The following is a 57,671-nucleotide window of genomic DNA, read 5'->3' on the forward strand; positions in this document are numbered from 1 at the left end:
TTGCTGGATCTCAACTTCATATTCTTCTTCTAATCCTAGAATATGATTTTCTACATCTTCATAACTTATTACTTCGCCACTACTTTCAAAACATACGCCTTGCTTTATTAGCCTGTCATAATCAACGCCTTCCCTTTTGCTCTTTTGTTTCTTTTTATCACCAGGTATAAAGCCCCAAACTTTACCATAGATTTTTCCTTCGTCCTCTGTTACCATTGCGACCGCTGTGTTATCTTCCGTCAATGATAAGTCCATTCCTAGCCATACTTTTTTACCTTTCCAAAACTCTTTATCTTTTTTAATCTTACATTCCCTAACTTTGGTGATTTCAATATATCCTTCTACTCCAAGACCTTTGTATTTAATGTTATTATGCTTACAGAGATAATTTTCTCTCTTGTTTTCGTAGTCAACTGCATCTTCTCTTTTCTCCTTGATTGCTTCAAATATATGTTCATTGTCTACTGTAACAGGATTACTTTGATAGATAACTAAGTCCTCCGTCATCCATTTGTCGTCTAAAAGAAATTCATCATCTGGCTCATAAAGTAATGAAAAACGTCTTTTATTATCTCTTAGGCCATCTAAAACTTTTTTAGATATATCAATCTCGTCAATCATCCCATTGTTATCGTTAGGATATTGAGTACTTAAAATAATACCTAACTTATTAAATAAAGTAATCTGTGATGATCTCATGGCCTCTATTGGATAACTGTCCATTGCTCCTGCCTCATCAGCCAGGAAGGCATTTGCTAGTTTTCCATCCATTTTATCCTCACTGTATGCTAGTGGAGTATATTCGCTTTCTGTTAATAAACACCTTATTTCACTTCTAAGTACCTGGAAGGCATTGTGCTCTACCAATATTGGACTTGATTTTATAATTTTTCTTATTGCTATCTGTAACTCTTTAGATAACTTTAAGTCTGGAGCAACAGAAAAAAAACGACTGAATTGTAGGTCTGTTAGCATTAAGAGTATAAAAATAACCGCTGCATAAAAAGTCTTGAAATTCTTACGACTAATTAATAGCAATACGGTTGTGTAATATCTTATATCTCTATTTTTATCATTTTTTAATTTAGTACAAAGTGCTGCAATTATTAAGAGCCAAGCATAATCTTCCATGCCCTCGTCCATAGGACAAAGTAAGTCTGGGTGTACCATAAGCCCTAATAACATAGTCACCTGTTCAAGGGTATCTTCGTCAATGTATGCTTCGGAATCTTCTCCATCTGCAATGGCTATCCAAGCTTTTGCCTGTTTCTTTACGTACTTAGGTGCTTTCTTGTTTTCTGGAATTATACACCATTGGGCATATTTATAGGCCCTACTATCCTGTACCATTGCCTTTTTTACCTTTCAATGCTTCTAGCAATGGATTTTGTTTGTTGTCAACTTTTTTCGGAATACTTCTTAGAGCTGCCGCAATGGTCATTATATTTTCTTTTTCTATATCTAAAAGCATTTTTCTTTTAGCTTGCACCTGTTTATCCAGATTGATTATTGTGTTTTGCAGATTATGTTTTAATTTATAATAAGCACTTAAAGACATTTCTTCGATTTCAATTAGATTATTTTTATCTTCAGTTAGTTCTTGAATATCTCTGTAAAATGATTCCCTTTTTTCCTCAAAATCTTTACATTCTGCTTGTAATAAACAGTAACGATTTATTATAGGCTCATAAATAGCATCGTTTTTTTCTATGTTTTTTAACAGCTTATTTATTCTTAAAAATTCTTTATGGGCCACAGGATTTTCTTTTACTTCTGGGCGTTCTCTTAAAGCTACACCAGTAGCAAGAGCCTTTTCTGCTTCTTCCCTTTGTTTTAATTCTGCTTTGGTCCTGTGCGATTTTTTTTCATTTTTTAATACTGCAAATGGCTTTGGTGGTGTAGGCATTAATATCAACTCCTTTCATGAAATCAATTTAAAAGCTGATGTGGGAATATTTTATCTAAATGGGTGGGTACGTGGTATCCAGAGAGCCATGTTTTTGGAAGGTCACTCCCCCGGGGGGTAGTCATAGCCATATTGCTCTTTTAGAATACTTCTTAGATACTCTTTAGTAATCTCTCCACATTCTGCCTTCTCGTGATATTCTTCTGATAATGTAATTAAATTGCTATCCTCTAATCTTAGATCATAATCTTCAGCTATAGGTGCTATGTGATGTACTTCTATGTCTGAGTGAATATATCTAGGTGGCTCTTCTCTAATAGCTAACTGACATAGATATTTATCTCTCTCTGCTATCTGTTCTCTTTTCTCTCTCCATCTTCTGGACCATCTAAACTTATTAATGTCATTTACTTCTTTCTTCCTCTTAGGTTTCTTTCCACAATCAAACTTACTATCATGTATTCTCATACAATACTTACAGCTCTTTAACATACTATCAACTCCAAATGAAAAAGACACCCTCTAGGATGCCTATATATTATCTACCTGCTACCTGGTTTAAATTTATGTCCACATTTCAAACAAGTTATTATTATTTTACTACTCCCTAACAATCCAGTAGTAAGTTTCCAGCCTCTCTTATTTGCACTAATATCAGTTGAATAGCATTTAGGACAGTAAGCAATCCCTTCTTTATCCATCTTTGCTATTCTATCTTTAAATACTTGCTCCTCTTGCTTGATTAGATATTTCTCATTTTTCTTTTCTTCTCTTTTTTCTTTAGCTACCTCTATACCTTTTTCTGCTATTACTTTAGCCCCGTCTTTAATCTTGTTCCAACCCATACTAATTCCCTCCCAAAGTTTTACTATATTATAGCATTTTTGGAAAGGGTTTAATATTATTTATTAAAGCTTATATTCAATTAATTCAATCCTCTACACTAATCTATACTTTTCCATAAGTATATGTTATCTAATGGAAATCTTAATAGTTAGTTATAATTAATTCGTTATAGTTCTTTCTTGCCTTTCCTTCTCTGCTTACAGAATAATTTACTTTAACTTCTTTTATATTAAAATCCTTATACCATTCTCTAACAGCTTCATGGTCATTGATTGTCAATAAGAAATTACCTTTTAAATTGACTAACTTATCTCGTAAAAGTATATGTTCCTTTTTGCCAAATTCGTTATCGTATCCTGTAGTCTCATAATAAGGTGGATCAGCAAAGAAGAAGCTATATTCTCTGTCATACTTATCAATAATCTTTTCAAAACTTAGATTCTCTACATAGGTGTTTCTAAGTCTTTCTTTTATATCTGTTAATACATTTTTATAAAATATTTGTGGTGAAGGTTTAGTGTTTGTTCCATACCCATAGTGTCCTCCCTTACCAGCAAAACTTTGAGTTATTAAATATAAAAACCGTACCGCACGATGTATTTCAGTTAAATACTCAACGGTACAGTTCTTATATTCTTCAAACATATCTCTACCTGAGAACTCATATTCAAGCATACGTTCTACTTCAGGGCCATGGTACTTAATCATTTTGAATAGGTTTATTAACTCCTTGTCTATATCATTGATCACTTCTACCTTGCTTGGTTCTTTCCCGAAGTAAACCCATCCAGCACCAAAAAACAGCTCAACGTAGCATGTGTGGCCTGGTATCATTTCTATAATTGTTTTCCTTAATCTTGATTTCCCTCCCATTCTTGTTATAGGTGGTTTCATCATATATGTATCACTTCCTTTATTTTGATGTGGGTTAATTGTACACACCGCCCGTCACACCAAAACATATGGCTAGAAAATAATATTATTTTTTATTACCCCCATGTTTTTTGTCTTAATACTCCTCTTGCACGTTTGTAACTGTCCACTTTCATAAGGTTTTGAGGACTGTCACCTAATTCAATTCTCTTTTTAGGTTCTTTATTCCCCTTGCCGATCTGCATTAACCTCTTGTGTATACCAGGACTATTAATTTTAATAACTTCTCCTACAGTCATTAATTCCACCTCGTTTCAATTAATTTGATTTTAAAATTTATAATAATCAATAAATAAAACAATATTTTTCAACAGTAAAAAACTCGCTAGGTTTTGCCCTAACGAGTTTTTTAATAATCTAAACGGGGATATATTCGAATTTTTTCTTAATACCATATTAACACGTTAGCTTTCGGATTTGTCGGTCATTTTTAAAAATCTATTTATTTTTTTCCTAGGTACACTTTCGTCTGCATATCCTAGATGTTCTGCAACTTGTCGCCATGGTAGCCTGTTTATATACTTCAATGATAGTATTTGCCTTATTTCGCTATCTTCTTGTTTCGAAATATATTCATCAATTTCCTCTACAGCATCCATAAGTTCGTCTAATCTTAGTTTAAGTTTTCTTTCTAATCTTTTTGACTTTCTATTATACTCATCTTCATCTATTCCGGATATAGTTATGCTATGCATTATATAAGGAAATTCAGAAAGTGAACCAGTTACTTTGTCTGTTATGACTTCGGGAGCTAGGGAATTTATTTGTTTATGTAATAATTCTATTTCTTTTCGAATAAGATGAAGTTTTTGTAGCTCTTTTTCTGTCATGCACTATACCCCCTCTCGGTTTATGTGCTTTATGCATAGAATTTATCTCCTAGTAGTCTAAATACAATCTCTCTGTTGTTATAACCTTCTGTATATTGTTTCAAGTGCTTAAAGGTCTTTTTAGCTTCTACTTTCTGCATACCTAGTAGGTTAATTAGCTCCTCTAATCTGTAGTGATCTTTTGTTAGTAGCTCTTCTAATTCTTTTTGTAACTCTTCTTTATATTCAATATCTATTTGTTTATTCTTATGTGGACTTATATTCCCTCGATGGTGATCTGGACAGAGATATTTATAATTTAATAAAAAATTTTTTCCTCCTTGACTTTTAAAGATTATATGATGTTTTTCAGCGTTTCCTTTTCCGCATATTTGACAATACATAAGTTGTCCCCCTCTTTGGTGCTATTTTTTAATAAATCTAAAATATGGACAGTAGCCATCTAATTTAGTTTCTTTTTCATCGACATTGCAAACATGTATAGTTCCTATTAAGATTGGTTTTTCAGTTTTCCATTCACAAAATTCACAGCTTCGGTTCATTTTAGAGCCTCCTAGTCTTCTTCTATTTTAATCCACTTTTTAAATATCCAGCCTCTACGGTGTAATTTCTCTATGTGATCCTTTGAAACTTCTATTAACATTTTAGGATAGGATTTTATAAGCTTGTCCAGTATTCCGATACATACTTGAATTACGTCTAGGGTTTCCATAAACAAATCTCTTGCTGCTTCTTCTTTAGTTTTAAATGTTTCTTTGTCTTGTCGTATAACATGATTGTAAATTTGTATAGTTGCTACTAACTCACTTGTTTCTTCTTTTAATTTTTGTTCGTGTACGAACCAATTATCGTTTTTATCTAATACAGGTAACTTTATATCTAACACTTTAATTCCCCCTATTTTTTATAGTTTCTTGCCTAGCCTTTTTCTTTTCTCGTATAGCAATTGTCTATTATGATTACGCTTTAGATATTTTGAGTATTTCTCTATTTTGTTCCGTTCTTTTATACGATTTTGAGCAATTGGAGTTAAAACTTTAATTATTTTTTCGGTTATTCCTTTAAATGTTTCTACAAAGCCTAAAAATGTTACTTCCCAACCCTCTACAAGTCTAGATAACTCTTCATCTGGGATATTATCTATTTTGATTCCAGCTAATTCTAGCTCCTGTCTTAATTCTTTAATGTCCATTTAGCTTCTCTCTCCTTTGAAAGAACTTGTCATATAGCCTCTCGATCCATGTCTTTTTTCTAGGAGTGTTTCTCTCTATATTTCTTTTTATTTTTCTTACACTGCTCATGGGCTTGTCCTCCTTTTTAATGTGCTTATTCTTGTTTCTTCTTTCCATAGCTGCAAAAATCAGTTGCTTTATGTGGTCTACCATTACCTTCGCAATATCCAATTTGATGTTGACTCCATCCTTTTTTACCCCACAGTTCACACTCTCCACAGTATACAGGGATTGTGCCACCACATCTCTCAGCTAAAGCATTTCGCTCTCCCACTACTATTAAAATCTCTTTTGGTGTAAGTCCTGTATCTTCATAATCTGCAAGCTTTCGCATACACTCTCTAATTTCCCATGTTTCCATTTCTGCACACAATGTTTCTGGGCTATATTTTCCCTTTGTATAATAGACTTTATCTTCAATTCTTTTTGTTAATCTATCCACTTTCATTCCCCTTTCTTGATTACTGAACATAATACTTGTTATGTGTCTTAGCAATTCATAAACCATTTCATTACATCTTCACCAGTTTTCCAATTATCAGTTTTTAACCCTCTATGATCTCGTTCTTCTAACATTCTTTCAAATGCCTTTATATAATTAGTGTAATATATAGGCCATCTCTCAAAATCCTTTTCCATATTTCTTTTCCCAGCTAAAGGACAGCCTATACAACCTAATCTTTTAAAGCCTTCATCGTATAGCTCGCAATAATCAATATTTCTTAATTTAATAAATTTCCATACATCATCTTCTGTCCAATCTACTATAGGATTCAGTATATGTTTGCCTTTAACTTGGCAGTTTTCAATCATTTTGCGTTTTTCATCATTATCACTCATCAAGAAAATTTCCCGCTGTTGTTTTGCTTTTCTTGATTGACTCCCGTATTTGTCAAATTCTACAACGTTCCTAGTGTTTTTCCTTCTTGCACTCTCTGCCCATCTAACACCAGTTACTACAAATCTTCCTTCACCACCACCCTCTTTTAGTACATCACAGCAATATCTTGCACTTCTGTTAGGTGGCATTAATTTTTCCTCTATTAATTTCCACATGGATTTTTCGGGATAATGAATTGCTACATCTTTGTGATTGTTTCTAATGTGATAAACTAACTCTGGTGGATCTACTGTAGTATGGTTATAATGTGCATCAAACTTTACTCCTGCCATGATCGCTAATTCTTTAATACATTCGCTATCCTTTCCACCAGAAAATGCTAGGTAATAGCCTGCTGGTGGCTCAAACATTTTAAGTCTTTCTATAGCTACTTGGATTTTGTCTTTACCATCTATGTTTAATTGACCTAACCCTTCCTCTAAGGTGAACATTGCAAAGTTATTCTTTTTCTTTTTGGATGCCTCGTTTTTCATTGTCTCTAGGCTTTTAGCTATTGTTTTATCCTCGGCCAAGAATCTCTCTGCTGCACCTTGATTTTTATTTAGAAATTTTATTAAATATCCACCTACCACTTGGGTATAAGCATTGTCTTTTTCCTGGTCCATTTCTTTTCTTAATTTTTCTATTGCTTTTTCTAACATAAGATCACTCTCTTTCTTTTATTTTTTCTAGTTCTTTTTCTAACCTTGAAACTTGATCTTGATAATATTTAAAGGTTTCTTTTAAATCTGTTTTTAAATCGTTAATTTCCTGTTCGATCTCTTTAGCTCTACATAACTTGTTATATTGTTCTGTAGATAGTTTTGTTGTTTCTTTTATAGCTCTAGATAAACATTGCTCGTGAATAATAGAATCTTTGAATAGGTACCATTCATCTTCCCAAACTGCCTCTTCACATACCCAACAGGTAGCTAAAATAGCTCCACTTGCCATTAGTACCACCTCTTTAATCTTTTAACTTTCTTAACTTAATCTCTAGATGTATCCCAGCTGTATAGTCGTTAATTTTGATCTTACAAGTTGTTAATAAATACCCTGGATAATTTTTTTCGAATATAGCAGTATCGTCTGGATTTTTTGCTATTTCAATGACTCTGTTTTTTTTGTATTTATAGTCGCTTACGTTAGGTTCTGGATTTTTTAGATTCTTTGATGATATCCATCGTTTTTTCCCTTTTGGGTCCTTGGTAATATAGTTTACTAGGGCCTCATATCCGAACTCGTCCGATTTTAGTCTGTCTGCATTAGCTCTACCTTTTCCCCATATTTCTTCTAGGGTATCCCTATCTACTCCACCACTCATGATAATATGATGATGTAATTGTGTTTTACCTTCTTCGTACTCTATAACCGCTATATATTTCAATGGCGGAAGTCCTATTTTTTTTCTGTAATAATTTACTCTTCTTATAAAATTCCTTACATCTTTTCTTGCTTCTTCTTCTGTTGCTGGTAGGCATCCTGGCTTATATGTAAGGTGCATTGCTATATCATCATTTGTGAAATTTAGATGCACTTTTCTTCTAAGGTATTTCTTCGCATTTTTATCATTCAGATTTTTCTGCTTAGGTACGGTCTCTTTTTTCTTGTCTTTTCTACTCTGTTTCATCTGTTGTCTTGTTACTGGAAATATTTCTAACTCTAAATGATCCCCACAGAAATATTCTTTAACTCTATATGCCATTTTCTTTTCACCCTTTATCTTTAGTAAATTATTTTTCTGATCCATGTATAAAAAGAAAATATTAAGAGTATACTTTTTAATAATCTCTGAATTAGTACTTGTTATTTTTCCTATATCTTTTTATAGATTTAATTTCCTTATTATGGTTTTGGTTGACTTGTTAATACCTATTACAAGGCCATTAACACCTACAAATAAGTGTGTAATTTCAACCTTTTCTTGACCATATGGTAAATTTATGCTATAATATTAGAAATAGGTTTTATAACAATTCATTTGAGAAAACACATTACTTTGACGGTCGAATGTACAGGTAATGTGTTTTTTAATACTCTTTTTTTCTCTTCATAGTAAATATTTCTGTCTATATGTACAACGTACAACACTAGTACCATTATTTAAATGCTGGCAGTTATTAGAACAGTGTGTCATGCAGATAGGCAAATTTACCTCTGGACAATGCACTCAAGAATTAACTTCTTGAACCGTCTTGCCACATACTAGGCATATTTGAATATCTTTTTCTTTTAATTTTTTCATGGTCCACCTCTTAGTGGCTATTTTAAAATCTATAGTAATACCTCTGCTTTTGTGCTATAATAAGTTTAGTTATTTCTTATTTATCCCTCTGTTTGCGGCAGGGGGCTTTTTCTTTTTCTATGTAATCTTCAAAATCTTTAAATTTACCATTTCTAACTATAGTTACAAGTCCATTCTCTCTGTAGAGCTTGTCTGCAAGTTGAACACTAATCATTTATCCCACCCTTTCTTTACTGGTTTTTATAATTGCTTTAACTCTTTCTTCTGCTGCTTTCATGTTGTGATAGGCTATAGGCTCATATTCTTCGTTAGCTAGTCCCCAAATAATTTGTTTTTCTTTTAGATCCTCTATAGCCTCTTGGAGTTCATTAATCACGATTTCACCTCCACTCTGCTACTGCTTTTAATTTACCTGGACTAATTCCATCGTCTATGCTTTTACATACTGGTAATATTACTACCTTTGGTCTTGACACATTTTTAAGCTTTCTAGGCTTGTACACTCTTTGGGCATTTTTCTTTCGTCTAGGCATTGTACTAATCCTCAATTATATATCTTTTACATTCTTCACCTTCGAAGAATTCTTCTAATATGGCCAATTCTACTTTCTTATGCTGTAGGTTTTTGTATTCATATAGCATAATGCCTGTTTTTTCTTCTAAGGCTTTTATTTCTTCCTCTAGCTTTTCCATTTTTATTAGGACTCTGTAGAATATACTGTCTTTTGCTCCTTTGTCATGGATAATTTCCTTTTTGAATTTCATTTTTAGTTCTCCTCTATATACTGTTTGCACTCTTCGCCGCTAAAGAAAGATGTTAGCATTTCTAGATCCCGTTTCATCTGGCTTAATTTTTTTTCAAATTCTTTTCCTTTTAAAATTTTTTCCTCGTTATATAAGTATATATATTGATCCTTTTCTGCCTCTTTTATAGCTTCAGTTAAATGCATTAATTTTCCTAAAATCTTACAGAGCACATCAGAACTAGCTTTTTCATCACATATTAATGCTGTATTAATTTTCATTTTTATACCTCCTTGTCCATTTTTTCATATCGCAGGCTATTGCGTTTGTTTTTCTAAGGATGTTCAGTAAAGAGTGAATTTCTTACCTCCTCTATTTTTATTTTGCTTATGTCCCCTCTAGGAGGGGACACCATACAAGTTATATCTAAAGGCTTCATTTTTTTCATGGCCTCGTTTAATTCCTCTGCATTATGTATGTTATATTTAGCTAGTGCTTTCATTATTTTTTCGATGTTTGGTTGGCTCATAGGTTATCCTCCTCTATTTTAGTTTTTTCCTCTAATTTGACGGTCTGCTTCAACAGCTAATCTCATTCCTGTTAAGGTCGCTAATAGTATTTCTTTTCTACTTTTATCTAATTGGCTAAATCCTTCTAGTAAAGTTTGCATTTCTTTTATATCTAATCTTTGCTCTTCGGTGAAATTAATTTTATCCATACTTGTACCTCCTCTTTTTTTAATATTGGTTGTCCCCCTTCTCTTAACATGGTAAAATTTCCTTGAAGGGGGTGAATTTCAAATGACTGTAACTGGTTTTTGTCCAACGCTTGAAGGAGAACATTCAATTGAAGTTGAGTATATAAATGCTTCGACACTCGAAGAACGCATTCATATCAAAGGCCTTTTTACCTGTAGTGTAGTTTCTTTCGGTGGATGCTGTTCCGTTGCTAAAAATTGTCCATTATATAAGAGTGCACCAGAGAAAAAGTAATTTTATTTTAAAGTCGATTCGCCCGCCAACGGATCGGCTTTTATAATTTTCACAGGTGAATTTATATCTAGCTCTGTAGCAAGTATTATTAGGTTTAGACTTGGTAATTCACCTGCATTTTGCGTTAAAGTATAGCTTGATACTGCTTGTACTTTTTCTCCATTTACATATATTTCTGTTCCAAATGGAGCCTTGCCGATTATTTTTACTTCTGCCATTTTCCAACCTCCTCTTTTCTATGTTTTATTGCTTGTCCCCCCTAACCCCTATATGGTAAAATTTTCTTGAAGGGGGGTGAATTTTTTATGTCTCAACAAATTGTATGTCCACTATCTGCAGCTTCAGATAGCTACAAGCAATGTCATCCTAGATGTAAGTTGTTAAAAGATGGAGAATGTCTCTTAACATTGTTTTTAGAAACTGCTTCTACTGCAAAATCTATTTCTGAAAGCTAAGGCATTTTTAAAGTTTTAATGGCATCTGATAGGGCCGAAATAGTCAATGTATTAATCGGCTCTCTAGTTGCCTCTTCCTCTAATCTTGTAATTAGGATTATTAATGCTTTCTCAAATTTTGCGTTTAAGGCTGCTCCTTCTATAGGTAATAATCCAAATCTAGACCTAATTTCATTAATAGAACTTTGGCTAGATTCTATTTCTTCTTTTGCTATTTGGGTATTCATCTTTATGTCTAGCTGTTCTGGAGCTTGTACCTCTAGAGCAGCTTCTTTTAATGATACATCCATATTCCAACCTCCTCTTTTTATATTTTGTTCACCTTGTAAACTAATATTATCACTAGGAGAACAACAAGTCAACACTTTTTGAAACTTTTGTTTGCAGTGTGAACTTTTTTGTGTTATATTTGTTTTGTGGAGGTGATAAAGTGGAGGAAAGGTTGAAAGAGCTTAGAAAGTTTTTAGATCTTAACCAAAGAGAATTTAGTGCAAAACTTAACATTGGGCATTCTACACTAGCAATGTTTGAAACAGGACAGAGAGTTCCAAAAGACTTACACATTTCTCAAATTTGTGCTGTTTTTAATGTTAATGAAGAATGGCTTCGTACTGGAAAAGGAGAAATGTTTAAAACCGAAGATGACTTGTACGAAGCGTTAATTAATGCTATAGGGCAAATAGATGAGCTAGATAGAAAAATAATAATAGAATACTTAAAGCTACCTAAAGAACATAAAAAAGTTTTTAAAGATTTCTTTAGATCAATAATAAAAGAATGACCTTGTAGATCATTCTTTATTTTTTAAACTCCCTATTTTGTATTTCTAAAAGCTTTTTAGTAAACGAAAAAAGGTGAGTTAAATTTGGTATTGATAATTGATTAATTATTTCATATAATTCCGATTTAATATTTTTTCTCATTTTTTATGTATCCCCCTTTTTTATTGAACATAAAATATTACTCAACTACTTTTTATCTTTTCTTAATTGGAAAGATATTTTTTTAACTTAATGCTAATTTCATTATATGTAGGTTTTTAAAAGCTGTCAAACCCTTGAAAATGCTAAAGTTAGTTTTATTTAACTACGCATTAAAGAGTAGAGAAAAATATCATTATTTATATATTCTCACTTATATTAAAAGTTTTCTGTTTTAATTTGGCAAATTTTACTACGCATAAATGCGTATGTGCTTTGATATAATTTGCACAAAGGAGTGTAGAATTGTGTCGAAGTTAGTCGGAAAACGTCTGAAAATGTTGAGAAATATTTTAAATTTTAATCAAAAAGATTTTGCTAATTATCTAGGTGTTAATCCTCGTTCTTATGAGCGATGGGAACAAAATAGGATACTTCCAGATATTCATAATTTACTTTTAATTGCAGATAAGCTGGAGCTTAGTATAGATTGGTTACTTGGAAGAACCGAAACTTTTTATTTAGTTAACTGTGATATAGAGAAATATCTTAAAGATAAGTTATAAGGAGGTATTTGTTTTGAATAGAGCAGCTTTATATATAAGAGTATCTACTTCCCATCAGGTGGACAAAGACTCTCTACCTTTTCAAAGAAAAGAACTTAGTAACTATGCAAAATATGTGCTGGGAATAGATAACTTTGAAATATTTGAAGATGCAGGATATTCTGCTAAGAATACGGACAGGCCCAAGTATCAAGAAATGATGTCACGTATTAAGAATAGGGAATTTACTCATCTTTTAGTATGGAAAATAGATAGGATTTCGAGAAACCTTAGAGATTTTTCCGAAATGTATGACGATCTAAGGGATTATGGTGTAACTTTTGTTTCTAAGAACGAGCAGTTTGACACTAGTAGTGCTATGGGCGAGGCAATGTTAAAGATTATTCTAGTATTTGCAGAACTAGAACGTAAAATTACAGCAGAGCGTGTCTACTCTATTATGCTTTCTAGGGCACAGAAGGGACAATGGAACGGTGCAACAACACCTTTGGGGTATAAATGGTCGGACGAGGTAAAATTTCCTGTTATAGACGAAAAAGAATCAAAAACAGTTAAATATATTTACGACCTTTATGAAGACGTCGCCTCTACCTCTAAAGTTGCCTTTCAATTAAACTCCGAAAATGTAAAAACTAAACGTGATGGGACATGGTCTGCTAAAACTGTTGGTGATGTTCTTCGTAATCCTTTTTATATAGGTACTTACCGTTACAACATGAAAAATAATAAAAGAAGATGGAAAGACGAAAAGGACTGGATTGTTGTAGAAGATAATCACCCAGGTATTATACAGAAGGAACAATTTGAAAAGGTAAATAAAATTTTGGCTGATAATTATAGGGGAAATAGGAGCTACCAAAGAGCCAATGAACATACGCATATTTGCTCTAGACTATTGTTTTGTGGTAAGTGTGGCAATATATTAAATGCTGGACTGGATAGCACTAGAAAAGACGGATATAGACCCTCTAGATATACATGTTCTACTAATCAAAAGACAGATAACATTAATAGCTGTAGTAATTTTATAAGTGATATTACTATATTGCCTTTTGTACTTAACTACATTGCAAACTTTATTAATTTACAAGGGAAAATTACTCAAAGGCACTCACTAAGAGATATTGAACGTATACTTTTACGTGGAAATGCTTTTGTAGATGTAGATTGCGTGGATAGAAAAGGGCTAGAACAAACATATACCACATTTGTCCTGGGATTCGAAAATAATGAATTATTTGAATCTGATAATGGTAATAGTAATGTTGTTAGCATTAATTTTGAATTGGATTCTTTACAAAAAGAAAAGATTAAATTTGAAAAAGCTTTACAGCGATTAGAGGACCTGTTTTTATTTTCCGAGGAGGCAATGTCTCAAAAAGACTTTTTATTTAAGAAGAGAGATATTATAAATAACCTAGATAGAATTAATGCTGATCTTTCAGAGCTGCATAGAAAAAATATGAATATGAAATCTATGGTGGATGTTTCTTTTCTGAATAATGCTAAACATTTTTTAATTGCCCAGGAACTTAGTAATAAAAGATATATAGATTATAGAGAACTGGTAGACATAGTAGGCAATGATCTTATAAAAGATTTTATTCAAACTGTAGTTGATAAAATAGTTGTATTAGATAAAAAAGTTGTTTCTATTACTTTTAAAAATGGTATTACTCATAATTTTTTATATAAAGATTTATCTGAACAGAAAAATATACCTCGTGAAAAGTTTTTATATAAATCTTTTGAACCTATAGTTTTAGAATATTTACAGAAACATAAATCTGCAAGTAGAAAAGAGTTAGAACTTCTTGTAGGTATGAGTAGATCTGCAGTAACTTCTATTCTTGATGAATTTATAGACAAGGATTTAATAGAAAAGAGGGGCAACTCTGTAGCAACTAGATATTTTATTAAGCAAAAAGACCACTAAATATACAAAATAGTGGTCTTTTTGCCATGTACTCTAAGCCTTATGTATCAAGGGTTAAGAGGAATCATATTTAAGTTTACTTATGGACAACCTAATGTATGAAAAGCTACTTTTTTCACTTACGCTCCTCCTAAATCTCCTAACTCGTACATTACTAAGCTTAATATAGTAAATCCTGCGGTTTCTGTTCTAAGTATTCTGGGACCTAATGTAATAGGATAAATTTGATTTTCTATAGCCTGTGTCACTTCTCCTTCATCAAATCCACCTTCTGGTCCGATCCAGATTCCTACTTTTTTTATAGACAATTTTGCCTCCTCAGATAGAGAGGCAATAACACTCTTAAATCCCTTGTCATCTTGATTTTCATATGGCATTATATTTAATTCATTTTCTTTGCTATGTTCTATTGCTTCCTTAAAACTAAGTGGCAAATGGATACTAGGGACTATACCTCTTTTACTTTGTTTAGCTGCTTCTAATGCAATTTTTTGCCATCGATCTACCTTTTTTTCCTTGTCCTTATCATTATTAAATTGAACAATAGTTCTTTCCATCTCCACAGGTATAATTTCTGTTATACCTAATTCCGTAGTTTTTTGTATGATTAAGTCCATTTTAGTAGACTTAGGAATTCCCTGATACAAAACAACCTCAATCGGAGACTCTTTAGCAGATTTCCTATTATCTATAATTGAAAGCAATACATCATTTTTATTAATTGACTCTATTTTACAAACATATTCATTATTTACTCCGTCGCATATTTCTACTATATCTTCCTCTTTAAGTCTTAGTACCTTGGAAATGTGTTTAACATCTTCATCTTTAATAACAATTTGTTTTTGTATTAAGTCAATTTGATCAGAGGTAACAAAAAAACGATGCATATTATTCTCCTTTTACTTTAGAAACAATTACCGCCCATTCGCCTAATGTTTCTACTTGTATTACTTCTAACCCGTTAACCGCTAGATTTTTTTCAACCTCATCAATTTTATCTAAAATAATTCCCGAAGCAATAAAAAGTCCATCACTGTTTAAGAAACCCTTTATATCTTTACTCAGAAGTATAATAATATCTGCTATAATGTTTGCTACAACTATATCAGCCTTTTCTTTAACTACGTCCATTAAATTACCATGTCTTATTTCTACAGCACCATCAACTTTATTTTCTACAACATTTTTCTTAGCTACATTAACGGCAACCTCATCAAAGTCTACACCTATAACCTTTTCGGCACCTAACTTAGCAGCAACAATAGATAGTATTCCACTGCCACAACCAATATCGAAAACTGTAGATTCTTTAGAAATACGTTCTTCTAATTGTTGTACACACATCATCGTAGTTTCATGAGTACCTGTACCAAAGGCCATACCTGGATCCATTTCAATAATTATTTCACCTTCCTGAGCCTCATATTGCTCCCAAGTTGGTTTAATCACGATATCTTTTCCTATCTTAGTTGGCTTATAATATTTTTTCCAGGAAGTACTCCAATCTTCTTCATTGACTTCAAGCGTACTAACTTCTCCTGTACCAATATTTAGTCCAAACTCTGGTAAAGTACTAATAGATTGTTCAATTAAATCTATTTTTTCAACAAGATCCGAAGACTCAGGAATATATCCTTTTACTATTGCGCCTTGTTCTAAGTCAATTAATGACTCATCCACATAATCCCAAGCTTTTTCATCGCTGTTTACTAAAATAATATCGTAGGGATCTTCAATTACAACTCCAGATACTCCTGCGTCGTATAACACATTGGCAACAGCCTCTACTGCTTCTGTAGTTGTTTTTATTGATACTTCAATCCATTTCATTAAATCACATCTCCTAAATAATGCATAAGATTTTAACCCTATTATACCCTATAATCTTTTAAAATAGCAATTTATTAGTGCATATATTGAAGAATCACTCTAAATTATTAGAGTGATTTTAACTATACGCCAAAAACATCCTTAACTTTATTGAAGAATGACTTTCTTTGCTCATGTATTTCTTCTCCACTTTCTGACGCAAAAGTCTTTAACATATCCTTCTGTTTTTCAGAAAGCTTTGTAGGCACTTCAATTATAACCTTTACATATTGATCACCCTTACCATATCCTTTAGGATGAACAATCCCCTTTGATTTTAACCTGAATATAGTACCGCTTTGCGTACCTTCAGCTATTTTATATTTTACTCTTCCTTCTAATGTAGGTACCTCTAGCTCGTCACCTAGAGCTGCCTGAACAAATGTAATAGGCATTTCACAAATAATATCATATCCATCTCTTTTAAAAATTTTATGAGGTAGAACATTTATAACTACATAAAAATCTCCTGTAGGACCACCCTTAATACCTGGTTCTCCTTCACCACGTATAGATATTACGGAACCTGTATCCACACCAGCTGGGATTTTTACTTTTAGCTTTCTTAGTTTCCTAATTTTTCCCTTACCATTACATGTGCTACATGGTGTTTCTATAATTTTTCCATCTCCATTACACTCATCACATGGACGAACGTTGACTATTTGTCCTAATGGAGTTCTCTGTGCAAATTTAACCTCACCTGTTCCATTACACTTTTTACATGTATTAGTTGTTGTTCCAGGTTTTGCTCCTGTGCCATTACAAGTATTGCAACTATCATTTCTATAAAACTCAACTTCTTTTTCTACTCCAAAGGCTGCTTCTTCAAATGTAATTGTTGTTTCATATTGAAGATCTGCTCCTTTTTGGGGTCCACTTCTTCTTCTGGATGATGAAAAACCGCCACCAAACATATCAAATATATCCCCAAATATATCTTCAAAGCCTCCGCCACCACTAAAACCACCAAAGCCTTCAAAACCACCATTGCCATTCATACCTGCATGGCCAAATTGATCGTATCTTGTTCTTTTATCTGGTGAGCTTAGCACTTCGTAGGCTTCATTTGCTTCCTTAAATTTTTCTTCTGCTTCCTTATTATCAGGATTTTTATCTGGATGGTATTTCATAGCCATCTTACGATAAGCCTTTTTTATATCTTGTTCACTGGCATCTTTACTTACACCTAATACTTCATAATAATCACGTTTGCTCACTATTTCACCGCCTTGCTAAATATATAGGGTAAGAATACTGATATTGAGGACACCCTTGGGTGTCCTCAATGTCTTAACCTATTACTTGTCTTCGTCCTCTACAACCTCATAATCTGCATCAACTACATTTTCTTTATCAGTAGCTCCATCGCCTGACCCCTGAGCTTCTCCTTCACCCTGCTGTGCTTGTTGATACATTTGTTGAGAAATTGCATGGAAAGCATTTGTTAAATCTTCAATTGATTTTTTCATATCTTCTACATTATCACTTTCAAGTGCTTTTTTCAACTTTTCTACTTCTTCTTTTACTTTTGACTCGTCCTGAGCACTTACTTTCCCTTCAAGCTCTTTTAATGTTTTTTCAGTTTGATATATTAATGAGTCTGCTTGATTTCTTACTTCGACACTTTCTTTACGTTTTTTATCTTCTTCTGCAAACTGCTCTGCTTCCTTAATTTTTCTTTCAATTTCTTCATCGTTTAAGTTGCTTGAAGCAGTAATTGTAATCTTCTGTTCTTTACCTGTTCCTAAATCCTTAGCAGATACATTAACAATACCGTTGGCATCAATATCGAAGGTAACTTCAATTTGTGGAATCCCTCTTGGTGCTGGTGGTATTCCGCCTAACTCAAATCTTCCAAGGGTAATATTATCCCCTGCCATTTGTCTTTCTCCTTGTAATACGTGGATATCAACTGCAGGTTGATTATCAGCAGCAGTAGAGAACACCTGACTCTTTCTCGTAGGAATTGTTGTGTTTCTTTCTATTAATTTTGTAAAGATTGAACCTACTGTTTCAATTCCTAATGATAATGGAGTTACGTCTAATAATAATACGTCTTTTACTTCTCCTGTAAGTACTCCTGCTTGAATTGCAGCACCTAAAGCAACACACTCGTCTGGGTTAATTCCCTTATGTGGATCTTTACCTGTTACACTTTTTACAGCCTGTTGTACCGCTAGTATTCTAGTTGAACCACCAACTAAAATTACTTTATCCACTTCATTAGCGGATAATCCCGCATCGCTCATAGCTTTTTTAACTGGTCCTAAGGTTTTTTCTACTAAATGAGATGTAATTTCATCAAACTTAGCTCTTGTTAAGTCCATATTCAAATGTTTTGGTCCTGTGCTAGTTGCAGTAATAAATGGTAGATTAATATTTGTTGTCATAGTACTAGAAAGCTCTTTTTTAGCCTTTTCAGCAGCTTCATTTAATCTTTGTAGAGACATACTATCCTGTCTTAAATCTACACCTTCTTGCTTTTTAAATTCTTCCGCAATGTAGTCTATTACTACTTTATCAAAATTATCTCCACCTAAGTGGTTATCTCCACTTGTTGATAGCACTTCAAATACTCCATCACCAAGTTCTAGTATAGATACGTCAAATGTTCCTCCACCTAAGTCATATACTAATATTTTTTGATGTTCCTCTGTTTTATCTAGTCCATATGCTAACGATGCAGCTGTTGGCTCGTTTATAATTCTTTGTACATTAAGTCCTGCAATTCTACCTGCATCCTTGGTTGCTTGTCTTTGACTATCTGAAAAATAAGCTGGTACTGTAATTACTGCATCTGTTACAGTCTCTCCTAAATAAGCTTCCGCATCCGCCTTTAATTTTTGAAGAATCATCGCAGAAATATCTTGAGGTGTATATTGTTTTCCATCAATATTTACTTTGTGATCATATCCCATTTGTGTTTTAATAGACATAATCGTTTTATCAGGATTTACTACTGCCTGTCTTTTAGCAGGTTCCCCTACAATTCTCTCTCCATCTTTACCAAATGCTACAACTGAAGGTGTTGTTCTATTTCCCTCGCTATTTGCAATAACTACTGGCTCTCCACCTTCTAATACAGCAACACATGAGTTTGTAGTTCCTAAGTCAATTCCAATTACTTTACCCATCGTGATTTCCTCCTTATATATGAATATTTTAAAATATTATTTTATACTTTATCTTGATACTTTAACCATCGCTGGCCTTAATACTCTATCATTTACTTTATAACCTTTTTGGAGTATATCTATAACACAGTTAGCTTCTCCATTTGTTTCCTCCTGCATTACTGCATAATGAAGATTCATATCAAAAGGTTTTCCTAAAGCTTCAATTTCTTCTACTCCATGTTTAGCTAGAGTATCTATTAATTGCTTATACACTAAATTAATTCCTTCTAGTAAAGAATTATCTTCATCGATATCGGTTTGGGACTGTATAGCCCTTTCTAAATTATCTATTATATTTAGCAAATCCGATGCAATTTTTTCATTTGCATAAAGATAAATTTCACCTTTTTCCTTTTCTACACGCTTCTTGTAGTTTGAGAAATCTGCTTGAAGTCTCTGAAATTGGCTAAAAACATCTTCGTATTCTGCTGTCTTTTCTGCTAATTTCTCTTCTAAATCTTTAAGATTTCCATCTGTTTCCTCAATTTCATCCAAGGTAGCTTCTAGGTTGTTATTCGCAGTTTCTTTGTTTTCTTCTATGCCTTCAACCTCTTCTCGTTTAATATCTTTCAAAATATTCCACCTGCCTTATTATCATTATCATTTTATGTAAAAGAGCAAAATTAATATCAGTCAAAACATGGATAGAAGTGTAAAATGCTAAGCACTTTACACCATCATTCTATCTATTTATATCTATTCTTCAGCAATTCACTAATAACTTTGCTAACCTCTGCCATTACACTTACAACAGTAGAATAATCCATCCTTGTAGGTCCAATAACACTAAGCCAGCCTAGAGTTGTATTATCTACCTTATAGGTGGCCGTAACTAAGCTACAATCCTTTGCCTCTTTATATATATTTTCGCTTCCAATTGAAACACTAAGGCCTTCATTGCTAAAAGAAGTAATTAAACTGCTTAATAGTTCCTTTTCTTCTAACAATTCTAGAAAGGATTTTGCCTTAAAAATATCATTATACTCCGGGAAGTTAAATATGTTCATGGCTCCATTCAAAAACATATTTATATGACTAACTTCATCTAAAGATTGAAATATTTCAGGAATTATTTTATCTATTATGCTACTAGAATTTATAAACTCCTCACTTAATATTTCAATTAATGATGCCTCAATATTTTTAATAGCCAGACCATGAAGTTTATCATTTAAAAAGTTGGACATCGTTTGAAAACTACTTTTACTAACTTGATCACTTAATCTGATAATAGGTTTCTTTACCATACCACTATCTGTAACTATGACAGCCAACATATTCTCTGTATCAATCGGAACCAATTGAATATGTTTTAATTTACTTTCCTTTATTTGTGGTGCTAAAGCAACAGCTGTATAGTTAGTAAGCTGTGACAATAACTTTGAGCTATACTGTAATATTTGCTCAATTTCAGCAACCTTATTAAACAAGTCTAATTCCAAATAATCTCTTTCAATATCCACCATCTTTTTTAATGACATAAATTCATCTACATATAATCTGTATCCTTTGTCAGATGGAATACGTCCTGCTGAAGTATGAGGCTGTATAATAAATCCTAATTCTTCTAAGTCAGCCATTTCATTTCTAATTGTTGCCGGACTTACTCCCAGATCATATTTTTTTGATAATGTTCTTGAACCAACTGGCTCTGCTGTTTCAATATAATCCTGTATAATGGCCTGAAGTATTTTAAGTTTTCTTTCATTCAACATAGAACCACCTCGGATTGTTAGCACTCTATCTTGTTGAGTGCTAATGATTCTGTCTTTAAAATATCATTTCATTTTATTTTTGTCAATAGTTTTTTTCATATTAATCTAATAACATTTCTTGAAAAACAATATTAGAGAGATCAATACCCTTTTGAGTAAGTTTAATATGCTTTTCATCCCAATATAGTAGATTCTGCTCCTTAAACTTATCAATTTGGGACTTATATATTTCAAATGGCGAAATATTGAATCGCTTAGTAAATTCTTCTATAGAAACTCCTTCCATCATCCTTAAACCTAAAAACATAGTTTCGCTAATTTCATCCTTAATTGAAACATCTGTTTCATTTTCTATAGGTACTTTACTCTCTTTCAATAAGCTAATATATTCTTCTATTTGATTTACATTGCTAAATCTCTTTTTATTAAAATAAGAATGTGCCCCCGAGCCTAAACCTATGTAGGGTTTATTCTGCCAATATATCAAATTGTGCTTGCATTTAAATCCCGGTTTAGCAAAATTAGATATTTCATAATGATTATATCCATTTTTCTCTAAATATTCTATTGTATAATGATACATTTTTAATTCTACTTCTTCATCAGGAAGTAGAATTTTTCTGTTTTTTACCCAATCATAAAATGGAGTTTCTTCCTCCACTATTAAACTATATGCTGAAATATGAGGTATTTCTAATGATACAATTTTCTCCAAACTTTCTTGCCAGTCACTTTTCTTCTGTCCTGGCAGAGAAAACATTAGGTCTGTATTAATATTTGAAAATCCTGCATTTCTAGCTTCCTCTAAATTTTTTATATAATTCTCAAAGCTGTGGATTCTACCTAATGTTCTTAGTAAGTTATTCTGACATGCTTGCAGCCCTATACTTAATCGATTAATTCCGCTCTCATAATATGTTTTTAACTTATCATAAGTCAAAGTCCCCGGATTAGCCTCAATAGAAACCTCCGCATCGGCTTCTATTGAGAAATATTTGCCTACTGTCTCCATAATCTCAGCTATTTGGCTTCCACTTAAAATAGATGGAGTACCCCCACCAAAAAATATTGTGCTTATTTTGTAGTCTTCTAAAACAGATTTATATAGAGTTATTTCTTTTTTTAATGATTTTATATAATCCTCAATTAGATGTTTCTTTCCACCATAAGAGCTGAAATCACAATAGTAACATTTTTTTTCACAGAAAGGTATGTGTATATATAGTGATATTAAATTCATATTTTTATTCACCACCAATTTATTTAGGTTTTACTTGATAACATAAAACTAGTAGTACTCCCTAAGGCATACTACTAGTCTTGTAGGTATTATTAATCATCTAGCTTAAGTACAGACATAAAAGCTTTTTGTGGCACTTCTACGTTTCCTACTTGTCTCATACGTTTTTTACCTTCTTTTTGTTTTTCAAGAAGCTTTTTCTTTCTTGATATATCTCCACCATAACATTTAGCTAATACATCTTTTCTAAGTGCTTTAATAGTTTCACGAGATATTATTTTAGCTCCAACTGCTGCTTGCAGTGGTATTGGGAATTGATGTCTAGGAATTTCATCTTTTAGCTTTTCGCACATAGATTTTCCTCTTGAATATGCTTTGCTCTCATGCACTATAAAAGATAATGCATCTACCTGCTCACTATTTATCAGAATATCCAGTTTAACTAAATCGGACTGACGATATCCTATAAGCTCATAGTCTAAAGAACCATATCCCTTTGTCCTTGATTTAAGCGCATCAAAGAAGTCATAAATCACTTCATTTAGAGGCATTTCATAATGAAGATTTACTCTAGTATCATCAATATACTGCATGTCTTTCATTTCACCACGGCGATCTTGACATAGTTCCATAACTGCGCCAACATAAGTATTTGGAACCATAATTGTAGTCTTAACAATAGGTTCCTCCATAATACGTATTTCCTGTGGCACAGGCATATTTGCAGGATTCTGAATCATTAAAACTTCACCATTTGTTTTAGTAACCCTATATATAACACTAGGTGCTGTAGTTATAAGATCAAGATTAAACTCTCTTTCCAATCTTTCTTGAATAATCTCCATATGAAGAAGACCAAGAAAACCACATCTAAATCCAAATCCTAGTGCTGCTGATGTTTCAGCTTCAAAAACAAGTGCAGCATCGTTTACTTGAAGTTTTTCTAGTGCATCTCTTATATCTTCATATTTTTCACCTTCTGCTGGGTAAATACCACAATAAACCATTGGGTTAACTTTTCTGTATCCTGGTAATGGCTGTGATGTTGGTCTTGATGCATCAGTAATTGTATCACCTACACGACAATGTCTAACATCTTTAACACTGGCAGCTACATATCCTACATCTCCAGCAGATAAATACTCCATAGGTATAGCTCCTGGCGAAAAGGCACCTACTTCAACAACCTCAAATTCTTTATTAGTAGCCATCATTTTTATTTTCATACCTTTTCTCATTTGGCCTTCCATAACCCTAATATAAGCTATAACTCCTTTATAGCTATCATAATACGAGTCAAATATTAATGCCTTCAATGGAGCATCCTCATCACCAGTAGGAGATGGTACATTTTTCACAATAGATTCTAATACATCTTCAATATTTAATCCTTCTTTTGCAGAAATTAAAGGTGCTTCACTAGCATCTAGTCCAATAATATCTTCAATTTCGGCTTTAATTTCATCTGGCCTAGCGCTTGGCAGGTCTATTTTGTTAATGACTGGTACTATCTCTAAGTCTTGCTCTAGAGCTAAATATACATTTGCTAATGTTTGTGCTTCTATACCCTGTGCCGCATCTACAATTAAGACAGCTCCTTCACAAGCTGCTAAACTTCTGGATACCTCATATGTAAAATCCACATGTCCAGGAGTATCTATTAGGTTTAAATAATATTCTTCTCCATCCTTTGCTTTGTACACAAGGCGGATTGTTTGCAGCTTTATTGTAATTCCACGTTCTCTCTCTAAGTCCATATTGTCTAGCATTTGGTTTTGCATTTCTCTTTGAGAAATTAGCCCTGTATATTCGATAAGTCTATCCGCCAAGGTAGATTTGCCGTGATCTATATGGGCGATAATGGAAAAATTACGAATTTTCTTTTGTCTATCGCTTGGCATACCTCTTCCTCCTTAATTATCTTCGATCTATTGGTATGGCTCACGCTTTCTGTAAGCCTAAGGTCAAGCATTACCTACTCGCAATAAGTACAACTAAGATTCAGATGGAGTTAAAATTCCACCTGAATCTAGTTTTTTTATCGCATAATCCTTTCAATTATATCACAATAGCTTTGTATTTTGTAGCTATAAATAAACAATTTTTAAGATTTGATATTTATATAAATTTTATCAAAAAAATGTCGGGTTATCCGACATTTTTATTGTAATACTTTTTGCCATTTATTTTCAATAGATTTTTTTATATTATAAGTCACTTCGCCAAATTCTGCAAATCTTTTATTTATTTGACCTTGTATCTTTGACATATCAACTAAATGAGACTCACCCATTATATGCACGATATATTGCCCACTTTCTAATTGTTTATATCCTACTAAACTATACTCATCTATACCTAACATTCCTCTTATTTCAAAATCTACAGCTATCAATGCGAAGATTAGTAGGATAATCTGTACAAATAAACATATTTTAAAATATTTTTTTGATTTTTTTTCTACTCTTTTACGTTCGACTCTACTCATCCACATCACCATTAATATTGTGGACTTTTTTATATTTTTTAAACCTATTCTTCTAATAATTTTAATGCATCTCCCAAAACCTCCGCCAAATAATATCCAGCTTTTTTTGCTTCCTCTATAGTATTAGTATTGCTTCCTAATTCTATTAAAGCAGCATTATCCGTTAAAAATTGATTGTAGCTTCCATATTGATTTACTAAAGGCTCTTTACTAAAACCAGGGTACTTACTATCACTTACAGCTTTAACAAAATGAGCAAAACTCTCTACTTCTTTTCTGTTTTTAGTTTTACCACCAATAACAAACTGAAAACGCGCAACATACTCACCATTTATCTTAGTTCTGCTATTTTCAATTAAACTTAATCTATCTGATCTTGTAGTAATCTTATCGTATCCATCTCTATGTATGTCTAAAACAACTTTTATTGATGGATTTTTTTCTAATATACCTTTAGCTGTAACAACAGACCGTCCATATGAACCGTTATAAGATGGATAATCATGGTATGTACCATCATGTATTACATTATAACCTCTTTTCTCTAACTCTTTAGTAATAACGTCTGCAACGGCAATTACAGTATATTCCTTTCTTAAACTATGAAAATTCCCCTCTGTTGCTGGGTTATAGGATTCGGTACCATGGGTATGATAAATTAAAATACTAGGCTTATCCTTCTCAAAGGCTATAGGCTTAGGCCTAGGTATATTTGCTAAGTCTCCATTAGAGATAGGATTTAGACTATCCACAACACTTTCTTCACCTACTACATATATTCCTTCTTCTATTTCTCCAAGATCATCTTGATCAGTTAATTCATTTTTATCAATATAGTATTCTGAGTCAATATTTGTATCTACTGTTACTGTTTTTTCTTCACCATCATAATCAACAAAATGAATTTCTCTAGACCAGTCATCTTCTATTTGTTCATAATTATCATTTTGAGGTATATTTGCCATCAAGGTTTCATGATGTGCAATTACTACTGGAAACTGAGCTTGTACAAAAGTTAATGGATTCTTAAAATCAATTATAAATATACTGTTAAAAAATGAAGTGTATACCTCTTTAAATGAAAAGACTGGTTTATATTGCTTTTCAACCTTTCTATTTGGAAACATATGCTGAAGTGTCTTTATTAAAAAATTATTATCTACTTTTTCATCTCTATCTAATTTAAAGACTTCACTCTGATAACTTTCACTATTAGTTAAAACTAATGACTCTTTGCTTGATATTAATCTTACCATTGAAAATAAAACTAGCAAAATCAATAGTAAAATAATGATGTTATAATAACTTCTTGGTAAATTTTTCTTGTAATGACTCAAGTATAGCACCTACCTTTTCATAAGTATTATATAAATAACTATGAAAACAATAGGTGCTTTATTCCTCTAATAATAGTTAATGTATATAACGGTTAACATCTTTTAGATCGATTCCTGGATGGACGGCAATATTTATACCATTTGCAATGATTTGTGAAAGGTTAACAATTATTTCATCTACTTCTTTCGGAGTGACAATTATATTAGCACTATATGGCTCTAAAACCTCTCTAATTAAATCATATTTCTCTTCTTCTCTTAACTCTTTTAACATATTATAAAATTGTGATCCAACCTTCGCCTGTCTAGAAAAAGCATCAATTACCCTCTCTATCGTGTCACTAGTCAAAGTTGCAGCATCTACTACAGTTGGTACTCCTATAGCTATTACTGGTACTCCTAAGTTGCCCTCATCTAAAGCCTTTCTTTTATTTCCTAATCCAGATCCAGGTGTAATTCCAGTTGTTGAAATCTGTATTGTAGAGTTAACTCTCTCCATTTTTCTTGAAGCTAGTGCATCTACAACAATAACAATGTCTGGTCTTGAGTTTTCCACTATTCCCTTTACTACTTCACTTGTTTCCAACCCTGTAGTTCCCATTACTCCTGGAGAAATAGCACTTACCTCAGAAACATCTACATCATCTTCTTTATTATATAACTTAAATAGATGCCTTGTAACAAACACCTTTGATACGACTTTAGGACCTAAAGCATCTGGTGTTACATCCCAATTTCCAAGCCCTACTACAAGTACTTTAATATTATTCTTCTTTGGCAATATAGCTTTAAGCTCTTTGGCTAAAAGCTTGCTCATTTCGTCCTTAAAATCTGCATCGGCCTTTCTAAGGCTAGCACTTTCCAATGTAATATATTTCCCCCTTGGTTTTCCAATAATTTGTGCGCCCTCATCATCTAGTACTTCTACTCTTGTAACTATAACATCTCCTATTTCTTCATTATCAATAGCAACACCAGGGATTTCTTCATTTTTTTCTTCCTGATAAATCTCCCTAGCCTCTAAAGCTAAATCTGTACGTAGCTGAAACATATTTCCACCTTCTTTACATAAATTATAATCATATACTTAGCTTAATACTTATTATCTGTAAATTTACAATAATTATTGTAAAACTTCTAAATATACATCACTAAAAATTTATAATACAATGTTTTTAGTAATCGAATAATGTATATTTTAATTGGTTCATGTTAATAAATTAAATATAAATTTATTATTTATACTTCAAGAAAGTATCAATGTGATAGCATTGGACGAATTTTTCTATTGCATTCTATATGGTTTTCTGATAAAATTACATGTGTTAATGACACACAAGGGGGTGAACACGTTGGCAAATATCAAATCTGCACAAAAAAGAATTTTAGTTATTGCTAAGAAAACAGCACAAAATAGAATGATCAAATCACAACTTAAGACTGCAATCAGAAGATTTGAAGAAGCTTTAGCCGCTGAAAACTATGAAGAAGCAAAAACAAGATTAAGACTTGTTGAGAAAAAACTTCATCAAGCTGCTGCTAAAGGAACTATTCATAAGGCTAAGGCGTCAAGAAAAGTTTCTAGACTTGCTCAAAAATTAAACAAAGCAATATAATAGCCCCTTAATTATCTGATTAAAACCGTGTCTTAGTGTTTGCAAATAAAAAAACCAAGCGTACAAATGTACGCTTTTTTGCTTTTATTGTATTATTTAGACATTTCCATAACCAACATTTCCACAATTATTTTTTCATCTATCTTCCCTGTTTTGATCATTATATCTACTTCCAAAAATTTATTTAAAAGCTTCTTTAGACCTTCTATAGTAAATTGTTTGCTTTGTGTGGCACACTTAGATGCTACAAATGGATGTATACCTAATTTAGATGCTATCATTTTACTAGAGTAACCTTCTTCCAGTAATAGCTTCGCCGAAAGTATATTTTTAATTTGATTCCCTAATGTAGTTAATATTTTTAAAGTAGGCTCTCCATCTTCCAATATATAATTTAATCTTTTAATAGACTCAGAAGCATTACGCTTTTCAATGGAATCTAATAGCTTAAATATATCATTCTGAAAACTTGAGCTTAATATTTTTTCTATGTGAATCTCTTCAAGTTCTGTTTCTTCTCCCATAAATGCTATAACCTTTTTTATTTCATTTTCCACATCTAGCAGACTCTGAGATGCGTTTCTACCCAAATAATCCAGATTACTCTTAAGGTATGCTATCTCCTTAGACCCTATAGACTTACCATAAGTTTTAAATATCTTTTTAATCCATTTATTAAATTCTTCTTCACTAAGTTTTGCGAACTCTATTATATCACCGTATTTTTTAATTTCTTTTACAATTTTTCTTCTAGTATCCACAGATGAAACACCATAAAAAACAATAGTTGTGCTTTCAGGTATTTGTTTAATATATTCAGTAATATATTTTTCCTGTTCTTCAGAGAAAACCTTAGACCTTCCTTGAAAAATATCCAAGCCATTTACATATATCAATTTTTTTTCTGCCATAAATGGCAGTGTCTCACATGCATCTACTATCTTTTCAACACTGATTTCTTTACCTCCAAGGATTGTAAAGTTAAGCTGGTCCAAACTAGGATCAACTATTCTCTCTTTCAATGTTTCCAAGGCATTATTGATTAGATAAATTTCCTCACCATAAAATAAATATATACTTTTAATTTCATCCTTTTTAATAGAATTCATTATTTCTTTATAACTCATATGTATTCACTAACCCTTCTTCCTTAAAGTTGCTCTTTTCTTTTTGTTTATATATAAAATAAATAATTGCAAGTATTATATAGTATCCAAATATATATGTGAGTTTTACTTCATTAATTTCGAAACTTCCATAGGGTATTATAGCACATTTTGTAGAAATCCAATTTATATAATTTAAAAGCTGATTAGTTATTTGATTTATTAAATAACCTAGCCTAAATGATATAGTTCCAAATAAAACACTTACAAATACTATCGATAGCATAGGACCTAATATAGGTACAATTAGGAGGTTCGTTAATAATGATATTATTGATATTTGTTTAAAATGATATGCCATAATAGGTAAAGTTCCTATTTGAGCTGCCAATGTGACTGATAGTAATGTACCTACGAACCCTATCTTTTTGCTTAGTTTTTCATTAAAAATAGGGTTTAATAATAAGATACTTAAAGTAGCAATAAAAGATAGTTGAAAAGAAATAGAGAAAATAGTCATCGGACGATAAATTAACAATATAAAAGCAATAAAAAACAAAGCATTTATACCGTCATACCTTCTTTGTAAAAAATATGCAATAACATATAAAATGTACATAATCCCTGCCCTTACTATAGATACAGGAAAATAAACCATGTATGCGTAAAAAATTAAAATGGCGACAATAAAATATAGTCTATTATTCCTGGCAATCTTTATTAATTTTAAAAATCTATCTACTACTATCACTATTAATCCAACATGTAGTCCTGAAACAGCCATTATATGTGCTGTTCCAGTTTTAGAAAATACACTAAGTTTATCCTTTGATAAGTATCCTTGATTACCAAAAACAATACTTTTTAATATATTGCTATTTTCAAAATCTAAAGTACTATCTAAGAAATCCTCCAAATAAATTTTCATTCTATAACTTATATGTCTTATGCCTATAGGTTTACAATATGAATTACTATTAAATTTTATATTTTCAGAGTTTACTTCTAATATGTACTCAATACCTTTACTCTTTAAAAAAAGTTCATAACTATTTGACTTACCAACATTCATATTCTGAAGTAGCTTAATAACTCTTGTATTGTCAATTTCAATTATATCATCTACATTAAGTACAGATTCCCTTCCTAAAGACTGATATATTTTTAATTGTGCATTTTTATTCACTTTAACATTTTTATTTATTTTATCTGTAGATAAACTTAGTATCTCTACTTCATATTCACTAAAACCCTTTTTAACAGAACCTTCTTTTAAAACTTTTACATTTATTACGGTATTTAAGGGGGCAGAATTTAACAGTATATCTCCTGCTATACTTTGTCCATAAAGATATGCTCCTAAAGTGACAACTGTTAATAAAATAAAAATTGCAAATACCCTTTCATAAAACAAAAGCACTACTAAAGCTATTATAGTAGCGTATAGTACATAATATATAGAAATAGAATAGTTTAATAAATAAGCACCTACAATTCCGATTAAAAGAGAAATACATAAAGAGATAAAGGGTCGTTTCAATTTAATCCCTCCTTATCTTTATGTATTTTCTCTACCTACATTAAATTCCCTCTTAACATTTTAGATTTTATAAGAATTATATTTTTTACCTTAAATAGTCAGGTATAATTCTAGGATCTGTATGATCATTTGCTTCATAGTTTAAATCTGCCCGTATATTAATACTATTATTATTTTTATCATAGTTAATCTTTACATTTTGTGGCCTTCCATCATCATGATGATACTCTAAAAATAAATCTAAAATATTATGTGCATCATCTTCTGTAACATCTTCATAGAAGTTAAAATACTCACTTTCAGGTATCTCTAAATATAAATCATATCCTTTATCTTTTCTTACTCTCCTATCTAATATTCTATTTAACAAAGGATCTCCACCTCTCTTCAAATTATTATTAATGGGATCCTTATTATTTTTACCTTATTGAAAAAATATATTAAATTAAATTTAATACTTAGCTAAATCGCTACTTTTTTTTAGTATATCAATGGCATCGTGGACAGGTCCATAATTAGGCATTAAACGACGAGCCTTGTATAGGTGCCATCTAGATTTTTCTAAGTTCCCCTGATCAAAATATATAAGCCCTAATTGATATTGGCCAAACCCACTATCTGGAACTTGATCTACCAGTAATTTAGTATATTTAAAAGCAATCTCCATATCCTTTAAGTAGTAGAAATAGATTTGAGAAAGACTCAGAAGTGTATATGTATCATTCCTATTATAGATTAATACCTTCTTATAATATTTAACCGCATCATCATATTTTTCTTCCTCGGAATAACAAGCTCCAATAGCACTATATAGGTCAGCATAAAAACCAGGCACGTCCTCATCATTACCTTGTTTTATACTTAATGCCATTTTATAACATTTAATGGCATCTTTGTTGTTCTCAATTTCATAATATATATTGCCCATTAGTTTCCAGAGTAATTTGTTTTCATTGTCATTTTCTAATGCTTTTCTTAGAAATATAAGAGCAAAACTATGGTTTCCTATATTACTAAGTGCAATAATCAGATTACTTATTAAATATTGATCTTGTGGACTTTTCTTCAAACCTTCTTTACATACTTGAATAGCATCTTCCTCTAAACCATTGATAATATAAAAACTGCTCATATTTAAATAGGGTTCTATTGATTTTGGATTCAACATACCTTGTAACCGTAAACATTTAATTGCTTTCGTTAAGTTTCCTTCTTCTTCATAGTAGTAGGCTAATTCTTCGAATAAATAATACCTTCTATACTTTTTTAAAAAAAATGGGTTATATTTTAGTGCTAAATTTAATCCTGAAAACACAATATCCATACGTTCATATTTCATATGACTTTTCAACTCTTTAAAAAACAAGCTCCATTTATCTTTACATGAATCTTTTATAGAAAAATTATATTTATTTGTCCAACCAATATGTAGTTCTCTTAGAGATAAATCATTCGTTATAGGATAAAAAACATTGTTATTTCGTTTATCAGCAGGAACTATACTTATTAAACGAGCATATAACTCCTTGCCACTTTTAGTTTTACTAAAATCTGTTTCTATCCAATATCCTGGAATTTTTCCAAAGTTATTTTTAAATTTTAAACTATCCAATCCATCTATTTCAGAAAATAAAATTTGATTGTCAATATTATTTATTTGTTTAATATTTAATTGTTTATTTAAAAATTCAATTCTCTCTATATTACTTGCAAAGAATATATTCAACTTCATTCCTATCACCACTTTCAGGATCAATCAATGCTCATTTTATATTTTACTATACTTAATACAATTTGTTAACCTATATAAGAATGAAGTTAATCTATAAACAAAGCGTGAGCATAATTGTCTAATTTCTTTTTATTTCTGTCAATGTGTCAATAGCTCTTAGTATCAAGTCCTTTGCCTGCTTTAAGTCAGTTTCAATCCTATCTATCTGCTTTTTTACATCGACAATAGGCTTCTCTTCTATTAATTCCAAAAGATTTTGTCCGTATAAAAGATCCTCCTGTAAACTTTTTAATTTACTCCTAGTAAAAATACGATATATCTTCTTTCCTTTAACTAATAATTTAATACCTTCTTTTTTTGAAGACTCCAATTTAAATTTAAATTTTTGAACACCTTCGCTTTGAAAAAGATCTACTTCTTTTTTATTTACAAACTTTCCCCAAAAAAGATTGTTTATATAAAGTAATCCATTGTTATCAATTCTAACACTATCTCTTTCCTTAATAGATAAAAAGCGAAATCCATTTTTATTAATATTTTGCCCTCTGCCGAAAGCAAGTTCATAGCTTTTAATTACATCCCACTGGAAGTAATTTGTAGCTGTTAGTACATCTTCATTTATTTGATATTCTTGATCTTCCTTCAACTGATAAAGAGCTTTGTATATTTTAATTACCTTACCTGATAAATCAATAATAATATCTCCTTTTTCAGAATCAACACATTTAGCTAGAACATAGAAATCCATTTAATCACCTCTATTTTCGAAGTTATTTCTTTAAAGGCTACTTCTATATTGCTATCTTTTTTCCTGCTTATATAACAAATAACAGTACACTGTTTCCAGCATTGGCATAATTGTGTATTATGATAGTATGGGTACTAAGTATACTTTAAATTTACTAAAAGAAGAAAGGAGCCCTTGCGATGAAATCTACTAATAAACTTAAGTTTACTAGCCTACTCATTTTACTATTATTTGTAGTTTTCTTCACGTTAACCGCTTGTGAGAAATCATTGTCTGGTGTTCTCTCCATTCATATGATTGATGTGGGTCAAGGGGAGAGTATTTTAATAATTACACCTAATAATAAAACAATTTTAATAGATGCGGGTGAACAATCTGAAGGGAGAAGGGTAAAAGCCTACTTGACCAAAAATCGAATAAATAAAATTGATTTGATTATAGGTACACATCCCCACTCTGATCATATAGGGGGATTATCAGAAATTATCAAAAATTTCGAAGTAGAAAAAATTATTATGCCTAAAAAGCTCCACACCAGTGCAACCTTTGAAAAATTACTTACTACTATTGAGTCTAAAGGACTTACCATTAGCACACCACAACAAAATAAACTTGTTGAATTTGATGAAAATATTAAATTACATTTTTTAGGCCCAATAAAAGACTACGGGGATAATTTAAACCTATGGAGTATAGTTTTTAGGCTAGACTACATGGATAAGTCCTTTTTATTTACTGGAGACATAGAGGAAGAAGCAGAAATTGACTTAATTAATACATATGATAAAGCAGTCTTAAGAGCTAATGTATTAAATGTAGGTCATCATGGAAGTAACACTTCAACTTCTAAGCAGTTTTTAGACTATGTTAACCCTGAAATTGCACTTATTTCACTTGGAAACGATAACCCCTATGGGCACCCCCATAGGGAAGTTATAAAACGTTTAGAAGAAGCTAGTGCATTTATTTACCGTACAGATCTTCAAGGGACTGTTATTCTATTGAGCGATGGCATAGAAATTTGGTCTAATCAAGTTCCATCTAACAAAAAAGATAGTTTTCAAAAACTTCCTTAGCCCATTTTTCACCTAAAAACTTTTTTGCAGCTGTAAAACCATAGTCTTGTCTGTAAAATTTATCTTTGAAATTAGATAGCCATTGATTATAATCAGCTGCATCTTCTTTTTTTGATTCAATATTTAATTCTATACCTTCATACCAATTCTCAAATAAATTAAATACCCTTTCATAGGCTTTATCTATTTCTGTAGTTCTAACTAAACCATTAAAAGTATTAGGAATAACATCGTCTACTAAAAAATCCTGTGGCTGAAAGGTTTTAATTAGCATATCAGAATGTTCTAAATCTAATTGTAATAAATTATCAAAATCTTTTATTCTATCTGTTTCATCTTTTTTATGAAATGCATAGTTTACTACAACAAGAACTCGCTTAGGAGCAGAAATAATCTGATATAAGAAAACTGGGTAAGTGGCTGAATTAGCTGGATAAGCTATACCAAAATCATAATGATATATATTTAAGCCTTTAATTGTCATTTGTACAAATTTTTCTAAGTTTTTTCCTTCAAATATATTAAGAGTTCCTTTTGAAACAATGCGACTTTTCTCACTAACTTTTTTAGGCAATTCTATCTTTGACATATACTTATGCTTATTAGTTAAATACGACATATTATATAGTGGTAATGGAATCAATATGAAAACCTCCTTCTTGAATATGTTTAAATTAATAATATATAATTCAATATTAATAACAAACTTCCTGCTAAATATTTTAATGGAATAATCTGATTTAATAAAAAACATTTTTATTTACTTATTATGTTGTCAAAAAAACTTTAAACGTGTATTATAGTTTAAGATGATATTTTAAGCTGTTAGGAGGATTACTTTGTCAAAAGTTATATCATTAAACGAATATATTACACAGAAAAAGAAAAAAAAATATTCAGACCAATCCATAACTCATCCTATTTGGTTTCATGAAATTAATGATGGAATCAAAGCATTGGCATTAAGGGATAAAGATTTAATATATAATAATATTAAATATAATTACTATGATGAGTATTTATATTTTGTAAATATAAACCATATAGCAATGGATGAATACACATTTGAGGACTATCTAAGAGATAATATTAACTTAGAACAGCCATTTGATGTAGTCCATGGTGTAGAATTTTCCAAAGGATATGATTTAAATCGTTTATCCGAAAATGATTGGGAGAATATAGCGGATATTATTGTTCGTATAAGCATAACTATAATTTTATTTGGTGAAGATTCTTCTATCGAACCAAACAAGCTGGCTGATGAATATGATTGGGATAGTATAGGCTTTGATTATACTTTCTAAATTATATAATTACTAAATGTTGTATATATTCCAGAATGATTAAAAGACTTAGCGTTTAGATTATTTCTAGTGCTAAGTCTTATTTTATTTAAGGAATAATTTTTAGATTTCTTATTTGTATATATGGGTTGTCTATTGACTTTTTTATTTTTTCCTCTAAATATTTAATTAGAGAAATATCTAAATTTTTATTAAAGTCCTCCTTTATTATATACAACCCAATTGTCTTAATTAAAAAATTAATATCACTATTTAAAAAAACTTCGCTATCTTTAATAAGGGGTATATAGTTTTTAATTTCTGTTTTACTTGGAACATCTTTAAACTCACCCAATTTACTCAATTCTTCATTAATGTTTAAAGTAAAATATACAATAATACCTTCATCGTTTATCTTTTCAACAAAGTTTACTAGATTTCCAAACAATGTATTAAATTTTTGAAACTCATCTGTACTCATAGGTACTAAAAACATAAGATTTACACTATAGGCTAATCCATTCCTAGCTTTAAGTTTTTCCAAATAATTAGCCTCCTCTCGCACTATATTTATATATTATATTATTGCTTTTTAAACATGATATATGTTAATAAACATACTTTATTATTTTTATTCAATTTACTCATTAACCTTGTATATAAACATATAATTTATAGAGGTGATTCGATGAGGAAAATTAAATTTGTTCTTAGTTTTTGCTTAATATCTATATTATTTTTCCTAACCTATAATTTTTTTCAATCTCCCAAAGCCATAAGCACTTTTAGAATGTATGCTTCTCCTACATATACTATTGATAAGTCTTTAATTAAAGCGCTCCACGAGGATGATACTCCTATAAAGGACGATATAGAAAAAAAAATTATTATATCTATTTTAGATATTATAAACTACGATAAGTGGATAGATTTTTTGGATTACATTGATATAGAAATATATTATGGTAATTTAATTCCTAATACGTCACAGCAGCTTATAGTATCACTAAATCTATCTAAAGACTTAGGAGTAACCGTTATATTTAATGAAATTGAGGATAAATATATATTTTATAATAAAATAGAAAATTTAGCTCCTATTGAAAATATAAAATTAATAAAGCATCCTACAGAAAATAAAGATCTTATAGTTATTTATCAAATAGTAGATGAGAGATTAGGTGCCTTCTTCCGTGAAAGCTTTATACAAATTTATGATTATAAAGAATCTAGTTTTAGTCTTGTGTTAGAAAAAACTCTATTTTATGAGGAGGTTTTCAAAGAAAATTGGATTAACCTTGAAGCTCCAGATACAAACTGGACCATGGTAGTAGAAGAAACAGAAATTGACTTTGACTATACAAACCCAGTAAAAATAAATACTATTACTTCTTTTAAAAAATATAATACTCAATCTAAGAATACACCTCAAAAAAACGATTTTTTGCTAAAAGAGGAAAAATCGTATGTCAGATCCTATTATTGGAGTGATCAGTATAATACATTTATTATAGGTGAACTGACTAAAGATATCTTTATATCTAATGTAGCTATATTAGAAGACATGGAAAATATGCGTGAATGGTTATTTGGTATAACAAATCCATACTATAAAATATCCACGGCTAACAAAGAACTAATATATTTACCGAAATCAAAGTTTAGTAAATTGTTAGAAAGTACTCTTGTCGATTAAATATATATCTGTACTTTATTTTATAACAAAGAGAATTCTTTTAAAATGAAAAGAATTCTCTTTAATGTAGCTAGATGAATTTAAAAATTAGTTTTAAATTTATTTCTTGTTAGCTGGCTCCATATTTATTTTTCTGCCCTTAATTCTATTTCTATTCATAGATTCTAATACTCTATCTGCAATTTGCTCAGGCACTTCAACGAATGTAAACTTGTCGTACATATCTATTACCCCAACAAGATCTCCACTTATTCCACTTTCGCCGCTAATTGCTCCTAATATATCTCCTGGCTTGGCTCCATGTTTTTTACCAATATTAACAAACATTCTAACCATATTGCCCTCAACTCTAGTTTTTCTTTCTGTAATATTCTTAGCTGTTTCAAATGCGTCTGTCTCATTTTGACTCATTATCATTTTTAATAAAGCAGCAGCTACATCGATAGAATTATAGTCTTCAGATAGTTCTTCAACTAAGTTAGCATATTCTGAAAGACCACCTTTTTCGATATTTCCAATAATCTCTTTACCAATCAACTCTTTTTTCTTTTCTACTATATCATTGATAGTTGGGATCGGTTTTCTTTTTATTTTTCCTTTAATATAAGCTTCTAAAGCTTTTAATGTTCGTATTTGCTTTCCAGTAACTAGTGTATATGCAAGACCTTCTCTTCCCGCTCTACCAGTACGACCAATACGGTGTACATAATATTCAAAGTCTTCAGGAATATCATAGTTAATAACTAAATCAATATCATCTACATCTATTCCTCTTGCTGCAACATCTGTTGCAATTAAAAGATCAAGAGTGCCATCTCTAAATTTCTTCATAACTCTATCTCTCTGGCTTTGTTTTAAGTCTCCATGAATACCTTCTACGGAATGTCCTCTGCTTTGAAGACTCTCTACTAGTTCATCCACACCTTTTTTAGTTCTGCAGAATATAATTCCAAGCTCAGAGTTTTCCATATCTAATATTCTACATAATGCATCTAGTTTCTCATGTGGTCTAACTTCGAAGTAATATTGAGAAATTTTAGGTACGGTAAGCTCTTTGTGAACTACCTTTACCTTTTTAGGATTTTTCATATATTTTCTTGCAATTTGTTCTATTTCTTTTGGCATTGTAGCAGAAAACATTACTGTTTGTCTTGTTTCTGGAGTTTCTTGAAGTATTGCTTCTATATCATCTAAAAATCCCATATCTAGCATTTGATCTGCTTCATCTAATACTACTCCAGTAACTTGATCAAGTCTTAGAGTTTTTCTTCTAATATGATCTAATAATCTTCCAGGTGTTCCTACAACAACTTGAACTCCCTGTTTTAATGCTTTAATCTGTCTATCGATAGGTTGTCCTCCATATATAGCAAGGGATTTTGATCCGCTTAAATATTTAGAAAACTTTCTTATTTCATCCGCAACCTGCATTGAAAGTTCTCTTGTCGGTGCTAAAATTAATATTTGTGGTGTTTTTTGTTGAGGATTAATTTTTTCAAGCATTGGAATACCAAAGGCAGCTGTTTTTCCTGTCCCAGTTTGAGCTTGTCCAATAATATCTTCTCCATCATAAAGCTTTGGAATAGCCTGCGCCTGTATAGGCGTTGGAACTTCATAGCCTAGCTCTAGAATCCCCTTTAAAATTTCTTTCTTAATGTTTAAATCTTCAAATTGTATTTCTTTCATTATATCTCTCCTAAATAAAGTTATCATACTGAACTATTATATATGTTTTAATCATTAATGTAAAATTATATTTCATTTTCTAAATTTTTTTCTATTTATTCTATGGCTTTAGTAAACTAAAATATTTCATATACACTCAAGTCTCTTAATTATTCTTTCCTTTTATTTTAAGTTATATAAGTATAGAATTGCACTATATTTCATATATACCCATGTTTAAAATTTTTATCATACAACTTACTTAGAGGTCAATTTAAATATATACAAAGTAAAACAAGAAAGGATAATATCCCTTCTCTTATTTTACTTTATCCTTCTTCAGCTATATCAATTATTTCTCCTAATATTTTTTCTCTCACTTCATTTAGACCTTCATGTAAAACATTAGGCACATAATATTTTTCCATTCTATCATGAACTCCATTAGTTTTACCTAAATTAGAAAAAACATCATTTAATAGTTGATTAAATACTTTGTTACTATACTCTAATTCTTCTCCATATTTTTTTATTTTTTCATCATTAATATATTCATCTAAATCTACTGTTTGGTTATCCTTAAACTTACTATTTGTAGTAAAGGCTAAATCAAGCTCTGGAATAACGATAGATTCTATTTTTTGAGGCACTAATGGTTCGTGATAAATCTCTACATCATATCCCTTCATTATAGCTGTAGTTGATAACTTTTCTAATAATGTAGATTTACCTGTCCCATCTGCACCTTTTATATAAACAATTCCTTCTACTATACCAATAAATGTTTCTGCAAAATCTAATTTACCTTTTAATGTGTAGGCACTTCCAAAAAGGTGTCGCTCTTTACCTATTCTATTTCTATCTTCAATATCTACTAAATATTTTTTTATTAATTTAATAGTCTCTTTATTAACTTTATTAAAATCCATAGCATAGCTATTGATCCATTCAATATCATCATGTATTAATTTTGCTGCTGCCAAATACTTGTATACTCTAACATAGATGTTTTTATTATCGTCTGTAGCTTCTACAACACTATCCTTATGTTTTCTTATAGCTTCTTCATTTATAAATTCACCTAGATTAACTATTGTTCCAGTAACTCCAGGGTATTTTGGATCATCCATATGAGGAGATGTAGCATCTAATAAAACTACTTTTATACTTGGTATAACAATAGCATCAATAGATTCTGGCTCAGCAGAACAGTGGTGAAACTCTACATCTATTCCTCTATCAACTAACTCATACCCGATTTTTTTCATCATATAAGACTTTCCTACACCAGGACCACCTTTAAAATAATAAATTTTTCTTGCTTCACTTGGATTTATAATATATTTAAAATATGAATAAAATCCAACAGATGTATTTCCACCTGGTAATAACCTTTTAATATGTCCCTTATTTCCCATGAAACGTCCTCCTTCCAGAATATATACTCAGTGTATTCATTAAACTGTCCATAGGACACAAATTATAATACCTATATTTAAGTCTTTCTCCCTATTGCTACTTAATAATATTGCGTAATAATTTAATTTTATTTCCATAAGGAGGATATTTTAACTTTATATCAAGATAAGAACTGCTTTTTAAAATACTCTTTTTATGACTAAAAGTATCGAAACTAGCTTTTCCATGATAAGATCCCATACCACTAGATCCCACACCACCAAATGGGAGATGTGGAGAAGTTAGATGCATTATAGTATCATTTACACATCCACCACCAAATGAAAGCTTTTCTAATACTTCTCTTTCAACCCCCTTACATTTAGTAAATAAATAAAGAGCCAGTGGTTTCCCATGATTTCTAATACTAGTAATAACCTCATTTAATGAACTATATTCTAGTATTGGCAAAATAGGGCCAAATATTTCTTCCTTCATAATATGATTGTCCCAATTTATATTTTCCATTATGGTAGGAGAAATATACTTTTCATTTTTATCTATATCTCCACCTACAATAATACTGCCTTCTTTTAGCAGTTCTCCTAATCTACCTAAATGTTCTTGGTTTATAATTCTGCCATAGTCTAGACTTTTCCTAGGTTCCTCTCCAAAAAACAACTTAATTGTATCTATAATACAGCTAATCAATTTATGCTTTATATCCTTATGTACAAATAAATAATCTGGCGCAACGCAGGTTTGCCCAGCATTTAAAAATTTCCCCCATACAATTTTTTTTGCTGCTAATTTGATGTCCGCATCACTATGGACAATACATGGGCTTTTTCCTCCGAGTTCTAGGGTTATGGGAGTTAGATTTTTAGCAGCTTCCTCCATAACAGCCTTACCAACAGAAACACTTCCTGTAAAGAATATATAGTCCAAGTTCTGTTGTAGCAGCTTTATATTGGTATCCCTTCCACCTTCAATTACTGTAATAAAATTATCTTTAAAATTATTATTAATGATTTCCTTAACTATATTAGAGGTATTTGTCGCATACTCCGAAGGCTTTATTATAGAACAATTTCCAGCAGCAATAGCACCAATTAGTGGAGATATTGCTAGTTGAAATGGATAATTCCATGGAGCTATAATTAAAACTACTCCATAGGGCTCTGAATAAATATAGCTTTTAGACGAAAAACTAGTAATAGGTGTCTTTACTTTTTTAGGCTTAATCCAAGACCGTAACCTTTTAATTGTATAATTAAGTTCCATTAAAACTGTACCTATTTCAGTCTCATAGGCTTCAAATGCTGATTTATTTAAATCATTTTTTAATGCAATTAATAATTTTTCTTCATTTTTTATGATTACTTCTTTTAAAAGTTTAAGTTGACTTATTCTAAAATTGATATCCTTTGTTTCTCCAGTATAAAAATGTTCTCTTTGCTTTTCTACAATACTCTTTATATAATCCATTTACATCACCTATATATACTTTCAACTTTTAGATTTATTTAACTTTACTTTTAATATATTTATTTTTATACTATCATATTCTTATAAGTAACTCTAGTTTCTCAAAATTAAATAGCTAAATAAAAATAGACAGGTACTCAATAGTGTCTGTCTACATAATTTCCCTGTCTAAGGACGTTAATATCAATACAATCATACGTTGTCCTTGAAAAACCAAGCGGGTGCATTTTGAAAAAAGGTAATCTTTCCAAAAATACAAGACGAAAGCAGTTGGATAGCTTACTGGACAGCCTTGACGAAAAAGGCCTAACCATCTGACGGTGAAACAATAAATTATACTCCTATTTCCCGCATTTTCTCTGTGACTTTTTTCATCCTGCTGTCGTCAATATTTGTACCGCTGAATTTCGGAAGTCGCATTTCGCTCACGATTTTTCCGTCGCGCATAAACATAATACGCTCTGTCCACGCCGCCACCTTTGCATCATGAGTTACAAGCATAACCGTAGTACCTTCCCCGTTGATTTCGGAAAAGATGCTCATAATCTCCTGTGCAGATTTTGAGTTAAGCGCGCCAGTTGGCTCGTCACCGAAAATAACTTTCGGATTGCTCATAAGTGCGCGGCATATTCCCACTCGCTGAAGCTGTCCTCCCGAAACCTGTGTAATATCACGTTTTTCCAGTTCCGCAATGTCCGTGTTTTTCATAAGCGTTCTTGCTTTTTCAATAATTTTCGTAGCGTTTTTTCTGTTGTCCCGCATTGTGGGAAGGATGATGTTGTCGAGAATATTTAGATTTTTAAGCATTGTCGGCTGCTGAAAAACAAATCCCATTTTTCTTCTGCGCATATCTGAAAGCTCATTTTCCTTGAGTTCCGATAAATCCCTACCGTCAAAAACAACCTTTCCGCTATCAACTCCGTCCATTCCGCTCAGGGCAAACATCAGTGTCGATTTTCCCGAGCCTGAAGATCCCATGACCGCAACAAACTCCCCTTCGTTTATTTCAACGGACACTCCGTCGAGAACATTGCGCTTTTCATCGCCCTCGCCGAATGATTTCACTATATTTTCACTGATAATAATCTTCTTCATAAGCTACTCCTTTATATTTTCAGAAATTTTTATTTTTCCCGCACCCGATGTACCAATCATTGTTGCGATAAGCACTGAACATACCATCATCAGCGGACAAAGTATGTACGCTGAAAGCGGATTGACAGTAAATTTAAACGACATCGCTCCAAAAAATGAGATAGCCATGCCCGCAAGCATTTCTCCGAGTGTGTTTGCCATAAACGTACCAAAAATGACTCCGACAATTAAAACGAATACTGAACGTGAAACATACTGCGCAGTAATATCCGAGTTTGTAAAACCGAAGGCCTTCATTACGGTAATGGAATATCTGTCCTTTGCTACAAGCATTTTCATGAACAATAGGGTAACCAGTAACGTAATAATCAGTGAGACGGCAATTGCGGCAGAGGAAGCCTTTTTAATGGCGCTTAGTGTTGTGCCGAACATCTGAGTGATATATTCATCAATGCTCGAAACCTTTGCAAAACCAAATTTGCCTGCATATTCCGAAGCCTTGCTATCAATCAGAGATTCATCTACAAGCTCCGCACCGAGCACGCACCACATAATGTTCGCCGAATCGTCAGTAAAAACAGCTTTTGCGGTTTTTCCGCCGTTGGTGACATCGGAATAAATTCCGCATACCGTGAGATTTTTCTCCTTGCTTTGGGTCACCAGTGTAATAACATCGCCAACATTTTTGCCTAGTTCATTTGCGTTTATAACTGATAGCGCAATTTCGTCTTCCGCTGTAGGCGCTCTGCCCTTGGAATACGTTACAGGAAATACTGAATGGTTGCCCAGCTCAATTTTCATGCTTTCTTCTGAGCTATCCTGCATCTTCACCCTGAATGTTTTGGTCGTAAGCACGGCGTACTTTGCAAAGGAACTGTCATTGTCCATCGCTGCCACAATTTCCGATGCTTTTTCGGAAATATTGTCGGTCTGCTGAATGTCGATGCGCATATCGCAGTTTCCAATTCCCATATAGGTGATGAAGCCTTTTGAGGAAATAGTATTATACATATTCTGGGGAACAATCATGACAAACGCCGAAATCACAAGCACCACAAGCATTGTTACGTAAAGTCTTTTCCTTGTAAGAACATCTTTGATGCCGAGAAAAATATTTGTGTCAAACAGCCTATTTTTGCTCAAAACAAAACTCTTTGCACCGGCGGATTTTTCCTGCGAAGTGCCAAAACGCATTGCTTCCGTGGCAGATATTTTCCGAAATCGTTTCAGCACTTTGCTTACATAGGCAATAATTGCAAGGAATATAAGTAGTATGCCGATTATCCCGAAAATCAAAGCGAAAGAAGCATTTTCGCTTTCGCCCATATAAAGCCGTATATTTTCAAGAAGCGCGCCTCTGAATACAAACGAAAGTGTAAATCCGAGAATACAGCCAGCCAACCCAATCGCCGTGTATTTTGCAAGGTATATTTTTTTAATGTGGGAAACGCGCAACCCTATTGCTTTCATAACGCCTATTTCCCGGTAATCGTCCTCGATTTTTGCAAGAAGCGTGAAGCGTATGCATAGAAACGCAATCGCAACGACAAGCACGCTTACAAAAAGGATAACTGCAATCATAAGTCCGTCGGAAATCGCATTCATCGTTTTGAAAAGCGGATAGGTGACCGTCGGCCCGTTCGACTCTAGTCCCGCGGAGGTGTATGCGGTTTCAAATGCACCAAGCACCGACAAATCTTTTAATCTGAACTCGATCAGATACTCTATATTTCCAAAATTCTTTATTTCGACATAATCATTTTCACTGACAAGAAATCTCTTTGACGCGGCTAGAGTAGAATTCATCTGCGAATCACGGAGGAACCCCCCAACGATAAACTCCTTCCCACATATTACTGATCTGTCGCCGGGCTTTGCGGTGCCGTCTTTCATATAACTTATCGGGACATAAACCTCCCCATCGGATACATTGATAATGTTTCCGTCAAGGTCGAGGAGATAATCGAACTTTTCACTCTGCGTGCAGAAGCCGTTGTCCTGAACAGTACCTGCAAGGGAGTTTCCGTTAATTACTATCTGCGTACCTTCAACATTTAGAAATTCAAGCACCTGAAATTCATCTACATTACTATTCTGCTCTGCAAAAGCCGTAAGCCGCGACAACGACAAATATCATTGTTGTCACGGTTATTACTTTGCTTTTTAAAATGTCACCCTGGATTATTCTGCGATACATAAGTCACCTCCGTTTTCAAGCCTTCTCACCGATTTTATGTGATACAGAATAACCGAAGTCACACATAACAGTATTCCAGCAATAAGGATAAGAAATCCTGCCCCTCTGCCGCTGCCTGTACCGATGAGCTTTCCCACACTGTGAGCCAGCGTTCCGCCATCCAGCAGCAAAGGGGTGAAAACATAATCTGCAAGCACGCCCGCCGGTGCACTTAAAAGAAGCGATGGCAAAAACGCAAGCAGCATTACAAGTGCAGTTGCCGACGCTTTTCCTGTCTGCTCAAAAACATATACCCCAAGCCCGAATGATGTAAACCCGCTTCCTATTGCCGAAACAAACTCTCCCGACCACAGAAGAAGAAATTTTCCGAATGATTTTCCCGAATTACTCATTGCTGCCTCCATTTCCGCTACCGAACATCTGCATAATGTTAAGACTTCCGCTTTCGGCGCCGAACAGCCTTTCCGTATTGAAAACAAACGCCTGTATCCGTGAAACACGCTCCTCATCTGTCATCTCTACCATATCATCATCAAAAACAGTATTTGCGTATGCTACAACCATTTCCACGCACTCATATGGGAACGGCGTGCTGAACAGTCCCTGCTCGATGCCCTCGCGGATTATTCCCGTTAATATCGGCGTAACGCCGTTGATTATGACCTTTTGTATTTTCTGATGCATAAGCGCATTTTGTGGCTTATGAATGTGTTCCTTAATTTCATCGCTGCTTCCGCTACTTATGTTCAGTGCCATTACAGCACGGATAAGGCGCTCGTTTACAGGTATGCTCTTGTCTGCCGCAATTTCCTGCGCCGCACCTAAAATACGGACATTATACCGCTCAATCAGCGCGTCCATAATATCCTCCTTCGACTTAAAGTGATAATACAGCGTTCCCCGTGCAATTCCAACCTTTTCGAGAATATCGTTTGTACTTGTGCCGTCAAATCCCTTCTGACCAAAAAGCTCCTCTACCGCATCAAGTATTTCATTTTTGCGTTCTTCAGCTTCTTTTACTATTCTCATTTTTACATCCTCCTTTTATAGACCGACTGTCTGTCGAATATATTTTATTATACTATTTTTAAGTTGTCAAGAAGGCGTGTTAAATTTTGTTAAAAACTAAAGTAATAAATCCCGCCCGCCTTTCTGGATCAAACCAACTGGCAGCGGGACTTTTAAGTGTGTGTGTACTTTTACACGAAAGAGACTCAAAAAGCCTCTCGAAACGGACATATTTTATCCCTAAAAAAACCGAAAAGCCCAGTATTACTGGACTTTTCGGCTCGTGAGTATTGTATCAATATTGACGTTTTGATTTGGTGCGGATGGCGGGATTTGAACCCGCACACCCATTCGAGTACTACCCCCTCAAGATAGCGTGTCTGCCGTTCCACCACATCCGCAAAATTATTACTTTTTAATTATAATATTATTTGTTTTTAGTGTCAATATGCTATTACTAACAGCTATGTACTCCTCCCTAACCACAGGTTAATACTATAGTTATATAAGGAGCCATTTAAAGGCTCCTATGCTTTTTATGGTGTTATTCTTTTACATTAATATACCACTCTTCTATATTAGCAAAAATATTGTAACTTTGTGGTTTAAGATCACCTTTAATTTTATTATTTACTAATACAGCACCATTTCTAAAAAACAAACTAATATATGGTAGTTCAGTAACAAGATGCTCTTCAATCTCACTAAACCTTTGCTTTTTAGATGTCAAATCTCCATTACCTAAATATGAATCCAACAAGCTATCTAACTTCTCGTTACTATAGGCAATAAAATTAGTATTACCTATTTTAGAGGAATGAAATGCCGAAGTTATGTCTGGAATGTAGGATAATTCCCATCCACCAAGAAGCAAATCAAAATTTCCTGTATTCATTTGTTTTTCAAAATCTTCCCACTCTAAAAATTCAACATCTAACTGTATTCCTACTTTTTTTAGGTCTTCCTGGATAAGAAGAGCCGTCTGCTCTCTTAAAGAATTATTAGCATTAGTAATTAATTTCAATTGAATTATATCACCTTTTTCATTTACTCTTAAATTATTATTCTCGTCTAATATATATCCAGCCTCATCTAAAAATGTACCTGCTAAATTAGGATTAAATCCTAGTTGGATTTTACTATCATCATAGAGCCAAGAATTTGGTAGAATTGGAAAATCTACTACTGTACTATGACCTAAATAAATATTACCAGTAATTTTTTCTCGGTCTATACTGTAAGCTATTCCTTTTCTTATATTTAGATCGTGTAAAATATTTTTTCTAAAATTAATACCTAAAAACTCATAATTAGGAGTAATAAATTCTGCTGAGTTTGTAATTTTTTCATCTACATATTTACCCCAATCAACCACTTTAGGATTAACAAAATCTATACCTTCATTTTCAAATAAAGATAATTGAGCTTCTTCATCAGGAACGATTAAAACATTGATTTCGTCTATATAGGGCTTTTTCTTCCAGTAGTTATCATTACGAACCAAGGAAATGTTTCTCATTTTTTCATATTCTTTTAACTCATAGGCTCCTGTACCCACAATGTTAAAATCGTCTTGATTTAAAAGCTGAACCTTATTCCCTTCAAAAATATGCTCAGGTAAAATTGGAAATGTCATCATTTCAAGTCCATTACCAATATTTTTAGAAAAATTAACTCTAACAGTATTGTCATCGACTTTAACTATATTTGTTATATACTCTAATGATTGTTTATATATAGAGACTTTACTAACCCCTTTTATGTTGCCTTTTATTAAATTAAAGGTAAAAATTACATCGTCTGCAGTTAGAGTTTCTCCATCATGCCACTTAATTCCTCTTCTAAGTTTAAAATCTATACTTTGTCCATATTCACCATTAGTAAATTCCCATCCTTCAGCTAATAAAGGCTCTATGCTCATATCTTCACTAAATGTAACCAAGCTCTCATATATTAAATGTTGTATCTGAAATAAATCTTCGTTTCTATTAAATATTGGATTTAATGTTTTAAATCTAGTAGTAGATAAAACCAAGGTGCCTCCGTCTGCAGGTACATGTTCTTCTACTACCTCATACTCTGCCACTTCATCTTCTATATTAACATTCGAACTACAAGCAGTAACCATTAACAATATGATTAGAATAATACTAATATACTTTAAACCTTTCACTCTTATCCCCCTCTAATGATAGAGCTAATTAATAATAGCACATATTATTTATAGATTTTGTTATATATTCTATAATCTCTTAAAACTTTTCTCTGATAATGCCTAGTTTCATTAAAGGGAATTTTATCTAATGTTTTACCATCCTTGCTATATTCGGGATTATCTAGCCATTTCTTAACATTTCCATTCCCTGCATTATATCCAGCTATCATTACTTCAATATTATTACCAAATTCATTTTCTAACACGTGTAAATACCATACACCAATTCTAATATTTATTTCAGGCTCAAAAAGCATATCCTCGGAATAATTTGGTATGTTTAGCCTTTCAGATGCCCACTCTCCTGTAACTGATGCTATTTGCATTAATCCCTTTGCACCTTTCTTTGATACTGCATTAGGATCAAACTTACTCTCGTTTTTCATTATTGCCACCACTAAATAGGGATCTATTTCATATTCTTCAGCATATTTCTCGATCAAATCTCTATAATGTATAGGGTAAATTGTCTTTAGAACCCATTCGGTATTTTGAAGCCCAATAGCTATCACGATCAATATTATAATAAATATAAGAAACTTTAAACATCCTTTGCGAAAAATCAACATAAGTAACAATCACCCCAAAATATTATTCGATTAATCTACTCCAATTTTGTTCAACTTGTTCCTTTAAATAATCTACGTCCTTTGAATTGTCTATAATTATGTGGGCATATTGTTTTTTTTCATCAAGAGGCATTTGTGCATCAATCCGCTTTTCAGCATCATCTGCACTAATATTTTCTCTTTGTATTAGACGATTAATCTGCACTTCTTTTGGCACAGAAACCAACCACACTTCTTCAACTAAGTATATTAAATCCATTTCAATTAATAAGGCCGCATCTAATATTATAACACGATTAGTAGATGTTTTTTTATACCAATTTATCACATCAATAATTTCCTTAATAATGTATGGATGTGTAATTTCATTTAGTTTTTTTAATAAAGACTGGTTATTAAAAACAATAGTACCAAGTTTTTTGCGATTTAAATTTCCATCTTCAAATATTACTTCTTTTCCAAATACCCTCTCGATCTCGGCTAGAGCAGGTCTATCCTGCTCGACTATCTTTCTAGCAAGCTCATCTGCATCAATAATAATAGCACCTAGTCCTCTTAATATACTTGATACTGTACTTTTACCACTTGCTATGCCTCCTGTTAGACCTATTATGCGTACCATGAAATTCGCCCCTTATTTTGCATCATACCAGTTATTAGCATAGGATAAATCTACTTTTAAAGGTACAGCCATTTTAGTTGCATTCTCCATAGATTCTTGTAAAATTTTAGTTACTGTTTCTACCTCATTTTCAGGGCACTCTATTATTAATTCGTCATGTACTTGAAGTATTAATTTAGCCTTATAATTTCCTTCTTTTAGTCTTTTATATACTGTAACCATAGCTATTTTTATAATATCCGCAGCACTTCCTTGTATAGGAGTATTCATAGCTATTCGTTCACCGAAGCCACGAATGTTAAAATTAGATGATTTTAACTCTGGCAAATATCTCCTTCTATGGAGTAATGTTACTACATAACCCTTCTCTTTACCTTCTTCAACAATATCCTTCATATACTTTCTTACAGAAGGATATTTATCTAAATAGCTTTCTATATATTTTTTTGCCTTATTTACCGGTATATTTAAATTTTGAGATAGTCCAAAGTCACTTATTCCATAAACAATACCAAAATTAACCGCCTTTGCATCTCCTCTCATAAGAGGGGTTACTTCTTCCATAGGTACTTCAAATATTTCTGATGCTGTTCTAGTATGTATATCTTGATTTTTTATAAATGTATCAATCAAGTTCTCATCATTTGCTATGTGTGCTAATACTCTAAGCTCAATTTGAGAATAGTCTGCATCAATAAATTTATATCCATCGTCAGAAATGAATACCTTACGTAGCCTTCTTCCCATTTCCAATCTTACCGGTATATTTTGAAGGTTAGGTTCTGTACTTGAAATCCTGCCTGTAGTTGTCACAGTTTGATTAAAGCTAGAGTGGATACGTTTCGTTACTGGATTTATAATATTAAGAAGCCCATCTACATATGTAGTTTTCAGCTTAGTAACCTGTCTATACTCAGATATTTTAGGAATAATATCATGCTGATCGTGTAGTTTTTCAAGTACATCTGCATTAGTAGAATACCCTGTTTTCGTCTTCTTTATAGGTGGTAATCCTAACTTTTCAAAAAGTATTTCCCCCAATTGTTTTGGCGAATTTATATTAAATTCTACATCTGCTAAAGTATAAATTTCCCTGGTTAATTGATCTATTTTTTCTTTAAATTCTATTTCTAAATCTAACAACATATTCTTATCTACTTTAATTCCTTGAAATTCCATAAAAGCTAGTACTTCCACTAGGGGCAATTCTACTTCATAGTAAAGCTTTTCCAATTCTAGATTTTTCAGCTTTTCTTTAATAGTATTTGAAATGTTTGCAACTACTCTAACATAGCTACATAACAGTTCCTTAAGTTCTTCTCCTGGAGCCTCCCATAGCGAAATTTGATTTTTGCCTTTACCTATTATTTTTTCTTCATCTACAATTTCCTCTCCTAGGTACCCCATGGCTAGATCCTTCAAACTATAGCTAGATCTTGCAGAATCAATTAAATACTCACCAATCATAGTATCAAAATGTAGGTTAGAAATATTAATGTTATAAGGATAGAAGTGCACAATCTCTTTTTTAAAGTCATGACCAATCTTTTTTATACTATCATCCTCTAAAACTTGCTTTAGATTATAAATAAGGTCATCTTTGCTAAAATCTTTAAAATCTATATAATATAGTACTTCTCCTTTAGTAGTTACCGCTAATGATACAATTTTATCGGTTACAATGTTTTGTTCTTCCGTAATTGTTTTCAAAACAATTTGTCCTTGTTTTTTTACCTCATCCAACATTGTCTTCAAACTAGCTATATCTTTAATCTCCACAATATTTTGATTAGTGGTGTTTTCTAATTTATATGTATTTTCATTTTCATCAGTTGATTGCTCTATATTTTTCTTTATGCGAGGAATAAGACTATTAAATTCATAGGATCTAAACAGCTCCATTAGCTTTTCATGGTCTGCTCCTCTCTTTTTAAGATCGTCTAAATTAATATCTACAGGTACATTTGTAACAATAGTAGCCAATCGCTTACTTAGCATTGCTTGCTCACGATTAACTTCTATCTTTTCTCTCAATTTAGTCGCTGTAATTTCTTCTGTATTTTGTATTAAATTTTCAATAGTTTCAAACTGCTTAAGAAGCTTTATAGCAGTCTTTTCTCCAACTCCAGGAACCCCTGGTATATTGTCCGACTTATCTCCCATTAATCCTTTCAAATCTATGAATTGTGTAGGAGTAACCTCATATTCCTCCATTACCTTTTTATCATCATATATCTCTAGTTGAGATATTCCTTTCTTAGTAAAGAGTACTTTGGTGCAATCTGATGTTAGCTGAAGTGCATCCCTATCACCAGTTACTATTAAGCTCTCAAACCCTTTTTCTTCGCAATGCTTAGCTAATGTACCAATCAAATCATCAGCCTCAAAACCTTCTAACTCAATGCGATATATATTAAAAGCATCTAGTACTTCTTTCAATGGTTCCATTTGTTCTGCTAATTCTGGTGGCATCTTCTTTCTACCTGCTTTATATTCAGTAAATTCTTTATGTCTAAATGTTGGGGCCTTTTTATCAAAGGCTACTCCTATGTAATCTGGTTTATAGTCTTCCATTACTTTAAGTAACATAGTTACAAATCCATATATAGCATTAGTGTGATTCCCCTCTTTAGTTGTTAAAGGTGGCAAAGCATAAAATGCCCTATTAATTAAACTGTTCCCGTCAATAATTATTAACCGTTCTTGCATGGGCTTAACTCCCTTCTTAAGATATTATCAATATTTTAGCATTTATTAGTCAGTTAGTAAAATCAATTTCTTTTTAAGAATTATACACCCTTTACTATAAAAGAATACCCACTAGTATAATTACACTAGTGGGGCTTTAAAAAATCTATTTTTTCCATATTTTATATATTAAAATTACTGCACTAAGAATTATAGATACTATAGCAAATGGATTAATTGTTTTGCTAAATCTCTTTTTAGTTAGTTGATTTTGAGAATTCCTATTTTCTACAGAACTTTCTTCATTTTCTGGCGCTTTTACATTATAAATTCTGCTATCCTTGTTTTGTTTAGCACTCTCTTCGGATATTCCTTCCCGCTTTTCATCTACATTATCCATAGCCATTATACTTGGCTTTATAGTAGTTTCTTTCTCTGTATTGTCAATTGCATCCTTAGGTTCCTCAGATGCAATTTTAAAGTTAGTGTTCTTTTCATTAATATGTTCATCCTCTATTTCACTATATAATATATCCTTATTTTTATTAATTAAAGAGTTATTTATTAAAGATAGGGAAGCTATAAAGATTAATAGACCTGCAACAATACCACTTAATAATTTCTTTTTATTAAATAATACCATTCTATTTTTAGAATTTTTCTCATCTTGCAGCTTTATCGTTAATTCACTAGAAAAATTTCTGGGAAGTTCTACCTCTTCAAGCTCATTAATACTTTCAACAATTATTTTTAAGTTTTGCAAGCTAATATTACAATATTCACATTCATTAATGTGATTTTCAAATTCTAATCTTTCTTGCTCTGAAAGCATATTATCTATATAAGCAGACCCATATAAATCAAAATCTTCGCAGTTCATATTATCACTCCCTTCAATCATCTAACTTTTCTTTAATCAACATTTTTAAATTGCTTCTAGCTCTATTTATTCGAGATTTTACAGTCCCCTCTGAGCAATTTAGTATTTGAGATATTTCTTGGTATGAAAACTGCTCGATATCTCTTAAAACAATAATTCTTCTATGTTCATAGCTTAGCTTATTAATTGCTTCATGAACTAGTTTTTGTACCTCTTTCTTCTCAAATAATTCCTCTGGTGTTTCCTCGTTGCCATACATCTGAAGCTTATAGCTCCCTTCTTCCGTTTCATATTCTCTGTCTAAATAAGTTACGTTAGTTTTCCTATTTTTACGAATAAAATCTATACATGCATTATTTACAATAGTGTATAACCAAGTAGAAAAACTACTTTTACCATTAAACTTTCTAATTCCCTTATATGCCTTTATTAAGGCTTCTTGAGTAACATCATTGGCATCTTCTAAGTTTCCAAGTATACGATAAGCAATATTAAAAGCTTTTTTTTGATGAGCGGCGATTAATTGCTCAAAACTATCTATATCTCCTGCCTTTGATTGTTCGATTAAGGAGGCCTCCTTTAAACTCAAAGTTTCCACTCCCTTCCCATACTCTTATTAATATTTGACGAATTTTTAAGAATTTTGTTCCTTAAAATTTTATTTAATTCTCCATCATAACAATATCAGAAAAAAACTAAATATCCAATAATTATTTTTGCTATGTTATACTGCAATTTTTATCTACTATACTCTCATTACTATTATGTCGGCCACATACTGCCCCTTATAAAAAAAAATATTGACATGCCTATCTGTCTATGTTAACATTAATTTTATAATGAATATGCCGTGGTGGCGGAACTGGCAGACGCAGCAGACTCAAAATCTGCCGATGGCAACATCGTGGGGGTTCGATTCCCTTCCACGGCACCAAAGATATACACAGAAAAGATGTGCTTCTAAATTTGAAGCACATCTTTTTATAATTTGCCTTTGTAATATGTTATCTCTTAACCCCTAGAATTCCATTAATTTTTAGTATTTCTAGCTTCAATATAATGTTGTCTACACTCCCAACTACAAAAATATTGTGTTTCTTCCTCTTCTACAACTTGATAAGCTTTTGCTTTAGGTAAATATAATTCGCATACCTGATCATAGACCATATCAACTGCATCTTCATTTATATTTTCCTTAGAAAATATTCTAGCGTCCTCTAAATCATTGATGTTTTTCTGATTATACACTTGTTTTCTCATAATTACCCTTCTAAATATACTATTTAAAAAAATCCTTATAGTAAAAAATATTATAAAAAGTCTTACTAAGCCTGTAATTCCTCCCATTTTTATCATCCTCCTTACTATACAGCTTTTAATGAATCATTCTTCTCAATTAAAGCGCAGTGTTAGCAATTCATATGGAATATGAAATCTTTCGTTGCTAATTAACAATTCTTGTAAATTACCATGAAAATCAGTTGATTCCTTAAACTGCTTCATCTCTGTATGAATATTCTCCATTTTCTTATCTAATTGGGATACTGAATTTGCTGCCTCCTTAAGTTCATTAATCAATTTCTCCGGAACATTTTTATTATATTTATAATAAATTTTGTGTTCTAAACTCGCCCAAAAGTCCATAGCGATAGTACGGATTTGAACTTCAACACAAACGCGTTCTTCTCTGTCAGACATAAAAATAGGGATCTCTAGAATTAAATGTAAACTTTGATATCCATTAGGTTTAGGATTTTTTATATAATCCTTGCAGTTAATCAGCTTTATATCTTTTTGATTTTGAAGCATTTCACTTAATTTATATATATCGGAAATAAATGAACAAGTGATGCGAATGCCAGCAATATCTTTAATATGTGATTTTATCGAAGGTAAAGAAAGTTCATAGCCTTTCCTATAAATTTTTTTCAAAATACTTTCAGGGGATTTTACTCGAGATTTAACATGTTCAATAGGATTATAATCATGAATATATTCAAATTCCTGTTTTAAAATATCAATTTTAGTATTCAACTCATCTAGTGCAAATTTATATGACATCATAAACCTAGTTAATTCTATTTTAAATGCGTTTAGTTGTTGTACATCTATAGTTTTTGTAATTTCCATTTTATATTGACTCCTTTTCTCAAATCTTTTAATAAATTTAACCTTATAATTAATTGTTTATTTTCATTTTTTATTTATCCTAAACTGACTATTATTATATCATAAGATACCAATGTGAACTAAGTATGAATTATAACAATAAAATAAAAAAATCTGGTTAAAGTGAATTTCCACCTCAACCAGCATATACCTAACTTTTTCTATATTATAATTATTATAACAAAAATAATAGTTTAATTATATTACAACACCTACACTAATATGATTTTATCTGGTACTATTTCTAATACTCTTTTTAATCCTTTTTCAATAACCTCTTCCATTTCTAGTTCAAAATCTTGTCTATATTTTTGTCTACAATAATTCTCTTCAAAAGTTTCAATTATTCTTATTAGGGTATTCTTAAACATAGATTTATTTTCATTATTCTCCATATTCAAAGTGGTAGAAAAAAAATCCTTAATATCACTATTGTTAACAAAGGTAATTGTAATAAAGGTTATAATTGGAACCCTAAAAAAATTTACGTATAATGGATCCATTCCGTATTTTTGGCAAATAAAGATAAAATCGTCATCCAGTTGTGCTAATATATGATCTAAACCATAATCTAGATTTTTATTTAGGAAGTGATACAGATTAATAAAGAATTCTCTCTGTTTCACACCTCTATAATCATTTAAGTTAATGATCTTGGCCACATTTTTTCCTCCTACAAATACTATTTATCAAAAGTATTTGCATATACTCGCTGTTGTATTCAGATAATAAGTAAAACTTACTAATCTAAACTTAATATATGAAAGTAGGTGCTTTATGGAAGACAAAATTCGTTATGAAAAATCTAAGCGAGTATCAATTGTCGGTATTATAGTTAATATTGGATTGACTATAATAAAGGCAGTTATTGGACTACTTGCAGGTAGTACTGCATTAGTTGCGGATGCATTTCACTCTGCCTCTGATTTGTTTAGTACAGTTGTAGTTATGCAAGGCTTAAAAATTGCACACCAACCTCCAGATGAATCTCATCCCTATGGACATCATAGGGCTGAATCTATAACATCTAAAATTTTAGCTATTATACTAATGGTTACTGCTATAGGTATTGGATATGAATCATATAAAGTATTAATAAATCCAGCCATAAGTCCACCTCAATCCTTTGCCATTTATACAGCCTTTTTATCCATTATTGTAAAAGAAGCTATGTATAGATATACATATAAAGTAGGTAAGGAACTTAATAGTCCAGCCCTAATTGCAGATGCATGGCATAATCGTAGTGATGCATTTTCATCAATTGCAGCAGTAATTGGTATTGCTGGTGCATTGTTAGGGTACACAATTATGGACCCTCTTGTTGGTATTATAGTTGCTGTTTTAATTTTAAAAACTGGAATATCTATTTATATTGATGCAATTAAAGTTCTAATGGATACAGCTCCACCAAAGAAAGTATTTGATATAATTGATAAAGCAGCTAGAAAAGCTGAAGGGGTTAAAGATATACAAGACATAAAAATACGACAGTATGGTCCTAAATATTTTGTAGATATAAAAATTTGTGTCGATCCTAATATAACAGTTGAAGCTGGACATGCTATTGCAGGAAAAGCAAAACATTTCATTATTAATTCAGAACTTGATGTTTTAGATGTTTTGGTACATGTGAATCCTTTCCGCTAAACTTATAATCAGTTGAACTTTTTATAAAACAATGGTAGAATTTTCATATAGAAATGTACATGAAGGTGGGAAGTTATGGATTTTAGACAATTGGAGTCATTCGTAGCAATTGCCAAATTTAAAAGTTTTTCTAAGGCTGCTGATTATTTGTATCTTACACAACCAACCATAAGTAGCCATATTTTAAATTTAGAAAAGGAATTAAATACAGTATTGATTAATCGGTCTAGTAAAAAAATTTCATTAACTAAGGCTGGTGAAGTCCTTTATGATTATGCTATTAATATTATTAATTTAAGAGAGAGAGCCCGATTTAAGCTAGGGGAGTTTAAAGGAAAGATTGTCGGGAACATAGAAATAGCTTCTAGTACAATTCCTGAACAATATATTATTCCGGAGCTTATATGTGAATTCAATAAAGTTTATCCAGATGTAACTTTTTCAATGCTTCACTATGATTCAGCTCAAGTTGTAGAAGGAATTATAAACGGTGATATAGATTTTGGCATTGTTGGTGCTAAAATACCTCATAATCAACTAAAATATGTGGAGCTTATAAGTGATGAACTCGTCTTAGTCACACCATATAATGAATCTTATGACAGTGAAAATATCTCCATTACACTAAATGATTTGCTAAAAGAAAAATTCATTTTAAGAGAACAAGGATCAGGGACTAGAAACTTACTGGAAGAAACTTTAAGAAGCCAAAACATAGATATAAAACAATTACAAGTTATTGCATATGTAGAAAATACAGAAGCAATAAAGCAATGCATTAGAAGAGGTTTAGGTATTTCAATATTATCCAAACGTGCAATTGAAGATGAAATTAAATACAAGCTGTTAAACTATATAAAAATTAGAGATATGGAATTAAAGAGAAAATTTTATTTCGTATATCACAGCCA

The 57,671-nt window shown here is 31.8% G+C and carries 70 protein-coding genes and 2 tRNA genes (2 of these 72 only partly in view); 13 read left to right on the forward strand and 59 right to left on the reverse strand.

What is annotated here, in order from left to right; genetic code table 11:
- From HYG84_RS15195 to HYG84_RS15300, 22 genes are all read right to left on the reverse strand, one after another.
- Window positions 1-1,350 carry the 5' portion of a terminase TerL endonuclease subunit gene (locus tag HYG84_RS15195; protein WP_212378680.1) on the reverse strand. It extends 342 nt beyond the left edge of the window, so 1,350 of the gene's 1,692 nt are visible here — the first part of the coding sequence; its start codon is at window positions 1,348-1,350; the stop codon falls past the left edge of the window.
- The gene (locus tag HYG84_RS15200; protein ID WP_212378682.1) at window positions 1,337-1,906 is read right to left on the reverse strand and encodes a hypothetical protein; all 570 of its coding nucleotides are present in this window, start codon (window positions 1,904-1,906) and stop codon (window positions 1,337-1,339) included. The genes HYG84_RS15195 and HYG84_RS15200 overlap by 14 nt, the downstream gene beginning before the upstream one ends.
- Window positions 1,907-2,008: 102 nt before the next feature.
- Window positions 2,009-2,398, reverse strand: a complete 390-nt coding sequence (locus tag HYG84_RS15205) for an HNH endonuclease (protein WP_212378684.1) — start codon at window positions 2,396-2,398, stop codon at window positions 2,009-2,011.
- Window positions 2,399-2,448: 50 nt separating this feature from the next.
- Window positions 2,449-2,751: a hypothetical protein gene (locus HYG84_RS15210; protein WP_212378686.1), complete on the reverse strand. Its 303-nt coding sequence runs from the start codon at window positions 2,749-2,751 to the stop codon at window positions 2,449-2,451.
- A 142-nt stretch (window positions 2,752-2,893) separates the two neighbouring features.
- On the reverse strand, window positions 2,894-3,649 hold the full coding sequence (locus HYG84_RS15215; protein ID WP_212378688.1) for a DNA adenine methylase: 756 nt from the start codon (window positions 3,647-3,649) through the stop codon (window positions 2,894-2,896).
- A gap of 92 nt (window positions 3,650-3,741) precedes the next feature.
- Window positions 3,742-3,924: a hypothetical protein gene (locus tag HYG84_RS15220; protein ID WP_212378690.1), complete on the reverse strand. Its 183-nt coding sequence runs from the start codon at window positions 3,922-3,924 to the stop codon at window positions 3,742-3,744.
- A gap of 165 nt (window positions 3,925-4,089) precedes the next feature.
- Complete coding sequence (locus HYG84_RS15225) at window positions 4,090-4,515, reverse strand: RNA polymerase subunit sigma-24 (protein ID WP_212378692.1); 426 nt, start codon at window positions 4,513-4,515, stop codon at window positions 4,090-4,092.
- Window positions 4,516-4,544: 29 nt separating this feature from the next.
- Window positions 4,545-4,898, reverse strand: coding sequence for an HNH endonuclease (locus tag HYG84_RS15230; protein WP_212378694.1), 354 nt, complete (start codon window positions 4,896-4,898; stop codon window positions 4,545-4,547).
- Window positions 4,899-4,919: 21 nt separating this feature from the next.
- Window positions 4,920-5,057 carry a hypothetical protein gene (locus HYG84_RS15235; RefSeq protein ID WP_212378696.1) on the reverse strand — a complete coding sequence of 46 codons (138 nt, stop codon included), beginning with the start codon at window positions 5,055-5,057 and terminating at the stop codon, window positions 4,920-4,922.
- Between the two features lie 11 nt (window positions 5,058-5,068).
- A complete protein-coding gene (locus HYG84_RS15240) occupies window positions 5,069-5,401 on the reverse strand; it encodes a hypothetical protein (RefSeq protein ID WP_212378699.1) in 333 nt (110 codons plus the stop codon).
- Window positions 5,402-5,419: 18 nt separating this feature from the next.
- Window positions 5,420-5,707 carry a hypothetical protein gene (locus HYG84_RS15245; RefSeq protein ID WP_212378701.1) on the reverse strand — a complete coding sequence of 96 codons (288 nt, stop codon included), beginning with the start codon at window positions 5,705-5,707 and terminating at the stop codon, window positions 5,420-5,422.
- Window positions 5,708-5,841: 134 nt separating this feature from the next.
- Window positions 5,842-6,189: a hypothetical protein gene (locus tag HYG84_RS15250; RefSeq protein ID WP_212378703.1), complete on the reverse strand. Its 348-nt coding sequence runs from the start codon at window positions 6,187-6,189 to the stop codon at window positions 5,842-5,844.
- 47 nt (window positions 6,190-6,236) lie between these two features.
- Window positions 6,237-7,289 (reverse strand): phosphoadenosine phosphosulfate reductase family protein, encoded by a 1,053-nt coding sequence (locus HYG84_RS15255; protein WP_212378705.1) that lies wholly within the window; start codon window positions 7,287-7,289, stop codon window positions 6,237-6,239.
- A gap of 4 nt (window positions 7,290-7,293) precedes the next feature.
- The gene (locus tag HYG84_RS15260) at window positions 7,294-7,581 is read right to left on the reverse strand and encodes a DUF2175 family protein (protein ID WP_212378707.1); all 288 of its coding nucleotides are present in this window, start codon (window positions 7,579-7,581) and stop codon (window positions 7,294-7,296) included.
- A 13-nt stretch (window positions 7,582-7,594) separates the two neighbouring features.
- Window positions 7,595-8,332 (reverse strand): rolling circle replication-associated protein, encoded by a 738-nt coding sequence (locus HYG84_RS15265; RefSeq protein WP_212378709.1) that lies wholly within the window; start codon window positions 8,330-8,332, stop codon window positions 7,595-7,597.
- Between the two features lie 616 nt (window positions 8,333-8,948).
- A complete protein-coding gene (locus HYG84_RS15270) occupies window positions 8,949-9,086 on the reverse strand; it encodes a hypothetical protein (protein WP_212378711.1) in 138 nt (45 codons plus the stop codon).
- Window positions 9,087-9,248 (reverse strand): hypothetical protein, encoded by a 162-nt coding sequence (locus HYG84_RS15275; protein WP_212378713.1) that lies wholly within the window; start codon window positions 9,246-9,248, stop codon window positions 9,087-9,089.
- A gap of 4 nt (window positions 9,249-9,252) precedes the next feature.
- A complete protein-coding gene (locus tag HYG84_RS15280; protein ID WP_212378715.1) occupies window positions 9,253-9,420 on the reverse strand; it encodes a hypothetical protein in 168 nt (55 codons plus the stop codon).
- On the reverse strand, window positions 9,410-9,637 hold the full coding sequence (locus HYG84_RS15285; protein ID WP_212378717.1) for a hypothetical protein: 228 nt from the start codon (window positions 9,635-9,637) through the stop codon (window positions 9,410-9,412). The genes HYG84_RS15280 and HYG84_RS15285 overlap by 11 nt, the downstream gene beginning before the upstream one ends.
- A gap of 2 nt (window positions 9,638-9,639) precedes the next feature.
- Complete coding sequence (locus HYG84_RS15290; RefSeq protein WP_212378719.1) at window positions 9,640-9,897, reverse strand: hypothetical protein; 258 nt, start codon at window positions 9,895-9,897, stop codon at window positions 9,640-9,642.
- Window positions 9,898-9,950: 53 nt separating this feature from the next.
- On the reverse strand, window positions 9,951-10,145 hold the full coding sequence (locus HYG84_RS15295; RefSeq protein WP_212378720.1) for a hypothetical protein: 195 nt from the start codon (window positions 10,143-10,145) through the stop codon (window positions 9,951-9,953).
- Between the two features lie 18 nt (window positions 10,146-10,163).
- Entirely contained in the window at window positions 10,164-10,334 is a 171-nt protein-coding gene (locus HYG84_RS15300; RefSeq protein ID WP_212378722.1) for a hypothetical protein, read from the reverse strand.
- 82 nt (window positions 10,335-10,416) lie between these two features.
- On the opposite strand from HYG84_RS15300, the gene HYG84_RS15305 reads away from it, so the two are divergent.
- Window positions 10,417-10,608, forward strand: a complete 192-nt coding sequence (locus tag HYG84_RS15305; RefSeq protein ID WP_212378725.1) for a hypothetical protein — start codon at window positions 10,417-10,419, stop codon at window positions 10,606-10,608.
- A gap of 2 nt (window positions 10,609-10,610) precedes the next feature.
- On the opposite strand, the gene HYG84_RS15310 is transcribed toward HYG84_RS15305, so the two are convergent.
- The gene (locus HYG84_RS15310) at window positions 10,611-10,826 is read right to left on the reverse strand and encodes a hypothetical protein (protein ID WP_212378727.1); all 216 of its coding nucleotides are present in this window, start codon (window positions 10,824-10,826) and stop codon (window positions 10,611-10,613) included.
- Between the two features lie 87 nt (window positions 10,827-10,913).
- Here HYG84_RS15310 and HYG84_RS15315 point away from each other — a divergent pair, with 87 nt between their 5' ends.
- Window positions 10,914-11,063, forward strand: coding sequence for a hypothetical protein (locus tag HYG84_RS15315; RefSeq protein WP_212378729.1), 150 nt, complete (start codon window positions 10,914-10,916; stop codon window positions 11,061-11,063).
- Here HYG84_RS15315 and HYG84_RS15320 read toward each other — a convergent pair.
- Window positions 11,060-11,353: a hypothetical protein gene (locus HYG84_RS15320; protein ID WP_212378731.1), complete on the reverse strand. Its 294-nt coding sequence runs from the start codon at window positions 11,351-11,353 to the stop codon at window positions 11,060-11,062. The two genes, HYG84_RS15315 and HYG84_RS15320, sit on opposite strands and share 4 nt — an antisense overlap.
- A 140-nt stretch (window positions 11,354-11,493) precedes the next feature.
- On the opposite strand from HYG84_RS15320, the gene HYG84_RS15325 reads away from it, so the two are divergent.
- From HYG84_RS15325 to HYG84_RS15335, 3 genes are all read left to right on the forward strand, one after another.
- Window positions 11,494-11,844 carry a helix-turn-helix domain-containing protein gene (locus HYG84_RS15325; protein ID WP_212378733.1) on the forward strand — a complete coding sequence of 117 codons (351 nt, stop codon included), beginning with the start codon at window positions 11,494-11,496 and terminating at the stop codon, window positions 11,842-11,844.
- Between the two features lie 447 nt (window positions 11,845-12,291).
- Entirely contained in the window at window positions 12,292-12,549 is a 258-nt protein-coding gene (locus tag HYG84_RS15330) for a helix-turn-helix domain-containing protein (protein ID WP_212378735.1), read from the forward strand.
- Window positions 12,550-12,562: 13 nt separating this feature from the next.
- Complete coding sequence (locus tag HYG84_RS15335; RefSeq protein WP_212378737.1) at window positions 12,563-14,485, forward strand: recombinase family protein; 1,923 nt, start codon at window positions 12,563-12,565, stop codon at window positions 14,483-14,485.
- 119 nt (window positions 14,486-14,604) lie between these two features.
- On the opposite strand, the gene HYG84_RS15340 is transcribed toward HYG84_RS15335, so the two are convergent.
- From HYG84_RS15340 to gpr, 11 genes are all read right to left on the reverse strand, one after another.
- Window positions 14,605-15,375 carry a 16S rRNA (uracil(1498)-N(3))-methyltransferase gene (locus HYG84_RS15340; RefSeq protein WP_212378739.1) on the reverse strand — a complete coding sequence of 257 codons (771 nt, stop codon included), beginning with the start codon at window positions 15,373-15,375 and terminating at the stop codon, window positions 14,605-14,607.
- Between the two features lies 1 nt (window position 15,376).
- Window positions 15,377-16,318: a 50S ribosomal protein L11 methyltransferase gene (prmA, locus tag HYG84_RS15345; protein WP_212378741.1), complete on the reverse strand. Its 942-nt coding sequence runs from the start codon at window positions 16,316-16,318 to the stop codon at window positions 15,377-15,379.
- Between the two features lie 122 nt (window positions 16,319-16,440).
- Window positions 16,441-17,580, reverse strand: coding sequence for a molecular chaperone DnaJ (gene dnaJ / locus HYG84_RS15350; protein ID WP_305829072.1), 1,140 nt, complete (start codon window positions 17,578-17,580; stop codon window positions 16,441-16,443).
- Between the two features lie 78 nt (window positions 17,581-17,658).
- Window positions 17,659-19,494: a molecular chaperone DnaK gene (gene dnaK / locus HYG84_RS15355; protein ID WP_212378745.1), complete on the reverse strand. Its 1,836-nt coding sequence runs from the start codon at window positions 19,492-19,494 to the stop codon at window positions 17,659-17,661.
- A 48-nt stretch (window positions 19,495-19,542) separates the two neighbouring features.
- Window positions 19,543-20,109 (reverse strand): nucleotide exchange factor GrpE, encoded by a 567-nt coding sequence (grpE, locus tag HYG84_RS15360; protein ID WP_212378747.1) that lies wholly within the window; start codon window positions 20,107-20,109, stop codon window positions 19,543-19,545.
- A gap of 113 nt (window positions 20,110-20,222) precedes the next feature.
- Window positions 20,223-21,251 carry a heat-inducible transcriptional repressor HrcA gene (hrcA, locus tag HYG84_RS15365; RefSeq protein WP_212378749.1) on the reverse strand — a complete coding sequence of 343 codons (1,029 nt, stop codon included), beginning with the start codon at window positions 21,249-21,251 and terminating at the stop codon, window positions 20,223-20,225.
- A gap of 100 nt (window positions 21,252-21,351) precedes the next feature.
- Window positions 21,352-22,491 carry a radical SAM family heme chaperone HemW gene (hemW, locus tag HYG84_RS15370; RefSeq protein ID WP_212378751.1) on the reverse strand — a complete coding sequence of 380 codons (1,140 nt, stop codon included), beginning with the start codon at window positions 22,489-22,491 and terminating at the stop codon, window positions 21,352-21,354.
- Window positions 22,492-22,583: 92 nt separating this feature from the next.
- Entirely contained in the window at window positions 22,584-24,392 is a 1,809-nt protein-coding gene (lepA, locus tag HYG84_RS15375; protein ID WP_212378753.1) for a translation elongation factor 4, read from the reverse strand.
- A gap of 260 nt (window positions 24,393-24,652) precedes the next feature.
- Window positions 24,653-24,979: a hypothetical protein gene (locus HYG84_RS15380; protein WP_212378755.1), complete on the reverse strand. Its 327-nt coding sequence runs from the start codon at window positions 24,977-24,979 to the stop codon at window positions 24,653-24,655.
- Window positions 24,980-25,023: 44 nt separating this feature from the next.
- Entirely contained in the window at window positions 25,024-26,316 is a 1,293-nt protein-coding gene (spoIIP, locus tag HYG84_RS15385; protein WP_212378757.1) for a stage II sporulation protein P, read from the reverse strand.
- Between the two features lie 76 nt (window positions 26,317-26,392).
- Complete coding sequence (gene gpr, locus HYG84_RS15390; RefSeq protein ID WP_212378759.1) at window positions 26,393-27,367, reverse strand: GPR endopeptidase; 975 nt, start codon at window positions 27,365-27,367, stop codon at window positions 26,393-26,395.
- Between the two features lie 301 nt (window positions 27,368-27,668).
- Here gpr and rpsT point away from each other — a divergent pair, with 301 nt between their 5' ends.
- Complete coding sequence (rpsT, locus tag HYG84_RS15395) at window positions 27,669-27,932, forward strand: 30S ribosomal protein S20 (protein ID WP_212378761.1); 264 nt, start codon at window positions 27,669-27,671, stop codon at window positions 27,930-27,932.
- A gap of 92 nt (window positions 27,933-28,024) precedes the next feature.
- Here the strand turns inward: rpsT and holA are convergent, their stop codons facing one another.
- From holA to HYG84_RS15420, 5 genes are all read right to left on the reverse strand, one after another.
- Window positions 28,025-29,059, reverse strand: a complete 1,035-nt coding sequence (gene holA, locus HYG84_RS15400; RefSeq protein WP_212378764.1) for a DNA polymerase III subunit delta — start codon at window positions 29,057-29,059, stop codon at window positions 28,025-28,027.
- Window positions 29,049-30,578 carry a ComEC/Rec2 family competence protein gene (locus tag HYG84_RS15405; protein ID WP_212378766.1) on the reverse strand — a complete coding sequence of 510 codons (1,530 nt, stop codon included), beginning with the start codon at window positions 30,576-30,578 and terminating at the stop codon, window positions 29,049-29,051. Before HYG84_RS15405 ends, holA begins: the two co-directional genes overlap by 11 nt.
- A gap of 85 nt (window positions 30,579-30,663) precedes the next feature.
- Window positions 30,664-30,948, reverse strand: a complete 285-nt coding sequence (locus tag HYG84_RS15410; RefSeq protein ID WP_212378768.1) for a hypothetical protein — start codon at window positions 30,946-30,948, stop codon at window positions 30,664-30,666.
- An 81-nt stretch (window positions 30,949-31,029) separates the two neighbouring features.
- On the reverse strand, window positions 31,030-32,310 hold the full coding sequence (locus tag HYG84_RS15415; RefSeq protein WP_212378770.1) for a tetratricopeptide repeat protein: 1,281 nt from the start codon (window positions 32,308-32,310) through the stop codon (window positions 31,030-31,032).
- A gap of 118 nt (window positions 32,311-32,428) precedes the next feature.
- Window positions 32,429-33,058, reverse strand: a complete 630-nt coding sequence (locus HYG84_RS15420; RefSeq protein WP_212378772.1) for a hypothetical protein — start codon at window positions 33,056-33,058, stop codon at window positions 32,429-32,431.
- Window positions 33,059-33,237: 179 nt separating this feature from the next.
- Between HYG84_RS15420 and HYG84_RS15425 the strand changes: the two genes are divergently transcribed.
- The gene (locus HYG84_RS15425) at window positions 33,238-34,134 is read left to right on the forward strand and encodes a ComEC/Rec2 family competence protein (RefSeq protein WP_212378774.1); all 897 of its coding nucleotides are present in this window, start codon (window positions 33,238-33,240) and stop codon (window positions 34,132-34,134) included.
- Here HYG84_RS15425 and HYG84_RS15430 read toward each other — a convergent pair.
- On the reverse strand, window positions 34,100-34,777 hold the full coding sequence (locus tag HYG84_RS15430) for a hypothetical protein (protein ID WP_212378776.1): 678 nt from the start codon (window positions 34,775-34,777) through the stop codon (window positions 34,100-34,102). The two genes, HYG84_RS15425 and HYG84_RS15430, sit on opposite strands and share 35 nt — an antisense overlap.
- A gap of 196 nt (window positions 34,778-34,973) precedes the next feature.
- On the opposite strand from HYG84_RS15430, the gene HYG84_RS15435 reads away from it, so the two are divergent.
- Entirely contained in the window at window positions 34,974-35,441 is a 468-nt protein-coding gene (locus tag HYG84_RS15435) for a hypothetical protein (RefSeq protein WP_212378778.1), read from the forward strand.
- Window positions 35,442-35,529: 88 nt separating this feature from the next.
- Here the strand turns inward: HYG84_RS15435 and HYG84_RS15440 are convergent, their stop codons facing one another.
- The gene (locus HYG84_RS15440; protein WP_212378780.1) at window positions 35,530-35,964 is read right to left on the reverse strand and encodes a hypothetical protein; all 435 of its coding nucleotides are present in this window, start codon (window positions 35,962-35,964) and stop codon (window positions 35,530-35,532) included.
- Window positions 35,965-36,108: 144 nt separating this feature from the next.
- On the opposite strand from HYG84_RS15440, the gene HYG84_RS15445 reads away from it, so the two are divergent.
- Entirely contained in the window at window positions 36,109-37,116 is a 1,008-nt protein-coding gene (locus HYG84_RS15445; RefSeq protein ID WP_212378782.1) for a hypothetical protein, read from the forward strand.
- A gap of 99 nt (window positions 37,117-37,215) precedes the next feature.
- Here the strand turns inward: HYG84_RS15445 and HYG84_RS15450 are convergent, their stop codons facing one another.
- The 3 genes from HYG84_RS15450 to HYG84_RS15460 form a co-directional block, all read right to left on the reverse strand.
- The gene (locus tag HYG84_RS15450; RefSeq protein ID WP_212378784.1) at window positions 37,216-38,802 is read right to left on the reverse strand and encodes a DEAD/DEAH box helicase; all 1,587 of its coding nucleotides are present in this window, start codon (window positions 38,800-38,802) and stop codon (window positions 37,216-37,218) included.
- Window positions 38,803-39,110: 308 nt separating this feature from the next.
- Window positions 39,111-40,199 carry an ATPase gene (locus HYG84_RS15455; protein WP_212378786.1) on the reverse strand — a complete coding sequence of 363 codons (1,089 nt, stop codon included), beginning with the start codon at window positions 40,197-40,199 and terminating at the stop codon, window positions 39,111-39,113.
- A gap of 97 nt (window positions 40,200-40,296) precedes the next feature.
- Window positions 40,297-41,667 carry an aldehyde dehydrogenase gene (locus HYG84_RS15460; protein WP_212378788.1) on the reverse strand — a complete coding sequence of 457 codons (1,371 nt, stop codon included), beginning with the start codon at window positions 41,665-41,667 and terminating at the stop codon, window positions 40,297-40,299.
- 270 nt (window positions 41,668-41,937) lie between these two features.
- On the opposite strand from HYG84_RS15460, the gene HYG84_RS20905 reads away from it, so the two are divergent.
- Window positions 41,938-41,985, forward strand: a complete 48-nt coding sequence (locus tag HYG84_RS20905; RefSeq protein ID WP_442860814.1) for a hypothetical protein — start codon at window positions 41,938-41,940, stop codon at window positions 41,983-41,985.
- A gap of 15 nt (window positions 41,986-42,000) precedes the next feature.
- On the opposite strand, the gene HYG84_RS15470 is transcribed toward HYG84_RS20905, so the two are convergent.
- The 11 genes from HYG84_RS15470 to HYG84_RS15520 all read right to left on the reverse strand — a co-directional run bounded on the left by HYG84_RS15470 (window position 42,001) and on the right by HYG84_RS15520 (window position 53,539).
- Window positions 42,001-42,762 (reverse strand): ABC transporter ATP-binding protein, encoded by a 762-nt coding sequence (locus tag HYG84_RS15470; RefSeq protein ID WP_212378792.1) that lies wholly within the window; start codon window positions 42,760-42,762, stop codon window positions 42,001-42,003.
- Between the two features lie 3 nt (window positions 42,763-42,765).
- The gene (locus HYG84_RS15475; RefSeq protein WP_330655500.1) at window positions 42,766-44,832 is read right to left on the reverse strand and encodes an ABC transporter permease; all 2,067 of its coding nucleotides are present in this window, start codon (window positions 44,830-44,832) and stop codon (window positions 42,766-42,768) included.
- Window positions 44,833-44,943: 111 nt separating this feature from the next.
- Window positions 44,944-45,351, reverse strand: coding sequence for a hypothetical protein (locus HYG84_RS20435; RefSeq protein ID WP_249168646.1), 408 nt, complete (start codon window positions 45,349-45,351; stop codon window positions 44,944-44,946).
- Window positions 45,344-45,988: a TetR/AcrR family transcriptional regulator gene (locus HYG84_RS15485; RefSeq protein ID WP_212378794.1), complete on the reverse strand. Its 645-nt coding sequence runs from the start codon at window positions 45,986-45,988 to the stop codon at window positions 45,344-45,346. Before HYG84_RS15485 ends, HYG84_RS20435 begins: the two co-directional genes overlap by 8 nt.
- Window positions 45,989-46,282: 294 nt before the next feature.
- Window positions 46,283-46,368: transfer RNA gene (locus HYG84_RS15490), tRNA-Leu, on the reverse strand.
- Window positions 46,369-46,511: 143 nt separating this feature from the next.
- Window positions 46,512-48,140, reverse strand: coding sequence for a peptide ABC transporter substrate-binding protein (locus HYG84_RS15495; protein WP_212378796.1), 1,629 nt, complete (start codon window positions 48,138-48,140; stop codon window positions 46,512-46,514).
- A gap of 44 nt (window positions 48,141-48,184) precedes the next feature.
- Entirely contained in the window at window positions 48,185-48,694 is a 510-nt protein-coding gene (locus tag HYG84_RS15500; protein ID WP_330655635.1) for a lytic transglycosylase domain-containing protein, read from the reverse strand.
- Between the two features lie 79 nt (window positions 48,695-48,773).
- Window positions 48,774-49,373: a dephospho-CoA kinase gene (coaE, locus tag HYG84_RS15505; protein ID WP_212378799.1), complete on the reverse strand. Its 600-nt coding sequence runs from the start codon at window positions 49,371-49,373 to the stop codon at window positions 48,774-48,776.
- A gap of 12 nt (window positions 49,374-49,385) precedes the next feature.
- Window positions 49,386-52,082 (reverse strand): DNA polymerase I, encoded by a 2,697-nt coding sequence (gene polA, locus HYG84_RS15510; protein WP_212378801.1) that lies wholly within the window; start codon window positions 52,080-52,082, stop codon window positions 49,386-49,388.
- A 145-nt stretch (window positions 52,083-52,227) separates the two neighbouring features.
- Entirely contained in the window at window positions 52,228-52,962 is a 735-nt protein-coding gene (locus tag HYG84_RS15515; RefSeq protein ID WP_212378803.1) for an anti-sigma factor family protein, read from the reverse strand.
- Window positions 52,955-53,539: an RNA polymerase sigma factor gene (locus tag HYG84_RS15520; protein WP_249168647.1), complete on the reverse strand. Its 585-nt coding sequence runs from the start codon at window positions 53,537-53,539 to the stop codon at window positions 52,955-52,957. The genes HYG84_RS15515 and HYG84_RS15520 overlap by 8 nt, the downstream gene beginning before the upstream one ends.
- 249 nt (window positions 53,540-53,788) lie before the next feature.
- Here HYG84_RS15520 and HYG84_RS15525 point away from each other — a divergent pair.
- A tRNA-Leu gene (locus HYG84_RS15525) sits at window positions 53,789-53,875 on the forward strand.
- A gap of 95 nt (window positions 53,876-53,970) precedes the next feature.
- Here the strand turns inward: HYG84_RS15525 and HYG84_RS15530 are convergent.
- The 3 genes from HYG84_RS15530 to HYG84_RS15540 all read right to left on the reverse strand — a co-directional run bounded on the left by HYG84_RS15530 (window position 53,971) and on the right by HYG84_RS15540 (window position 55,772).
- Window positions 53,971-54,288, reverse strand: coding sequence for a hypothetical protein (locus tag HYG84_RS15530; RefSeq protein WP_212378807.1), 318 nt, complete (start codon window positions 54,286-54,288; stop codon window positions 53,971-53,973).
- 45 nt (window positions 54,289-54,333) lie between these two features.
- Window positions 54,334-55,071 carry a GTP pyrophosphokinase gene (locus HYG84_RS15535; RefSeq protein ID WP_212378808.1) on the reverse strand — a complete coding sequence of 246 codons (738 nt, stop codon included), beginning with the start codon at window positions 55,069-55,071 and terminating at the stop codon, window positions 54,334-54,336.
- Window positions 55,072-55,322: 251 nt separating this feature from the next.
- A complete protein-coding gene (locus HYG84_RS15540; protein WP_212378810.1) occupies window positions 55,323-55,772 on the reverse strand; it encodes a hypothetical protein in 450 nt (149 codons plus the stop codon).
- Window positions 55,773-55,887: 115 nt separating this feature from the next.
- Here HYG84_RS15540 and HYG84_RS15545 point away from each other — a divergent pair, with 115 nt between their 5' ends.
- Together HYG84_RS15545 and HYG84_RS15550 are read left to right on the forward strand one after the other, a co-directional pair.
- A complete protein-coding gene (locus tag HYG84_RS15545) occupies window positions 55,888-56,760 on the forward strand; it encodes a cation diffusion facilitator family transporter (protein WP_212378812.1) in 873 nt (290 codons plus the stop codon).
- Between the two features lie 75 nt (window positions 56,761-56,835).
- Window positions 56,836-57,671, forward strand: partial view of a selenium metabolism-associated LysR family transcriptional regulator gene (locus tag HYG84_RS15550; protein WP_212378814.1) — the 5' portion only. The gene runs 70 nt beyond the window's last position; only the first 836 of its 906 coding nucleotides appear in the window; the start codon lies at window positions 56,836-56,838; the stop codon falls past the right edge of the window.

Origin of the sequence: Alkaliphilus sp. B6464 (genome assembly GCF_018141165.1) — a bacterium.
Taxonomy (GTDB): domain Bacteria; phylum Bacillota; class Clostridia; order Peptostreptococcales; family Natronincolaceae; genus Alkaliphilus_B.

Coding starts and splice junctions, on each gene's coding strand:
- gpr (WP_212378759.1), bottom strand. CDS start 27,367: ATGTTTCAGCTACGTACAGATTTAGCTTTAGAGGCTAGGGAGATTTAT.
- HYG84_RS15235 (WP_212378696.1), bottom strand. CDS start 5,057: ATGAACCGAAGCTGTGAATTTTGTGAATGGAAAACTGAAAAACCAATC.
- HYG84_RS15290 (WP_212378719.1), bottom strand. CDS start 9,897: ATGAAAATTAATACAGCATTAATATGTGATGAAAAAGCTAGTTCTGAT.
- HYG84_RS15295 (WP_212378720.1), bottom strand. CDS start 10,145: ATGAGCCAACCAAACATCGAAAAAATAATGAAAGCACTAGCTAAATAT.
- hemW (WP_212378751.1), bottom strand. CDS start 22,491: ATGAATTTAATATCACTATATATACACATACCTTTCTGTGAAAAAAAA.
- HYG84_RS15485 (WP_212378794.1), bottom strand. CDS start 45,988: ATGAGAATAGTAAAAGAAGCTGAAGAACGCAAAAATGAAATACTTGAT.
- HYG84_RS15515 (WP_212378803.1), bottom strand. CDS start 52,962: ATGATTGAAGGGAGTGATAATATGAACTGCGAAGATTTTGATTTATAT.
- HYG84_RS15470 (WP_212378792.1), bottom strand. CDS start 42,762: ATGAAGAAGATTATTATCAGTGAAAATATAGTGAAATCATTCGGCGAG.
- coaE (WP_212378799.1), bottom strand. CDS start 49,373: ATGGTACGCATAATAGGTCTAACAGGAGGCATAGCAAGTGGTAAAAGT.
- HYG84_RS15315 (WP_212378729.1), top strand. CDS start 10,914: ATGTCTCAACAAATTGTATGTCCACTATCTGCAGCTTCAGATAGCTAC.
- HYG84_RS15200 (WP_212378682.1), bottom strand. CDS start 1,906: ATGCCTACACCACCAAAGCCATTTGCAGTATTAAAAAATGAAAAAAAA.
- HYG84_RS15270 (WP_212378711.1), bottom strand. CDS start 9,086: ATGATTAGTGTTCAACTTGCAGACAAGCTCTACAGAGAGAATGGACTT.
- HYG84_RS15245 (WP_212378701.1), bottom strand. CDS start 5,707: ATGGACATTAAAGAATTAAGACAGGAGCTAGAATTAGCTGGAATCAAA.
- HYG84_RS15420 (WP_212378772.1), bottom strand. CDS start 33,058: ATGGATTTCTATGTTCTAGCTAAATGTGTTGATTCTGAAAAAGGAGAT.
- HYG84_RS15455 (WP_212378786.1), bottom strand. CDS start 40,199: ATGGGAAATAAGGGACATATTAAAAGGTTATTACCAGGTGGAAATACA.
- prmA (WP_212378741.1), bottom strand. CDS start 16,318: ATGAAATGGATTGAAGTATCAATAAAAACAACTACAGAAGCAGTAGAG.
- HYG84_RS15305 (WP_212378725.1), top strand. CDS start 10,417: ATGACTGTAACTGGTTTTTGTCCAACGCTTGAAGGAGAACATTCAATT.
- HYG84_RS15265 (WP_212378709.1), bottom strand. CDS start 8,332: ATGGCATATAGAGTTAAAGAATATTTCTGTGGGGATCATTTAGAGTTA.
- HYG84_RS20435 (WP_249168646.1), bottom strand. CDS start 45,351: ATGAGTAATTCGGGAAAATCATTCGGAAAATTTCTTCTTCTGTGGTCG.
- HYG84_RS15225 (WP_212378692.1), bottom strand. CDS start 4,515: ATGACAGAAAAAGAGCTACAAAAACTTCATCTTATTCGAAAAGAAATA.
- HYG84_RS15320 (WP_212378731.1), bottom strand. CDS start 11,353: ATGGATGTATCATTAAAAGAAGCTGCTCTAGAGGTACAAGCTCCAGAA.
- HYG84_RS15215 (WP_212378688.1), bottom strand. CDS start 3,649: ATGATGAAACCACCTATAACAAGAATGGGAGGGAAATCAAGATTAAGG.
- lepA (WP_212378753.1), bottom strand. CDS start 24,392: ATGCCAAGCGATAGACAAAAGAAAATTCGTAATTTTTCCATTATCGCC.
- HYG84_RS15300 (WP_212378722.1), bottom strand. CDS start 10,334: ATGGATAAAATTAATTTCACCGAAGAGCAAAGATTAGATATAAAAGAA.
- HYG84_RS15545 (WP_212378812.1), top strand. CDS start 55,888: ATGGAAGACAAAATTCGTTATGAAAAATCTAAGCGAGTATCAATTGTC.
- dnaK (WP_212378745.1), bottom strand. CDS start 19,494: ATGGGTAAAGTAATTGGAATTGACTTAGGAACTACAAACTCATGTGTT.
- HYG84_RS15380 (WP_212378755.1), bottom strand. CDS start 24,979: ATGAGTAGAGTCGAACGTAAAAGAGTAGAAAAAAAATCAAAAAAATAT.
- HYG84_RS15460 (WP_212378788.1), bottom strand. CDS start 41,667: ATGGATTATATAAAGAGTATTGTAGAAAAGCAAAGAGAACATTTTTAT.
- HYG84_RS15415 (WP_212378770.1), bottom strand. CDS start 32,310: ATGAAGTTGAATATATTCTTTGCAAGTAATATAGAGAGAATTGAATTT.
- HYG84_RS15310 (WP_212378727.1), bottom strand. CDS start 10,826: ATGGCAGAAGTAAAAATAATCGGCAAGGCTCCATTTGGAACAGAAATA.
- HYG84_RS15530 (WP_212378807.1), bottom strand. CDS start 54,288: ATGGGAGGAATTACAGGCTTAGTAAGACTTTTTATAATATTTTTTACT.
- HYG84_RS15255 (WP_212378705.1), bottom strand. CDS start 7,289: ATGTTAGAAAAAGCAATAGAAAAATTAAGAAAAGAAATGGACCAGGAA.
- HYG84_RS15535 (WP_212378808.1), bottom strand. CDS start 55,071: ATGGAAATTACAAAAACTATAGATGTACAACAACTAAACGCATTTAAA.
- HYG84_RS15230 (WP_212378694.1), bottom strand. CDS start 4,898: ATGTATTGTCAAATATGCGGAAAAGGAAACGCTGAAAAACATCATATA.
- HYG84_RS15450 (WP_212378784.1), bottom strand. CDS start 38,802: ATGAAAGAAATACAATTTGAAGATTTAAACATTAAGAAAGAAATTTTA.
- HYG84_RS15210 (WP_212378686.1), bottom strand. CDS start 2,751: ATGGGTTGGAACAAGATTAAAGACGGGGCTAAAGTAATAGCAGAAAAA.
- hrcA (WP_212378749.1), bottom strand. CDS start 21,251: ATGTTGAATGAAAGAAAACTTAAAATACTTCAGGCCATTATACAGGAT.
- HYG84_RS15285 (WP_212378717.1), bottom strand. CDS start 9,637: ATGAAATTCAAAAAGGAAATTATCCATGACAAAGGAGCAAAAGACAGT.
- HYG84_RS15205 (WP_212378684.1), bottom strand. CDS start 2,398: ATGTTAAAGAGCTGTAAGTATTGTATGAGAATACATGATAGTAAGTTT.
- HYG84_RS15220 (WP_212378690.1), bottom strand. CDS start 3,924: ATGACTGTAGGAGAAGTTATTAAAATTAATAGTCCTGGTATACACAAG.
- HYG84_RS15340 (WP_212378739.1), bottom strand. CDS start 15,375: ATGCATCGTTTTTTTGTTACCTCTGATCAAATTGACTTAATACAAAAA.
- HYG84_RS15260 (WP_212378707.1), bottom strand. CDS start 7,581: ATGGCAAGTGGAGCTATTTTAGCTACCTGTTGGGTATGTGAAGAGGCA.
- HYG84_RS15425 (WP_212378774.1), top strand. CDS start 33,238: ATGAAATCTACTAATAAACTTAAGTTTACTAGCCTACTCATTTTACTA.
- holA (WP_212378764.1), bottom strand. CDS start 29,059: ATGAGTTATAAAGAAATAATGAATTCTATTAAAAAGGATGAAATTAAA.
- HYG84_RS15445 (WP_212378782.1), top strand. CDS start 36,109: ATGAGGAAAATTAAATTTGTTCTTAGTTTTTGCTTAATATCTATATTA.
- polA (WP_212378801.1), bottom strand. CDS start 52,082: ATGCAAGAACGGTTAATAATTATTGACGGGAACAGTTTAATTAATAGG.